Raw genomic sequence first — 55,777 nt, 5'->3', positions numbered from 1 at the left:
GGAGCCCCCCGCACGGCACCCGCTCTTCGACGCCAGGATGGAGCCTCTGTGACACATGCCAAGGCACCGGTGAGGGACGAGACCAGGCCCGCCGTCCCCGGCCGGTCCGAACCGCCCCCCGCCGAGCTGCTGCTGGACGAGATGAACCACCCGGAGACCTCCCCCGGGCGGCGGAGCCGGCTGAGGGCCATGCTCGTCGACTCGCAGGCCCCCATGGTCGAGTCGATCGCGCGGCGCTACGCGCACCGCGGCGAGCCCCTGGAGGACATCCGGCAGGTCGCCTACCTCGGTCTGGTGCTGGCCATCAACCGCTTCGACCCCGAGCGCGGCGACAACTTCCACGCCTACGCCTACCCCGTCATCCTCGGGGAGGTGCGCCGCCACTTCCGGGACCGGACGTGGGGCATCCGGGTCACGCGCCGCATCCAGGAGCTGCGCCCGCGGCTGGTGGACGCCACCCAGCGGTTCTCGCAGGACAACGGCCGCTCCCCGACGCCCAGCGAGCTGGCCGAGTTGCTCGGCCTCGGCCTGGACGAGGTCACCGAGGCCATCATCGCGTGGGACTCCTACAACCCGCTCTCCCTCGACGCCCCGGCGGAAGGCGCCTCCGATACCGACACCAGCCTCATCGTCGACCACCTGGGCGCCGAGGACCCCGACCTCCAGCACGTGGTCGAGCGGAAGACCCTCTGGTCCCTGCTGAGCGAGCTGCCCGAACGGCAGCGCACCATCGTCCTGCTGCGCTTCTTCGGCAACCAGACGCAGACGCAGATCGCCGAACGGTTCGGCATCTCGCAGATGCACGTCTCCCGCCTGCTCAGCAAGTCCCTGCTCCAGCTGCGCCACGGCATGCTCCCGGCCTGAGGGCCCTACCAGGGGAGCGGGCCGTCCTCGCCGAAGAAGCCGGCGGTGGGCCCGTCCGGTCCGAGCGTGGCCAGACGCACAACGACGGCGGCGCCCTGCGCGGGGGTGAGATGCCCGGTGTGGGCGTTGCTGTCGGTGTCGACGAAGCCGGGGGCGACGGCGTTGACGAGCACTCCGTCCTTCCGCAGCTCGTTGGCGTACTGGACGGTCAGCGCGTTCAGCGCCGCCTTGGAGGGCGTGTAGGCGGCCGACGGCAGCAGCGCGGAGAAGGGACCGTCCGGGTCGCCGGTGAGGGCCATCGACCCGGCGTGGCTGCTGACGTTGACGACGCGCGGCGCCGGCGACCTCCGCAGCAGCGGCAGCATGGCGTTGGTCACCGCGATCACACCGAAGACGTTGGTCTCGAACACCGCCCGGACCATCTCCAGGTCGACCGTGCTCGGAATCTGGTCCACGGCGTCCTGGGGCGTCACCTGGCCCGAACCGGTGATGCCCGCGTTGTTGACCAGGACGTCGAGGCGCCCGTAACGCTCCTCGACCCACGTCGCGGCCTCCTGGAGCGTGGCCGTGTCGGTGACGTCCAGGACGACCGCGTGCACGTCGCCGCCCGCCGCGCGCAGCGCCGCGGCGGCCTCCTCCCCGCGCCGGCGGTCCCGCGCACCGGCCAGGACCGTCATGCCCCGGGCGGCGAGCTCCTCGGCGACCGCCCGGCCGATCCCCTTGTTCGCCCCGGTGACCATCGCGACCGTCCGGCGCCCGGCGTCCTCGTTCATGTGGATCTCCCGTTCTCCTGGCCTGCGCGGCTCTCCACGCGGCTCCGGACACGAGATGACGGCGGCCCCCGCTCCCGTGACAGCGCCCGCTTGTGACGTGCGCCACTGCCCCTGCGTGTCACAGACGGACGGGGCCCGGCGTCCAGTGCACGTCAAGGGACGCGTTACGGGAGAGGGCCATGGACGGACGAACAAAGGACGCGACCGGTGGCCGTATGGACGCCGCCACCGAGGCGTTCGTCGCGCACCGCAACCTGCTCTTCACCGTCGCCTACGAGATGCTCGGCTCGGCCGCGGACGCCGAGGACGTCCTGCAGGAGACCTGGCTGCGGTGGACGGGCGTCGATCTCGAAGGGGTACGGGAGCCCCGCGCGTACCTGGTGCGGACCACCACCCGGCAGGCGCTCACCCGGCTGCGCACGCTGCGCCGGCGCAAGGAGTCCTATGTCGGGCCCTGGCTGCCCGAGCCGCTGCTGACCGCGCCCGACGTGGCCGAGGACGTCGAGCTGGCCGAGAGCCTGTCGATGGCGATGCTGCTGGTGCTGGAGACCCTCGCGCCGACCGAGCGGGCGGTGTTCGTGCTGCGCGAGGTGTTCGACCTGGAGTACGGCGAGATCGCCCAGGCCGTGGGCAAGAACCCGGACGCGGTCCGCCAGATCGCCCACCGGGCACGCAAGCACGTCGCCGCGCGCCGGCCCCGCGACACCGCCTCCCCGTCCGACACCCGGGCCGCGCTCCGCGCCTTCCAGCGGGCGGTCGAGACCGGCGACCTGCAGGGCCTGCTCGACGTCCTCGCGCCCGACGTCGTCCTGCTGACCGACGGCGGCGGGGTCGTCCGCGCCGCCTTGGCGCCCGTCGTCGGGGCGGGCAAGGTCGCCGACCTGCTGGGCAGGCTCTCCGGCGCGGTCTCCCTGCACCCGACGCGGGTCAACGGCCACCCGGCCCTCGTCGTCAGCCGCGGCGGCGAGATCGACACCGTCGTGGCGACCCGCATAGACGACGGCCGCGTCACCGGCCTCTACGCCGTCCGCAACCCCGAGAAGCTCTCCCGCATGACTCAGGAGACCCTCCTTCACCGCTGACCTGCGAGCAGCCACCGGGAAGGCCGCCTCCGCTCATCCGACGGCGGCGCGCAGCCACTCCCCCAGCGCCCGGTAGTCGGCGTTGGTGATCCCCCTGCCCGGATCGACCCGGTGAGCGAGAGCCGGTCCCGGGTGCCGCGCGGCCACCCAGGCGCGGTCCCTGCCGGTGATCTCGTCGTCGACCCAGGCGAAGGGGCGTCCCGCCGCCCACGCGACGAGGGCGCGGGTCTTCCAGTGCAGGCCGTGCCGCTGGTCCCGCTCTTCGGCGGCGGGATCGTGCGGCCAGCTCACCATCGGCAGGCGCGGCAGCCCCAGGATCGGTGCGACGCACTCGTTCGCGTCGTCCATCCAGGTGGTGGCCCAGACCAGCTCGCAGGGCAGCGCCCTCAGCCTGGGTCCGTGCGCGGGGTCGATCCGGGCCAGCAGGGGGTTCGACCCGGCGTGCGGCGACGGGGCCGGCCGGTAGGCGGGGTGATCGCCCGGCCCGAAGGGGATGAGCGGTCCGTCGACGTCGAGGAAGAGCAGCGGCCGCTGTGGAACTCCGGTCACGGGCGCACACTAGCGGGAACCGGGTGTATTCCCGCCGCGGGTGATCACCCGTTCGTCTCGCCGGGATCGGTGGGGGCGGGGCCCAGGAGGCGGGTGACCGTTTCCCTGACCGCGGCACGGACGTGGTCCGGGTCGTCCAGGTCGAAGCCGACGGCCAGGCCGTCCCTGAGCAGCATCAGGGATTGGGCGGTGCGGTCGGGGTGGGGGTGGCCGCCGGCGGTCAGCAGCTCGCGGAACAGGCTCCGGAGCCACTCCCGGAACTCGTCGATGGCGCGGCGCACGGGGTGGGCCGGGTCCGGGTACTCGGCGGCGGCGTTGATGAACGGGCAGCCGCGGTAGGCGGGATCCGCGCCGACCTCGCACATCCGCTCGAACACGCCGCCGATCGCCTCGCGGGGCGACGCGGACTCGGGCAGGTCGGCCAGGCCGCGCTGCCTGCGGCTCTGCTCGGCGATGTAGGCGAGGACGAGGTCGTCCTTGCTCGGGAAGTGGTGGTAGAAGGTCGCCTTCGCCACTCCGGCCTCGGCGATGATCCGGTCCACGCCCACGGCGTGCACGCCCTCGGCGTAGAACAGGCGCGTCGCGGTGTCGAAGACGCGGTTCCAGGCCGCGCTCCGGCGAGGTGGCGAGCTCGTGGTCACGCCTTGACGCTACCAGACAGACCGGTCTAGTCTCCGTAACAGACAGAACTGTCTGTCTACTTACGAAGGGACAGCTCATGCGGCAGTACACCGCCACGGCCACCGCGACCGGGCGCGACGGGCGCGCGTACACCCCCGACGGGCGGCTGGACCTCCAGATGGCCCTGCAGAAGGAGCTCGGCGGGAGCGGCGACGGCACGAACCCCGAGCAGCTGTTCGCGGCCGGGTACGCCGCGTGCTTCGCCAGCGCCATGCAGCTGGTCGCGCGGAAGCAGAAGGTCGACGTCTCCGGCCTGTCGGTCACCGCGGAGGTCGGCCTCGGCCCGAACGGCGAGGGCGGCTTCCAGCTCGACGCCGTCCTGCGGGTGAAGCTGCCCGACGCGCTCGGCGCGGAGGCCAAGGAGCGGCTCATCGAGGCCACCCACCAGGTGTGCCCGTACTCCAACGCCACGCGCGGCAACATCCCGGTGGAGCTGGTGGCGGTCTGAGCACGCGGCGGGCGGGCCGCCTCCGGACTGGCCTGATCCGGCCGTCGGCCTCGTCCGGCCGACGGCCGGGTCGGATCAGGGGGCCGGATCAGGGCTTGCGGGCGACCCCGCAGAGGGTCGAGGTGCTCGGCGTCTCGCCGAACGGGCTCGGCTCGGGGCGCCACTTCTCGCACGCCACCACGCCGGGCTCGACCAGTTCGAAGCCGTCGAAGTACCCGGCGATCTGCTCCGGGCGGCGCAGCCGGTACGGGACGGCGCCGGTGTCGTCGTACTCCTGCTGCGCCTTGTTGTGGGCCTCGTCGGTGTCGGTGTCGTCGTAGAGGGCCAGGTGGCTGCCGGAGGGAAGGCCCGCCATCAGGGTCCGGATGATGTGCAGGACCTCGTCGTAGGAGTCGATGTGCCCGAGGACACCCATCAGCATCAGGGCGATCGGACGGTCGAAGTCGAGCTTGCCCCGGGCGACCCGGAGGATCTGCTCGGGGTCCCGCATGTCGGACTCAATGTAGCTGGTCTCCCCCTCGGGACGGCTCGTCAGCAGGGCGTGCGCGTGGGAGAGCACGAGCGGGTCGTTGTCGACGTAGACGATGCGCGCCTCGGGCGCGACGCGCTGCGCCACCTCGTGGGTGTTGTCGACGGTGGGAAGCCCGGTGCCGACGTCGAGGAACTGGCGGATCCCCGCCTCCCCCGCCAGGTACCGGACGGCGCGGGCCAGGAAGTGCCGGCCGGTCCGCGCGATGTCCACGATCCCCGGATAGATGCTGACGTACTGCTCGCCGGCCTCGCGGTCGACCGGGTAGTTGTCCTTTCCGCCGAGCCAGTAGTTCCATATCCGCGCGGAGTGCGGAACGGAGGTGTCGATCGCGCTGCCCGGATCGTCGGCCATGGCCTTCTCCCTGCTGTGCTCCACCGGTGGTCGCGCATAAAATAGATCATTCCCCCGGAGCCGCGACACCGACCGACGAAGCGAGGCCCAGAGTGCGTTATGGGCGGCTTGCCGCGGTCGCGGTGACCCTGATACTGCTCGGCGTGCTCGCCGGCTGCGGCGGCGGCGGAGCGCCGCCCAGGGAGCAGCGGGCCCGGGTCGAGGTCGCCCTCCTGGTCGACGGCGGCGCCCATGTCGACCTCTACGCGGCGGGCCGGCTGCGATCGGACGCCGAGGCGCGGGCCCTGGCCGGGCGGGTCGCCGGGGCGATGTTCCCGGGCGCGAAGACTTTCCGCGTCCGCACGAGAAAAGGCCGCGGGACGGCGTTCGCCCGAGCCGAGATCGACCGCGCCTATCGGACGGGACGGAGTCCCTCCCTGCGAATCGACACTTCCGGAGCCGTACGCGAACTGACCGCGCGGGGTTTCGACGACACGGCGATGAAATTGCGGCTTCCGCCGGTGCCGGCGACCGTGCGTCCCGACAAATCCGGGCTTCGCCTCTGGCACCTGCGGAAAGGCGCCCCGGCCCCTGTCGTCGCCATCGTCATGAGGCCCGAGCCGGCCCGCTGGTACGGCGTGATGGCGCTTCCCGCGCTGGGCGCGCTGGGCGTCGCGCTGGGCTTCTTCGTCCGGCGCCGCGCGCTGGCGGTGCCCGCGGCCGCGCTCGCCGTCGCCGCCGCCCTCCTGGCCGTGCCGCTGGGCGCGGGACGGCGCGGAGCCGACCTCGGCGTCGCCGGGCTGCTCCACGGGACGGCCCTGGACGTGGCGTCCGTCGCACCGCTCACCGCCATCCCCCTGGGCCTGCCCGCGGCGATGCTGCTGGTCGCCATGGCCGTCCGGGGGCTGCTCGGCCCGCCCGCGCGGCACGAGCACGAGGCGCCGCCGCGCGACACCGGCGTGTTCTGGTGATCTTGAACGATCCGGCATGCTCGCCCAGGGTCGATTGATCGTAAACTGAGGGTCATGTCCGGCGATCGCCCCTCATGCACATGCGTGATGTGCCGTGACTACGGCGACCGCGACCGCCTGGACAACTTCCAGCTCCGCACGATCGTGCACGTCACCCAGTACGGGTGGAGCGTCGTCCTCGTCCAGCCGGACGCGGAGGGGCCCGGCTGGGCCTACACGGTCGGCCTGTGGCACAGCCACCGCGCCCCCGAGCTCGCGATGTTCGGCGGCGACGTGTACGAGACGGAGGAGATCCTCAACATGCTCGGCCGGGAGACCACCGAGGGGCGCGGGCCCGCGGACGGCGAGCGCCGCGACGGCGTGGTCCGGGGGCAGCAGGCGGCCTTCCGCGACGCCGACCCCCACTGGTTCGACGGCCTGTTCGGCGGCGCGGTGGCGTTCTACCGGCGCCCGCCGCTGCCGATCCTCCAGGTCGTCTGGCCCAACGGGGAGGGCCTGTTCCCGTGGCAGCCCGGCACCGACCTGCCCTTCCGGCACTCCCAGCCGTGGCTGTGGCTGCACCCCCGGCAGCATCCCGCCGGCGCGTGGACCCGGCGGCTGTCGGACAAGCGGGCCGACTGGCGCCGCTGACGGCCGCGACACGGGTCCGCCGGGCCGCGAGAGCATACGATCGGCGGGTGTACGGGCCGATCGCCGACACCATCCGCACCCAGCGGCTCGTCCTGGAGCCCCTGGAGGTCCACCACGCGGAGGAGATGGCCCCCGTCCTGGACGATCCGCGCCTGCACCGCTACATCGGCGGCGAGCCCCTCACGCTGGACGAGCTGCGCGCCCGCTACGCGCACCTGGCGGCGGGCCCGGCGCCCTTCCACCAGGAGTACTGGCTTAACTGGATCGTCCGCCGCGTCCGGGACGGGCAGGCCGTCGGCTACGTCCAGGCGACGGTCACGCCGGCGGCGCCGGAGTTCACGGTGGCGTCCGCCTCGGCGGGGGCCACGGTCACGCCGGGCCCCCCGCGGCTCGTCGCCTCGGTCGCCTGGGTCATCGGCATGCCGTACCAGGGGTTCGGGTTCGCCACCGAGGCCGCCCGCGCGCTGCTGGACCGGCTCGCGGCGCACGGGCTGCGCGACGTCGTCGCGACCGTCCACCCGGACAACCGCGCCTCCGCGACCGTCGCGTCCAGGATCGGGCTGCGCCCCACCGGGGAGACCCGCGACGGCGAGACCGTCTGGCGCCTCCCCCGCCGCGCCGCGCCGACGTGAAACCCTTTGCGGCGGGCCGTGGCGCGCGGGACGCGAGCGGGTAGGCCACAATCGACGCGCCAGGAGAAACCGGTCGAGGGGTGGAGGATCATGCGGGAGGTATGGCCCGGGGACCCCTATCCGCTGGGCGCCACCTGGGACGGCACGGGCACCAACTTCGCGCTGTTCTCCGAGGTGGCGCGGCGGGTCGAGCTGTGCCTGTTCGACGCCGACGGCCGCGAGACCCGGCGCGACCTGCCCGAGGTCGACGGGTTCGTCTGGCACGGCTACCTGCCGGGGATCGGGCCCGGCCAGCGCTACGGGTACCGGGTGCACGGGCCGTTCGACCCCCGCGAGGGGCACCGCTGCAATCCGTCCAAGCTGCTGCTCGACCCGTACGGCAAGGCCGTCGCGGGGGTCACCCCGCACGAGCTGATCCGCTGGCACGAGTCGCTGTTCTCCTACCGGTTCGCCGACCCGGACGCGCTGAACGAGGACGACAGCGCCCCCTACATGCCGAAGAACGTGGTGGTGAACCCGTTCTTCGACTGGGGCGACGACCGGGCGCCGCGCGTCCCCTACCACGAGAGCGTCATCTACGAGGCGCACGTGAAGGGCCTGACGAAGCTGCACCCCGCCATCCCGGAGGAGCAGCGCGGCACCTACGCGGGCCTCGCGCACCCGGTGATGATCGACCATCTGCTCGACCTCGGCGTGACGGCGGTCGAGCTGATGCCGGTGCACCAGTCGGTCCCCGAGCACGCGCTGGTGGCGCGGGGCCTGGACAACTACTGGGGCTACAACACGATCGGCTTCTTCGCGCCGCACAACTCCTACAGCTCGTCCGGGCAGTCCGGGGAGCAGGTGCTGGAGTTCAAGGCGATGGTCCGCGCCCTGCACGAGGCGGGCATCGAGGTCATCCTGGACGTCGTCTACAACCACACGGCGGAGGGCGACCACCTGGGCCCGACGCTGTCGTTCCGGGGCATCGACAACGCCTCCTACTACCGGCTGCGCGACGACGACAAGCGCTACCACCTCGACTACACCGGCTGCGGCAACTCGCTGAACGTCCGGCACCCGCACGCGCTCCAGCTCATCATGGACTCGCTGCGCTACTGGGTCCTGGAGATGCACGTCGACGGGTTCCGCTTCGACCTCGCCTCGGCGCTGGCCCGCGAGCTGCACGACGTCGACCGGTTGTCGGCGTTCTTCGACCTCGTCCAGCAGGACCCGGTCGTCTCCCAGGTGAAGCTCATCGCCGAGCCGTGGGACGTCGGCGAGGGCGGCTACCAGGTCGGCAACTTCCCGCCGCTGTGGACGGAGTGGAACGGCAAGTACCGCGACACCGTCCGCGACTTCTGGCGCGGCTCGTACGCGACGATGCCGGAGTTCGCGTCCCGGCTGACCGGCTCCTCCGACCTCTACGAGAACAGCGCGCGCCGCCCGTTCGCCTCCATCAACTTCGTGACCTGCCACGACGGGTTCACCCTCACCGACCTCGTCTCCTACGACCACAAGCACAACGAGGCCAACGGCGAGGACAACCGCGACGGCACCGACGACAACCGGTCCTGGAACTGCGGCGTCGAGGGGCCCACCCGCGACCCCGCCGTCCTCGACCTGCGGGCCCGGCAGCGCCGCAACTTCCTCGCGACGCTGTTCCTGTCGCAGGGCGTGCCGATGCTCTCCCACGGCGACGAGCTCGGCCGCACGCAGCGGGGCAACAACAACGCCTACTGCCAGGACGACGAGCTCGCCTGGGTCCACTGGGAGGACTCCGGCGACATGGAGTTCGTCCGGCTCCTGTCGCGGCTGCGGCACGACCACCCCGTGTTCCGGCGCCGCCGCTTCTTCACCGGGACGGGCCGCGGCGCCGCCGCCGACATCGCCTGGCTGACCCCGGCGGGCGAGAGCATGACCGATCACGACTGGAACGTCGGCTTCGCCAAGTCCCTCGGCGTGTTCCTCAACGGCGAGGCCATCTCCGAGCCCGACCCGCGCGGCCGGCGGGTGCGCGACGACTCGTTCCTGCTGCTGGTCAACGCCGGTTCGGAACCGGTCGAGTTCACGCTGCCCGGCGCCGAGTACGGCGAGCGCTGGGAGTTCGCCCTCGACACCGCCGAGCCCGGCACGGTCGGCGAGCGCCCCCGCCTCAAGAGCCGCGACGTCGTGACCCTCGTCGACCGCGCGCTCATCGTCCTGCGGCGCGGGGCGTGAGCCGCCGGGCTCACGCCCGGGTGACCTCCATCGCGGTCAGGAAGACCAGGACGAACGTCGCGACCGCCACCGCGCCGTGGACGGCGACCCCCGCGGCGGGGAACGCCTGCTCGGCGCCCCTGGCGTGGCGGCCGCCGCGTCCGACGAGCCAGCGGGTGAACAGCAGCACCCCCTGGAGGATGATGACGAGCAGGGCCGCGAAGGCGACCCAGGCGTAGACGACCTCCCCGGTGGCGACGTAGGCGACCCACACGGCCAGGCCCGCGACGGCCGAGAGCGGATGCCCCGCCACGACCAGCAGCGGGAACCGCGTCACCTTCGTCGAGAGCCCCCCGTTGACCAGCCAGACGACCAGCAGGTACCCGCCCGCGACGGCGGCGATGATCCACGCGCCCAATGCGGCGTACTCCACCCCCCGCTCCTTCCGTGAGTTCCGCCCCGTCCCCCGTCGCCCAGTGTCGCGCCCAGACGCTTCCGGCATTACAGATTTCGTACAGATTGGGGGACAACCCGTAATTCCACCGGTCAAGACGCCCGTGGAACGGCCGCCGCCCGCCGCCCGTGTAGCTTGAGACCCCTATGCGGATCCTTTCTCCCGAGCCGGGCGAGACCGACCTCGCCGAGCGCTACGCCTACCCGGCCGACGGCACCTGGCTGCGGGCGAACATGGTCGCCAGCCTGGACGGCGCGGCGCAGCGCGACGAGCGCAGCGGCGGTCTCGGCAACGAGGCCGACCGGCACCTCTTCCTGCTCCTGCGCGGCCTCGCCGACGCGGTCCTCGTCGGCGCCGGGACGGTGCGCGCCGAGGGGTACGGGCCCGTCCGGCCGAGCGAGGGCTGGGACGGCGTCCGCGAGGGCCGCACGCCCGTGCCGCCGCTGGCCATCGCGTCACGGACCCTCGACCTGGACTTCGACGCGCCCGTCTTCACCGAGGCGCAGGTCCCGACGATCGTGCTGACGACCGCGACCGCCGACCCCGTCCGGCTGAAGACCGCGCGGGAGCGCGCCGACGTCATCGTCGCCGGGCACGACTCGCTCGACTTCCCCGCCGCCGTGCGGGAGCTCGCCGCCCGCGGCCACCGGCGCCTCCTGTGCGAGGGCGGCCCCGCCCTCCTGGCGCAGATCGTGGCCGCCGGGCTGCTGGACGAGCTGTGCCTCACGCTGAGCCCGCTCCTGCTCGCCGGGCATCCGGCGGGGATCCTGAACGGGCCGCCCCTTCCCGTCCCGCCGGAGATGGCGCTCGCCCATGCCTTGCAGGACGACGACTTCCTGTTCCTGCGCTACACCCGCAGCCGGTAGCGGACGAACAGCACGCCCTCGTCCAGGTAGAGGGCGGACGGTTCGAGCGGCACCTCGGCGTCCAGTCCCTCCAGGAGGCGGGTGTGGCGCGAGCCCCCGAGGAGGGTCGGGGCGATGTTGAGGCACAGCTCGTCCACCAGGGACGCCTTGATGAGCGCGGTCGCCAGCGACGGGCCGCCCTCGCAGAGGAGGTGCTCGTAGCCGAACTCCTCGCGGAGCACGTCGACCGCCGCGGGGAGGTCGACGTCGTCATCGCCTTCGGCGACCACCCGGAGGTGGGCCGGCGCCTTGGCGCGGGCGTCGCGGGCCGTCACCACGACGGTGGGCGTCTCCGCCTCGGTGAACAGCGGGAGCGTCCAGTCGAGGTCGAGGGAGCGGCTCACCACCACGATGGGCGCGGGCGGGCCGCCGCGGCGCGCGCGCAGATCGTCGCGGAGGCGCGCCGGGCCGAGCCGTCCCGTGCGGACGGTCCCCGCCCCCACCACGATCGCGTCGGCCAGGGCGCGCAGGGTGCGGAAGACGCGGAAGTCGGCTTCGCCGCCGAGTCCGTCGGTCCAGCCCTCGGCGTCGGTGACCGAGCCGTCCGCGCTCATGACCATGCCCAGCCGCAGGCGGGGCGGGTCGCCGTACGCCTCGTAGGCGTCGACGCCGCCGGCGGCGGGTTCGGGCAGCAGACGGCGCATGACCTGCACGTTATCGGACCCCCGGGATGTCTCTTTGTCGGTGCCGGGGAGCAAGATGGGTGCATGGACCTGCCGATCAGCCCGCCGCTGCCGCCGATGCTGGCCAAGGCGGTCAAGACCATGCCCAAGGGCGACCTGCTGTACGAGCCCAAGTGGGACGGCTTCCGCTGCATCGTCTTCCGCGACGGCGACGAGGTGGAGCTGTCCAGCCGCGGCGAGAAGCCGCTCACCCGCTACTTCCCCGAGCTGGTCGAGGCGGTGCGGCGCGAGCTGCCCGAGCGGTGCGTGGTGGACGGCGAGATCGTCCTGCCGAAGGGGACGCGCCTCGACTTCGACGGGCTCCAGCAGCGCATCCACCCCGCCGCCTCGCGGATCAAGCTCCTGTCGGAGCAGACCCCGGCGTCGTTCGTGGCGTTCGACCTGCTCGCCCTCGGGGACGAGTCGCTGATGGAGGTGCCGCTCGGCGAGCGGCGGCAGCGGCTCGTCGACGCCCTGGCCGGCGCCGAGGCGCCCATCTACGTCACGCCCGCCTCCGACTCCTACGAGCTGGCGCTGCGCTGGTTCGACGAGTTCGAGGGCGCCGGGCTCGACGGCGTCATCGCCAAGCCGCGCGACGCCTCGTACGAGCCCGACAAGCGCGTCCTGTTCAAGGTCAAGCACGAGCGCACGGCCGACTGCGTGGTCGCGGGCTTCCGCTGGCACAAGTCGGGGCCCATCGTGGGGTCGCTGCTGCTCGGCCTGTACAACTCCGAGGGCGCCCTCCAGCACGTGGGCGTCGCGGCCTCGTTCACGATGAAGCGCCGCGCCGAGCTGGTCGAGGAGTTGCAGCCCTACCGGCTGGAGGACCTCTCCCAGCATCCGTGGGCTGGATGGGCGAACCAGGACGAGGCGACCGTCGACCGCATGCCCGGCGCGATCTCGCGCTGGACCGGCAAGAAGGACCTCAGCTGGGTGCCGCTGCGTCCCGAGCTGGTGGTCGAGGTGGCCTACGAGGCGATGGAGGGCGCGCGGTTCCGCCACACCGCCCGGTTCCGGAACTGGCGCCACGACCGGACGCCCGCCTCCTGCACCTACGAGCAGCTCGAGGTACCGGTGGCCTACGACCTCGACGACATCTTCGGCGGCCCCGCGACGCGCCCGCGCGTCGACCGCTGAGGGGGGGCGGGCCCGGCGCCGAACCGCGTCCGGCACCGGGCCCGACCGGACCGCCGCCGCGGCGGCGGCCCGGTCTTCCGCCGTCAGGGCTGGGTCTCGTTGCGGACGGTCTGCCTGACGACCTCCTGGTCCGGCTGCGCGGCCAGCTTGGCCGACACGAAGGGCCGCAGGTAGGTCTGGTTGACGCCGGGGACGCGGTCCTCGATGACGAAGGTCGCCTTGGTGGAGGCCGCGGCGCCCGGGGTCCGTACGGTCGGGAGCGTCTTGAAGTCGGCCTTCATCTCCTCCTTGCCGATCTTCGTCAGCACGTAGCCGCGCTGGTTGTTGTAGAAGCGCAGGTGCGGGTTGATCTTGAGGTAGGGGTGCGCGGCGGGGTCGGAGTCGGCGCCGTCGCCGGTGCTGGTGATCGAGGTGCACACCAGCTCCGAGCCGACCGTCCGGGAGCCGGGGTCGTCGTAGTCGGCCTTCAGGTCGCTCGCCCAGTGGGCGTGGACGTCGCCGGTGAGCACGACGGCGTTGCGGACCTCGGCGTCCAGCCAGCCCTTGGTGATCCGGTCGCGGGAGGCGACGTAGCCGTCCCAGGCGTCCATCGAGGTCTTCTTGACGGGCCCGGCCGTGTTGTCGCGCTGGGCGAAGAACACCTGCTGGCCGAGGACGTCCCAGCGGGCGCCCGAGCGGCGGAAGCCGTCGAGCAGCCACTTCTCCTGCCGGTCGCCGGTGATGGAGCGCTTCGGGTCGGTGGCCTCGGGGCAGTCCTTGTAGCCGTCGCCGCAGCCCTGGTCGTCGCGGAACTGCCGGGTGTCGAGCATGTGGAAGCTGGCCAGCCGCCCCCACCGGATCCGCCGGTAGAGCTGCATGTCGGGGCCCGCGGGGACGGACTTGCGGCGCAGCGGCATGTTCTCGTAGTAGGCCTTGAACGCGGCGGCGCGGCGGGCGCGGAAGCTCTCGTAGGAGGGGGTGTCGGAGCCTTCCTCGGGGATGTAGCCGGCCCAGTTGTTCTCGACCTCGTGGTCGTCGAACACGACGAGCCACGGCGCGGCCTGGTGCGCGGCCTGCAGGTCGCGGTCGGACTTGTACTGGGCGTGCCGCAGCCGGTAGTCGGCCAGCGTGACCGTCTCCGGGCCCTCGTGGTCGCGGACGTTGCCGCCCGGGATCGTGTACACGCCCTTCTTGTACTCGTACTGGTAGTCGCCCAGGTGCAGGACGAGGTCGGGGTGCTCTTCGGCCAGCCGGCGGTACGCCGTGAAGTAGCCGTGCTCGAACTGGGAGCACGACACGAAGGCCATGGCGAGCGCCGGGCCGAAGACGGACGGGTGGGGGGCGGTGCGGGTCAGCCCGACCGGGGAGACGTGGCCGTCCACGCGGAAGCGGTACCAGTACTCGCGGCCGGGGCGCAGGCCGCCCAGCTCGACGTGGACGGAGTGGGCGCCCTCGGGGCGGGCGGCGGCGGTCCCGCGCCGGTCGATGCGGCGGAACCGGGGGTCGGAGGAGACCTCCCAGCGGACGGGGACGGTCCGGGCGGGCATGCCGCCGAGGCCGTCCTCGGCGTGCGGGTCCAGGGCCAGGCGGGTCCAGAGGACGAACCCGTCGGGCTCGGGGTCGCCGGAGGCGACGCCCAGCGTGAACGGGTCGGAGGGCAGGGCGCGGGTCCGGGGGGCGGCGTGGGCGGTGCCGGGAGCGCCGGTCACGGCGGCGGCGGTGATGAGTCCGCTGGTGGCGAGACTGCTGGTGGCGAGGAATGCGCGCCGGTTCAGCGGGCGGGCGGAGTCGGCCATGAAGGAGTGACCTTTCGGAGGGTTCCGGCAGTGCTCGCCGGAAAGCCTCACGAAGATCGATGACCAGGGGGTACCGCGCGGATGACACCCGCCACAACAAAGACGATCTTTTTGGCCGGGCTAGAAGATCACGCCGGGCGCCGAGGGGTGATAGACTCCGGAGCTGCAAAAGCGCATAGAGATACTCCACCCTATGAATAGGAGTGTAGTCCACGCATGGGACTTCGTCAAGCGGGCGCTGTCAACCCGGAACGGGAAGAAAAAGCGACGCGGGCCGCCGTGCACGTCGAGCAGGAGTACGTGTCGGGCGTGTACGAGCGCCTCGACGCCGAGCGCGACAAGGCCGCGGCCGCGCTGCGCGAGGGACCGGCGGCGGGGGGCGGCGCCGCCTTCCAGGCGCGGGTGGAGAGCGCCATCGCCACCGACGAGGCGGCCCGGCGGCTCGTCCGGCTCAACGCCGTCGAGCACGGCCTGTGCTTCGGCCGCATCGACCACCGCGCCGACGCGGGCGGGCCCGGCGACACCTTCTACATCGGCCGCATCGGCCTGCGCGACGAGGACCACGAGCCCCTCCTGATCGACTGGCGCGCCGCCGCGGCGCGGCCGTTCTACACCGCCACTCCCGGGGCGCCCGGCACGCTCGCACGGCGCCGGCACCTGCACCTTCGCCACCGCGAGGTCGTCCGGCTGGACGACGAGGTGTTCGACCTGGAGGGCCTGGAGGAGTCCGAGCGCGGCGGCATCGTCGGCGAGGCCGCACTGCTGGCCACCCTCCGCCGCGGCCGGACGGGCCGGATGAGCGACGTCGTCGCGACCATCCAGGAGGAGCAGGACCAGGTCATCCGCTCCGGTCTGCAGGGGGTGCTGGTCGTCCAGGGCGGCCCCGGCACGGGCAAGACGGTCGCCGCCCTGCACCGGGCCGCCTACCTCCTCTACACGCACCGCGACGTCCTAGAGCGGCGCGGCGTGCTCATCGTGGGCCCGAACGCCACGTTCCTGCGCTACATCGAGCAGGTGCTGCCCGGCCTCGGCGAGACGGACGTCGCCCTGGCCACGGTCGGCGAGCTGTATCCGGGGCTCAAGGCGACGGCCGGCGAGGCCCCCGAGGCGGCCGTGGTCAAGGGCGGGCTCCGCATGGCCGACTTCGTGAAGGCCGCCGTCCACGACCGCGAGCGAGTCCCCTCCGGCGGCCTGCGCGTCGAGACCGACGACCTCACCCTGGTCGTGGATGCCGGCAAGTGCGAACAGGTCCGCGACCGGGCCCGGGCCCTGCGCGCTCCCCACAACGTGCAGCGGCGCCGCTTCGTCCACGACATGCTGGAGGCGCTCGCCCTCAACCGGGCCGAGCAGTTCGACCGCATCATGGACGAGCCTCTGGAGGAGATGGCCCGCTCCGGAGGGCTGCCCAGCTGGCTGCAAGAGCTCATCGACGAGGCCGAGGACGAACCCCTCCTGGACGAGACCGACCTCCGTCTGGCCAAGGAGGCCCTCTGGCAGGACCCGGCCGTCAGGTCCGCCCTGGACGAACTCTGGCCCGACCTGACCCCCGAGCGGCTCCTCAGCGATCTCTACGCCTCCGCCGAGGCCCTCGCGCGCGTGGGCGCCGAGGCGGGCCTCTCCCCCGACGAGTGGGCGCTCCTGCACCGCCCGCCCGGCTCGCCGTGGACGGTCTCCGACGTCCCCCTCCTGGACGAGGCAGCCGAGCTCCTCGGCAAGGACGACTCCGCCGACAAGGCCCGCGAGCGCGCGGCGCAGGCCGAGCTCGCCGAGGAGGAGCGCTACGCCCGCGAGGTCATGCAGACGACCGACGGCACCGAGATGATCCTGGCCAGCGATCTGATCTCCGCGAGCGAGCTGGCCGAGCGCCACAACGAGGGCGGTCCGCGCCTCACCACCGCCCAGCGCGCCATGGCCGACCGCGAGTGGGCCTACGGCCACGTCATCGTGGACGAGGCGCAGGAGCTCTCGGAGATGGCCTGGCGGACCGTGATGCGCCGCGTCCCGACCCGCTCCCTCACGGTCGTCGGCGACATCGCCCAGACCGGCAGCGCGGCGGGCGCCGCGTCGTGGGGCCAGATGCTCGACCGCTACGTCCCGGGCCGGTGGCGCGAGCAGCGCCTCATGGTCAACTACCGCACCCCGGCCGCCATCATGAAGGTCGCCGCCGACGTGCTGGCCGCCGTCGCCCCGGACCAGACCCCGCCCGAACCCGTCCGCGACGACGGGCCGCCGCCGGCCGCGCTCGCGCTGCCGGTCGCCGAGCTGCCCTCCCTCGTCCGCTCCGAGCTGGTCCTCGTGACCGGCGGGGAGAACATCGGCGGCGCCTTCAAGGAGGGCCGCCTCGCCGTCATCTCCTCGGCGGCCCGCCACGGCGAGGTCCTGCGGGCCCTGCCGGACGCCGCCGTCGGCGCCACCCCCGAGGCCCTCGACTCGCCCGTCGTCGTCCTGACCGCCGAGGAGGCCAAGGGCCTGGAGTTCGACTCGGTCGTCGTGGTCGACCCGTCCGGCATCCTCGCCGAGTCGGCCAAGGGCGGCCAGGACCTCTACGTCTCGCTGACGAGGGCCACCCGCCGGCTGACCGTCGTCCACGACGGGGAGCTGCCGCCCCTGCTATCGGCGCTGGAGTAGGCCGGTCAGGGTCTTGTCGAGCTCGGCCCTGACGACGTCGCTCGCCGCCGCCGGGTCCCGGGCGCGGATCGCCTCGACGAGGGCGGCGTGGGCGGCCCGGCCGTGGGCGGCGTCGGACGCGCGGACGTCGACCAGGGCGGCGAGGTCGAGCAGGCCCTCGCGCAGGACGGGGACGAACCCGGCGAACAGGTCGGCGAGGACCGGGTTGTGGGCGGCGGCGATCACGGCGGCGTGCAGGGCGATGTCGGCGTCGATGAACGCCTCGACCGCGGGGTCCGCGCGGGCCTCGTCGCGGGCCGCGAGGGCCCGGTCGAGGGCCGCGAGATCGTCCGCCGTGCGGCGCTCGGCGGCCAGCTCCGCGGCGCGGACCTCCAGCATCTCGCGGATCTCGTAGACGTCGGCGACCGAGGCGCGGCGGAGCCGGGCGGGCCAGTCCTCGGCCGGCTCTGTCGCGACGACGAACACGCCCGCACCCTGGCGGGCCTGGACGAGACCGGCGCCGGCCAGGGCGCGCAGGGCCTCGCGGACGGTGGAGCGGCCCACTCCCAGGTCCTTGGCCAGCGTCGTCTCGCCGGGGAGCCGCGTGCCGACCGGCCACTCTCCGGCAGCGATCTGGTCGCGCAGACGCTGGGCGGCCTGCTCGACGAGCGGGCTGGGACGGAGCGGGCCGAGCGGCATCGAGGTCCTCCGGGACGGCGGCGGGCCTCCAGCGTAGACCCACCTCAGCTTGTCTGAGGAGCTGAGGTGTGGTTGAGTGGGCGGCATGTCGTGGTGGGGCCTTCTTCTCGGTCGCCGCGGCGGGGCCTGATCCAGACCGGCACCCCGTCGCGGGGTCCGGTGCTGCCGGTCGTCCGGCGATTCCAACGGAACAGGCCCATGAACGCAGACACGCGATACCCGACCTTGCGCACCCCGTCCGGCCCGGTGGCCGACGGCGCGCCCTTCTGGAACCCCCAGCGCGGCAGCGCCATGCCGTCGCACCGGTACCGGTCCGCCCACGAACGCGTGCCCTCGCCCGTGCCGGCGGTGGAGCGCGACTGGCCGTCCCGGCGCATCGAGAGCGCGCCCCTGTGGGTGCCCGTCGACCTCCGGGACGGCAACCAGGCGCTGGCCGAGCCCATGGACACCGCCCGCAAGCGCCGCATGTTCGACCTGCTCGTGGCGATGGGCTTCAAGGAGATCGAGGTCGGCTACCCCTCGGCCAGCCAGACCGACTTCGACTTCGTCCGCCACCTGGCCGAGGCTGGCGTACCGGACGACGTGACGCCCGTGGTGTTCACGCCCGCGCGCACGGATCTGATCGAGCGGACGTTCACCTCGATCCAGGGGCTGCCCAGAGCGGTCGTCCACCTGTACACGGCGACGGGCCCGGTGTGGCGGGACGTCGTACTCGGGTCGGACCGCGACGGGGTGCGGCGGCTGATCCTGGACGGGGCGGCCGACGTCGCGCGCCTGGCCGGGCCGGGCGTGCGGTTCGAGTTCTCCCCCGAGACGTTCAACGCCACCGAGCCGGACTACGCGCTGGAGGTGTGCGACGCGGTCACCGCGCTGTGGGACGCCTCACCCGACCGCCCGGTGATCCTCAACCTGCCCGCCACCGTCGAGATCGCCACCCCGAACGTGTACGCCGACCAGATCGAGTACATGCACCGCAACCTCGCCCGGCGCGACGCGGTCATCCTGTCGGTGCACCCGCACAACGACCGCGGGACGGGCGTCGCGTGCGCGGAACTGGCGGTGCTGGCCGGCGCGCAGCGGGTCGAGGGGTGCCTGTTCGGCAACGGGGAGCGGACGGGGAACGTCGACCTGGTCACGCTGGCGCTGAACCTGCACGCGCAGGGCGTCGACCCCCGGATCGACTTCTCCGACATCGACGAGATCCGGCGGACGGTCGAGCACTGCAACCGGCTCCCCGTCCACGAGCGCCACCCGTACGGCGGCGACCTCGTGTACACCGCGTTCTCCGGGACGCACCAGGACGCGATCGGCAAGGGCATGGCCCGCCACGCGCGCCGCGCCGCCGAACAGGGCGTGCCGCCGGAGCGGCTGCCCTGGGAGGTCCCGTACCTGCCGATCGACCCTGCCGACGTCGGCCGCGGCTACGAGGCGGTCATCCGCGTCAACAGCCAGTCCGGGAAGGGCGGCATCTCCTACCTGCTGCGGACGGAGTACGGGCTCGACCTGCCGCGCCGCCTGCAGATCGAGTTCTCCCAGGTCGTGCAGCGGGAGGCGGACGGCAGCGGCGAGGAGGTCACGGCGGAGCAGCTGTGGGAGCTGTTCCGGGCCGAGTACCTGGACCGGCGGGGCCCGGTCCAGGTGACCGGCTGGCGGACGTCCCACACCGGCCCCGCGCGGCACGACTTCACCGGCGTCGTCCGGGTCGACGGCGACGAGCGCGAGCACACCGGCACGGGCAACGGCCCGCTGGACGCCCTGACCGGCGCGCTGGCGTCCGCCGGGATCAAGGCGGACGTCCTGCAGTACGCCGAGCACTCGGCCGGAGCCGGACGGGACGCCATGGCCGTCGCCTACGCCGAATGCCGCGTGGACGGCGTGACCCGCTGGGGCGCCGGACGCGACACCTCCGTGCTCACCGCCTCGGTGGAGGCCGTCCTGTCGGCCGTCAACCGCGCTAAGAGCGGTTAGACGACTTCAGGGACCGCCTCCACGACAGGCCGGTTCCGGGGATGCGGAACGTCATGTGGCGGCGCCCGTCCGCACCGCGCGTGTAGCGGGCGCCGCGCCCTCCGACACTGTGCCCGACGCCCTTCTTGGAGAAGTTGAGGCGGAACGGGCCCATCTTCATCGACTTGCGATAGCTCCAACCCATGCGTCGGGGCTGCCCGGCAGCACGCCGGGCATTCCCGCCGCCCTTTCCCGGACATCCGTAAAAGGCAATACGGACAATCACATCGGGGCAACGGCAGGAGGTGACCAAATCCGGACCGACTTCGTCGTGTGCCGCCCTTTACCCGCGGCCCCGGGACGGGGAGCCTGTGGCGCGTCGGAGATCATTTTCATACTCGGAGGTGCGGGTTGGCCAGGCGATCCCTGAGACGGACCCGGCGGACCATGGCGGTGGCCGTGCTGACCGGCGCGGCGCTCGCCGGCGCGGGCGGCGGCGCCACGGCGCTGGCCGGGACGTCCCCCAAGATCGTGGTGAAGGACGGGGTCACCCAGCCCGTCTTCTCCTACAAGGACGCCATCCGCGAGCACGTCTACGTGGAGTCCGGCGTGGACAGCGACCGGGACGGCAAGAAGGACCGCGTCAACGTGGACATCATCCGGCCGAGGGAGACCGAGCACGGTCTCCGGGTGCCGGTGATCATGGACGAGAGCCCCTACTACGACAACGCGGGGCGCGGCAACGAGAGCGAGCGCAAGACCTACGACGCGGCCGGGAACCCGGTGAAGTTCCCGCTGTACTACGACAACTACTTCGTGCCGCGCGGGTACGCCTTCCTCGCCGTGGACATGGTCGGGACGACCCGCTCCGACGGCTGCCCGGTCAGCGGCGGCCCGACCGACGTCCTCGGCGGCAAGGCCGTGGTCGACTGGCTCAACGGGCGCGCGAGGGCGTACCGGCCCGACGGCAGTCCCGTGAAGGCGACCTGGACGACCGGCCGCACCGGCATGATCGGCAAGTCCTACGACGGGACGCTCGCCAACGGCGTGGCGGCCACCGGCGTCGAGGGGCTGGAGACGATCGTCCCGATCTCGGCGATCAGCAGCTGGTACGACTACAGCCGGATGAACGGCGTGAAGTACTGGACCGACGAGCAGCCGGGGCTCGCGGACTACGTCGACACCGACCCGCCCGAGAAGTGCGCCGCCGTGAACGCCGGTCTCGACGAGGGCGAGGACGACGCGACCGGGAACTACAACGCGTACTGGAAGACCGCCGACTACCGGGACGGGACGGTCGCCCGCGCGTCCCGCGTGCGCGCGAGCGTCTTCGCCACCCACGGCGTCAACGACCTGAACGTGAAGGACGACCAGTTCGCCGAATGGTGGAACGCCCTCGCGCGGCGCGGGGTGCAGCGCAAGGTGTGGCTGACGCAGCGCGGCCACGTCGACCCGTTCGACACCCGGCGGGACGCGTGGGTGGCGACCCTGCACAAGTGGTTCGACCACGAGCTGCAGCGGATCCCCAACGACGTCATGCGGCAGCCCCGCGCCGACATCGAGGTCGGCCCGGACCAGTGGATCACCCAGCGGGACTGGCCGTCGCGGGACGCGCGGAACGTCGTCCTGCGACCGGGCCGGGACGGCTCCCTCGGCCTGAAGCCGGCCCCGGCGGGCGCGACCGCCTCGTTCACCGACGAGGCCGGCCCGCAGGGCGCGGGCCACCCCGAGGACGCGATGGTCTCCGACCCGACGGCGGCGAAGCCCTACCGGACCGCGTTCGTGTCGGCCCCGCTTCCCGCGACGGGACGCCTGTCCGGTACCCCCGCCGCACGCCTGAAGATCAAGCTGGACGAGCCCACGGCGAACCTCACGGCGCTGCTGGTCGACTACGGCGACGACACCCGCGTGGACTACCTCGGCGCCGGCTCCGGCATCCGGACGCTGAAGACCGAGGACTGCCACGGTGAGAGCACGCCCACCGACGACGCCTGCTACAGGCAGACCGAGGTCACGACCGTGACGTCGCCGGTGAACGTGGTCGCCCGCGGCTGGCTCGACGCCCAGAACCACCGGTCGCTGAGCCGCCCGTCGCCCCTCGTGCCCGGCCGCTACTACGGCGTCAGCTGGCAGACGCTCAGCCAGGAGTACGTGCTGAAGAAGGGCCACCGGCTGGCCCTCGTCCTCGCCGGGACGGACGCCGACTACAACACCGAGACGCCGACGGGCGCCAAGGTGACGGTGGACCTGCGCGGCAGCTCCGTCAGCGTCCCGGTGGTCGCGGCCGGGGACGACGTGACCACCCTCGTCGCCCCGCCGCAGCCCGCCGAGACCTGGCGCGGCCCGGTCAAGGTCGACCTGCCCGTCCAGGAGCGCGAGCTCTACTGACGCGCGACTGACGCGCGCGGCCGAAGGCGGACCGGCCCGCCGTCCCTTCCGGGGCGGCGGGCCGGTCCGCTGGGGGCACCGCTTCAGCCCTGGTTGTCGGTGTCCTTGCTCGGCTGGACGCGCTTGGGCTCGCCGGGCATCTTCGGGTAGTTCGGCGGGTACGGCATGTCGCCGAGGCCGTGGTCCTTCTCGTCGCGGTCGGCCATGTCGAGGAGGGCTTCGAGGGAGAACGACGCGTCGTCGATCGAGGCGTGCAGATCGCCCAGCTCGGCGAAGCGCGCGGGCATCGTGGCGATGGTGAAGTCGCGCGGGTCGACGCCCGGGAGCTCCTCCCAGGTCACGGGCGCCGAGACCGGGGCGTGCGGGGCCGGGCGGACGCTGTAGGCCGAGGCGATCGTGCGGTCGCGGGCGTTCTGGTTGAAGTCGATGAAGATCTGCTCGCCCCGCTCCTCCTTCCACCACTTCGTGGTGACCTCGGCGGGGGCGCGGCGCTCCACCTCGCGGCCGAAGGCGAGCGCGGCCCTGCGGACCTCGGTGAACGTCCAGCGGGGCTCGATGCGGACGTAGATGTGCACCCCGCCCTTGCCGGACGTCTTGACGTACCCCGTGTAGCCCAGCTCCGACAGCAGGTCGCGGGCCGGGCCGAGCGCCACCCGGACGGCGTCGGAGAAGTCGGTGCCGGGCTGCGGGTCGAGGTCGATGCGCAGCTCGTCGGGGTGGTCGACGTCGCCCTTGCGGACGGGCCACGGGTGGAAGGTCAGCGTCCCGAGGTTGGCCGCCCAGGCGATCACTGCGACCTCGTCCGGGCAGACCTCGTCGGCCGAGCGCCCGCTGGGGAAGGCGATCCGGGCGGTGCGCACCCACTCGGGCGCGCCCTTCGGGATGCGCTTCTGGTAGAACGCGTCGGACCTGCCGGCGCCCATGCCCGCCTGGCCGCGGGCGTAGTCCTCGCGGGTGGCCATCTTGGCGCCCTCGAAGACCCCGGCGGGCCAGCGTTCCAGCGTCGTCGGGCGGTCGCGGGTGGCGCGCAGGATCCCCTCCCCCACGGCCAGGTAGTACTCGACGAGCTGCCGCTTGGTGTAGCCGTGCTCGGGGAAGTAGACCTTGTCGGGATTGGTCACCTTGACGAGCCGATCCCCGACCGGGATCTCGATGAAGGGCGAGGCCATAACCGCACGTTAACCCACGGCCACGACAGTCCTCCGCGGCATCGCCGCCGGGTACGGTCGAAGCATGGAGAAGATCCGCAAAAGCGAGGACGAGTGGCGGGCCCGGCTGAGCCCGGAGGAGTTCCACGTGCTGCGTGAGGCGGGCACGGAGAAGCCCTTCACCGGCGAGTACACCGACACCAAGACCGTCGGCGTCTACCGCTGCCGCGCGTGCGGCACCGAGCTGTTCCGCTCGGAGACCAAGTTCGAGAGCCACTGCGGCTGGCCGTCGTTCTTCGCGCCGTCCGACTCCGAGGCGGTCACGCTGATCGAGGACCGCTCGCTCGGCATGGTCCGCACCGAGGTCCGCTGCGCCGTCTGCGACTCGCACCTGGGCCACGTCTTCCATGGCGAGGGCTACGACACCCCGACCGACGACCGCTACTGCATCAACTCGATCTCCCTGACCCTCGAACCCGCCGAATGACGCAACCTCCCCGGGCCTTGACGCGTCACATTGACGATCACAGCAGTGACGGTCAACCCCCGGGGAGTCGCCGTGGACGAGTTCACCCCCTACGAGATCGCCTTACTGTGCGGCGGGCCCACGCGCGCCGCCCAGTGCGCGCTCCTCACCCTCTACGAGGGGCGCCGCGTACGGGTCTCGCGGGGCACGCGCCGCGTGACCGTCGTCAAGCGGGAGGCTGACGACAAGATCCAGGCCGCGCTTCTCCAGGAGGTCCCCGACACCGGCTTCCAGCTCGGCTACGTCCTCGACGCCGTCGCCGAATCCGATGAGGTGGCCGCCGTCGCGGGCGGGCTGCTGGAGAGGGGACTCCTGCGCAGGGGGTTCCGCGGCCGGCTCCGGGCCACGCGGCAGGGGCGCCGGACCCGGCGCAGGCTCCGGGCGGACGCCGAGTCCGGCGCCCCGTCCGGGCTGGGCGCGCTGAAGGACACCGCGCCGGACGCGGTCACCAGGCTCGCCGCGCTGGGTACCGCAGCGGTCGAGGACGCCAAGCTCCGCTAGGTCATGGAGATGGACAACCCCAAGCCGCTCGACCTGCCCTACGACTGGGCCCTGAACGGAGTCAGGCGCGGCCCCGAGCTGGACCTGTCCGAGACGAAGTTCTCGGGCTACGCCTGGAACGCCTGGGACACCTGGGGCAGCGGCCCCGGCCCCTACTAGGGGGTGTCGGAGACGCCGCAGTCGTCCTTGTCGCTCTGCTTGTTGGCGAGGACGACGCTGCCGTTGTCGTCGCTCTTGCCGTGGACGAAGACGCGGGGCTCGTCGTCGCCGCCGTCCTTGAGGAACTGGGTCGTCCACTTGCACAGGTCGATGGCCGGGTCGGAGTTCTCGTCGGACTCCCCGAGGTCGGTGTAGACGCGCACGAAGCTGCCGCTGCGGCGGACGTCGGTGACGTGCTTGACGACCTTCTTGCCGGGGTCCTTGGTCTCGAAGTACGGCACCGCATCGGTGATCTCGTCGGGGTCGCCGGCGGCCGCGACCCGCTCGTGCGGGGACGGGGCGGCGCCCGTGCGGGCGGCGACGGCGGCGCGGGGAGCGGGGCCGGAGCTTCCGGGCAGTGCGAGCAGGGCGGCCGTGAGGACCGCGGCCGTCGCGGTGAGCGCGCCGGCGGCGGTGAGCCGCCGTCGGCGGGAGCCGCTCATGGACGCGATCAGGCTGTGCACGCGGACCGTGAACTCGGACGGCGGCCGGGCGTGCCGTCCGCGGGCGTGCCGGGCGGGAGACTTGGTCACGGACGGCACTTTACTGCCGGCCGCCCCCGCCCGACGCGTGATTCGGCGTGATGAGCCCGGCTAGGCCAGACCGGCGACCAGCTCGGCGACCGGCTTGCGGCGACCTGTGTAGAAAGGTACTTCCTCGCGGGTGTGCAGTCGCGCGCTCGCGCCCCGCAGGTGCCGCATCAGGTCGACGATGCGGTGCAGCTCGTCGGCCTCGAACGCCAGCATCCACTCGTAGTCGCCGAGCGCGAACGCCGAGACCGTGTTGGCCCGGACGTCGGGGTAGTCGCGGGCCATCTTCCCGTGCTCGGCGAGCATCGCCCGGCGCTCCTCGTCCGGGAGCAGGTACCACTCGTACGAGCGGACGAACGGGTACACGCACACGTAGGCGCGCGGCTCCTCGTCGGCCAGGAACGCGGGGATGTGGCTCTTGTTGAACTCCGCCGGGCGGTGCAGCGCCATCTGCGACCACACCGGCTCGCTGGCGCGGCCCAGCGCCGTCCGGCGGAACCGGGTGTAGACCTCCTGGAGGTCGTCGGAGGTGGGCGCGTGCCACCAGAACATGTAGTCGGCGTCCGCGCGCAGACCGGCGACGTCGTAGGCGCCGCGCGTGGTGACGTCCTTCTGGGCCGCCTGGTCGAGGAGGTCCTGAACCTCCGCGGCCTCCTGCTCGCCCGCGGTCCCCGGGCTCGCCACCCGGAACACCGACCACATGGTGTAGCGGATGACGTTGTTGAGTTCGCGTGCCTTCGGCTTGCCCGCCTGCTCGGTCATGGTCCAACTCCTTCTCGACTGCGCAAATGGTCCAGCACCCGGATCGCCGCCGCGCGCGCGGAGGCGATGCACGCGGGGATGCCGAGGCCGTCGTAGGCGGCGCCCGCGACGGCCAGCCCCGGCGCTCCGGCGACCGCGGCCCGGACCTTGGCCACGCGGTCGGCGTGGCCCACGTTGTACTGCGGGAGGCCGCCGCCCCACCGGGTCACGCGGCTCTCGACCGGCAGCTCGGTGACGCCGCACGTCGCGGCGAGCTCGGCCATGGCGGTCGCCGTGAGCTCCTCGTCGGTCCGCTGGAGCGTGTGCTCCTCGCCGTACCGCCCGATGGAGCAGCGCACCGCGATGACGCCCGGGTCGCGGTCGCGCAGGTGCGGCCATTTCAGCGAGCTGAACGTGACGGCCTTGACGCCCCGCCCGCCCCGGGCGGTGTCGCACTCCACGTTCGGGACGAGGTAGCCGCTGCCCTCCGGGAGCCGCGGGAACGCCGTGGCCCGGTAGGCGAGCGTGATGATCGCCATGCTGGCGTACTCGATGCCGGCCAGCTCCCGCGCGGCGGCGGGGACGTCCGGCTCCAGCAGCCGGGACGCCGGGGCCCCGGGGACCGCGACCACCACCGCGTCGGCGTCGAGGTGCTCGGGGGCGCGGGCCGGGCCCACGGTGAGCCGCCAGCCGTCCTCGCGGCGGCGCAGTTCGCGGACCATGGCGCCGGTCCTGATCGTCCCGCCGGCCTCGGCGATGCCGGCGGCGACCAGGTGCGGGAGCGTGCCGAGCCCGTCCGGCAGCGTGGCGAACACCGGGCCCGGGTTCTTCGGCGCGGCGTCCCGGATGCCCTGGACCGCGTGGATCAGCGAGCGGTGGGTGCGCGCGGCGGCGGCGACGGCGGGCAGCGTGGAGTCCAGCGACAGCCGGTCGGCCCGTCCCGCGTACACCCCGCCGAGCAGCGGCTCGACGAGCCGGTCGACGACCTCGGCGCCGAGGCGGGCGCCGATGTAGTCGGCGACGGAGACGTCCCCGCCCCGCGGGGTCTCCGGCAGCACGAGGTCGAGCGGGACGCGGGCCAGCCCGGCGGGCGACAGCACGTGCGAGGCGGCCAGCGCCTTCAGGTCGGACGGCACGCCCATCACCTGGCCGGCCGGGATGGGCCGCACCGCGCCGCGGCTGAGGATCCCCGAGGAGGTGGTCCCGGGGTTCACGAGGTCGCCGGAGCGGCCGAGGTCGCGCACGAGGTCCAGGCCCTCGGGGCGGCGGGCGAGCATCGACTCGGCGCCCTCGTCGACCGGGATCCCGGCGATCTCGCTGACCCGCAGCTTCCCGCCGACCAGCGGGGAGCCCTCCAGGACCGTCACCCGGACGCCCTCCCGGGCGAGCAGGCGCGCGGCGGCGAGGCCCGCGATGCCGCCCCCGACGACAACGGCATGGGACGTGGTCATGCCTCCAGCCTCCCAGACGCCCCGCCGGATCGCGCACCGGGGCGACGTGAACCTCGGCACTCGCACCGCCCGGCTTTTTGTGGCGGAGATGACAAGATCTCAGAACCTCGCCAGTGAATACTGGCAGACATGATCCCTCGGACGACCTCCCTCCGGGCCGCGGCGGTCCTCGCGGCCGGCGCGCTCGCGCTCGGCGGGCACGCGGCCCCCGCCTCGGCCGCGGACCGCGGCGGCTTCACGCCGGTCCCGCTGCCGTTCTTCTGGCCGAACAACAACCTCTACGACGTCGCCGCCGCCTCGTCCGACAGCGTCTGGATCGCCGGGAACCAGGGGGAACTGGTGGTCCCCGGCCCGATCCCGGGGACCGGGCGGATCGTCCCCGGCAATCCCGTCGTGCGGCGCTGGAAGGGCGGGCGCTGGGTCGAGTACGACCTCCAGGGCCTGGCGAGCCGCGGCACCATCACCGACGTCGACGCGGCCGGGCCCGAGGACGTGTGGATCAGCGGCCCGAAGTACGGCTCGGACGACGCGGCGCCGGTCCCCTACGCGGCGCGTTTCACCGGCTCCCGGTTCGAGCAGGTGGCGCTGCCGTCCGGCGCCCGCAGCGCGAGTCTCCAGGCGAATGCCGACGGCGTCTGGGTCGGCACCGACACCGGCTTCTACCGCCGAGCGGGCGGCGGCTGGACGCTCCTCACCGCTCTCCCCGGCATGCGCCGGCAGACGTCCTACATCCGGGCGGACGATGACATCTGGGTCCTCGGTACCGCCTCCTCGACCGACGAGACGCTCGCAGCGCGGCACTGGGACGGGCGGTCCTGGCAGAGCGTCCCCGTACACGAACCCGTGCCGGGGACCGGCTTCACCGACATGCTCGCCCTCTCCCCCACCGACGCCTGGGCCACCGGCATCAGCTACAGCACCTCGCCGGCGACACCCGTCCTGATGCACTGGGACGGCACGGCCTGGACGGGCGTCACCCCGCCGCCCGGCCTCAACGCGCTCACCAGGATCGCGAGGGGCGGGGACGGGACGCTGTGGGCGGTCGGGCACTCGCTCGACGACCCGGCGAGGCCGGGCCTGATCCGCTACGGCGGCGGGGCCTGGGAGCGGGTCCCGGCCACCGCCGTGCCGAACAGGAGGAACTTCTACGCGGGCGCGCTCGCCGTCGTCCCCGGCACCGGAGCCCTGTGGACGCTCGGGACCGTCGACATCGGCGGGCCCGTCGTCCTCACCGACGGCCCGTGATCGGGACGTGCCCGCTTCGTGCCCGGATCGCGATCCGTCCCGAGGAACGGTGATATCCGGCACATCGTCCAAGCCTCATGCGGATCGTCAGGAGCATCACCTGCGCGCTGGTCGTCCTGCCCATGGCCGGGATCGTGGCCGCCTGCGGGGGCGGTGACCACTCCTCCGGAGCGTCGGACTCCGCGGCGCGGGGCGTGGCCACGGCCCCGGCCCTCCCGTCCGGCGCCAAGCGCGCGGAGGGCGCCGAGGTCGCCCCGCAGGGCGGGGGCGGGGAGCGGACGCAGGCGCCGCTGCCGACCGGGCGCGAGGTCGTCTACACCGCCGACCTGCGGGTCAGAGCCGGGGACGTGGAGGCCGCCGCCGCCAAGGCCAAGCAGATGGTCACCGCGGCCGGCGGCTACGTCGAACGGGAGTCGACGTCGAGCGACCCGGCCCGCTCGGAGGTCTCACTCAAGATCCCGAGTGAGCGGTACGCCGAGGTGCTGGGCCGGCTCGGCGCGGAGCTCGGCACCAAGCTCTCGCTCAGCCAGCAGACCGAGGACGTCACCGGCGAGGTCGCCGACGTCGACTCGCGGGTGCGGTCCGCGAAGGCCGCGCTGGAGACGTTCCGCAAGCTGCTCGACCGGGCGAAGTCCGTCGGCGAGATCATGAGCATCGAGCAGGAGATCTCCCAGCGGGAGGCCGACCTGGAGGCGCTCCAGGCGCGCCAGAAGTCGCTCTCCCACCGCACGCGGTTCGCGACCGTGACGGTGACCCTCGTGACCAAGGGCGCGCCGCCCGTGAAGAAGGACGACTCGCGCGGCGGTTTCGTCGGCGGGCTGCGGAGCGGCTGGCACGCGTTCACCGCCTTCGTCGGCGGGGTCGCCGCCGTGCTGGGCTGGCTGCTGCCGTTCCTCGTGGCGGCCGCCGTGATCGGGCTCCCGGTGCTGGCCCTGCGGCGCCGGCGGCTCGCCCGCTCCGCGGACGGCGCGGACGGTTCCGGGCCCGAGCAGGAGAAGGCGCCCGAGCAGGAGAAGGCGCCCGAGCCGCAGGACGCCAAGGCCGCCGTCTGCGCCGGCGAGGGATCCACGAAGGAGCCCCCGCAGGGGCCGCGGCCGCCCGCCTAGCGCGGGTCCTCGGTGCTCGCCTCGTGGACGAGGTCCGCGAGGCGGGCCAGCACGTCCGGGTCGATGGACGGCAGGACCCCGTGGCCCAGGTTGAAGATGTGCCCCTCGGCCGTGCGGCCGCGGGTCAGCACGTCGCGGGCCCGGCGCTCCACGGTCTCCCACGGCGCGAAGAGGACCGCCGGGTCGAGGTTGCCCTGCAGGGCCTTGCCCGGCTCGACGCGGCCGACGGCCTCGTCGAGCGGCACCCGCCAGTCGACGCCGACGACGTCGGCCCCGGCCTCGCCCATCAGGCCGAGCAGCTCGCCCGTCCCGACGCCGAAGTGGATGCGCGGGACGCCGAGCGGCTCGATCTCGGCGAAGATGCGGCGGGCGTGCGGCAGGACGGACTCGCGGTAGTCCTGCGCGGCGACCGAGCCGACCCAGGAGTCGAAGACCTGCACGGCGCTCGCGCCGGCCGCGATCTGCACCTTCAGGAACGCGATCGTGAGATCGGCCAGCCGCTCCATGAGCCGGGACCACAGCTCAGGCTCGCCGTACATGATCGCCTTGGTGCGCTCCTGGTTCTTGGACGGCCCGCCCTCGATCAGGTACGAGGCGAGCGTGAACGGGCCCCCCGCGAACCCGATCAGCGGCGTGCCGCCCAGCTCGCCGACCAGGCCCTCGACGGCCTCGGTCACGTACGGGACGTCGTCGGGAACGAGAGGGCGCAGGACGTCCAGATCCGCCGCGCTCCGGATCGGATCGGCGATGACCGGCCCGATGCCGGGCTTGATGTCGAGGTCGACGCCGACGGCCCGCAGCGGCACCATGATGTCGCTGTAGAAGATCGCGGCGTCCACGGTGTACCGGCGCACCGGCTGCATCGTGATCTCCACGACCATCTCCGGGCGGGTGCACGACTCCAGCATCGGGACGCCCTCGCGGAGCCGCAGGTACTCCGGCAGGGAGCGTCCCGCCTGGCGCATGAACCACACGGGCGTGTGCGGGACGGGCCGCCGGCGGCAGGCCAGCAGGAAGGGGCTCTCGGCGAGGCCGCCGTGGCCGGCCGTGCGCGCGGGGTGGTCGTTCGGATAGGCGGCGTCAGCGGTCACGCTGCGATGGTCCCACGAAAAGCGGATGCGGGAGCACTGGAGTGGCACGTGAGGTGGAACGAACTTCCGGACACGCCGAGCGAAGTCCCGCATTCTGTCACCGGCGCATGCGAACGTGATGCGTGTCATAGCCGAGGGAGGTTCCCCCTTGTACTGCTTCACCTGCGGTGATGAACGCGAGTTCGAGCAGCCGCCGTGTGAGGACGGCCACGGCGAGGAGTGCCCCGAGTGGGGCTGCGTCGACTGCGGCTCCGCCGTCCTGGTCGACCCGCCGCCCGTGGCCGCCCCGGTCCCCGGCCGGGCCTCCGAGACCGCCCCGGCGCGCGGCCGCGCCGCCACCGCGCGGGCCGTGGCCTGACCGCCCCGGCCCCCGAGACGAAACCACCTGTGCCGTGCCTGTGTCCCCTCCGCGCCCTCCCGTCGCGTCCCGCGGCGGTCCGTCCCACCAGTACCGAACCGAGCCCGCCCCCCGCGACCCGTCACACTCCCGCGATCAGGCCGGTCTGCCCATGAACCCACCTGCCTTCCAGCGGGCCGTCGACACGCTGCGCGAGATCCTCGACGGGCCCACGCTCCGGCCGGAGCTCGACCTGGAGGACATGCCCGCCCCGCAGAGCCTCGCGCCGTACGCGGCGGCCATGTCCGGCAGCGTCTACCGCGACGACGACACCGAGATCGCCACGGGCCGCCTCATCGTGCTCTACGACCCCGAGGGCCGCCCCGGCTGGACCAACGGCTTCCGCGTCGTCGCCTACATCCGCGCCGACCTGGAGCCCGAGATCGCCGCCGACGAGCTGATCGGCTCCGTCGCGTGGGACTGGCTGCTCGAGGCCCTGGAGCCCGCCGGCTACGCCGCGGTGTCCGGGACGATCACGCGCGCGGTGTCGGAGAGCTTCGGCGACAAGCGCGACGAGCCGTCCACCACGGAGCTGGAGCTGCGCGCCTCGTGGTCGCCCACGGGCGAGGATCTCGCCGGTCACGTGCTGGCGTGGTGCGAGGTGATGTGCACCACGGCGGGCCTGCCGCCGACCGGCGTCGCCGCGCTGCCGGACCGGCCGGGCGGCGGGGGCGGCTGAGCGACGTACGGTAGGGGGCGTGAGCACAGCGTCCGAAACCGAGGCGGCGGGGGAGAACACGGAAGAAGTGGGAGTGTCCGAGACGCGCGCGACCGGCCCCGAGCGGGGCGGTGCGGAGAAGACGGCGGCGACCCCTGCCGGGAGCCTTCCCGGCGCGGCCGGGCCCGAGCCCGGCACGGCGGGTTCGGAGGCCGACACCGGTCCTCCCGCCGTCCCGCTGCTGGAGCCGCGCGAGGGCGTCCCGCCGGTGCTCACCACCGACGCCGACCTGGAACGCGTCATCGCGGCGTTCGCCGCGGGCACCGGACCGGTCGCGGTCGACGCCGAGCGCGCCTCCGGCTACCGCTACGGGCAGCGCGCCTACCTGATCCAGATGCGCCGCGCCGGCGCCGGCACCGCGCTCATCGACCCTGTGGCGCTCCCCGACCTCTCCGCGCTGGACGCCGCTCTCGCCGACACCGAGATGGTGCTGCACGCCGCCAACCAGGACCTGCCGTGCCTGGCCGAGGTCGGCCTCGTGCCGCGCCGGCTGTTCGACACCGAGCTGGCCGGGCGCCTGCTCGGCTACCCGCGGGTCGGGCTCGGCTCGATGGTCGAGAACGTGCTCGGCTTCGTGCTGGAGAAGGGCTACTCGGCGGCCGACTGGTCGACCCGCCCCCTCCCCGACGACTGGCTGCGCTACGCCGCCCTGGACGTCGAGCTCCTGGTCGAGCTGCGCGACGCACTCCAGGCCGAGCTGGAGGCGACGGGCAAGCTGGAGTGGGCGATGGAGGAGTTCGCCGCCATCCTGTCCACGCCGCCGAAGCCGCCGCGCCCCGACCCGTGGCGCCGCACGTCCGGCATCCACCGGGTGCGCAACCGGCGGGCGCTCGCCACCGTCCGCGAGGTCTGGGAGGCGCGCGACAAGATCGCCCAGGAGCGGGACCTGTCCCCCGGCCGGGTGCTCCAGGACGCGGCGATCATCGAGCTGGCGCAGAAGGCCCCGAAGACCCCGGCCGAGCTGCAGGCCCTGCCGACCATGCGGGGCCGCGGCGCCCGCCGGCACCAGTCGGCGTGGCTGCGCGCCGTCGCCCGCGCCCGCGAGCTCGGCGAGCGCGCGCTGCCGGAGTCCAACCTGCCCGGAGACGGCCCGCCGCCCGCGCACCGCTGGGCCGACCGCGACCCCGAGGCCGCAAAGCGGCTCACCGCCGCCCGTGCCATCGTCGCGGCGCTCGCCGACGAGCACTCGATGCCCTCGGAGAACCTCGTGCAGCCCGACTACGTCCGCCGGCTGGCCTGGACGCCCCCGGAGGAGTCGTCGGCCTCGGCTATCGGCGCGGTCCTGCGCGGCCTCGGCGCCCGCGGCTGGCAGGTCGAGCTCACCGCCCGGCCGATCGCCAAGGCGTTCCTCCGGCTCGAGAGCAAGGGCGAGCTTTAGGGAGAACTTGCACGGGGGCGCCCGCGAGGCACACACTGGCTTAGGTTAGCTTTGCCTAAAACACCCGTGTGATCCCCCGAGGAGTGCGTCGATGCTGCTGGGCAACTTCCTCATCGGCCTGCGCGAGGGGCTCGAGGCCGCCCTGGTCGTGAGCATCCTCATCGCGTACCTGGTGAAGACCGGCAACCGCCGGGCCCTGCTGCCCGTCTGGGCGGGGATCGGCGCCGCCGTCCTCCTGGCGTGCGGGTTCGGGGTGGCGCTGAGCGCCGCGTCGTCGGAGATGCAGTTCAAGACGCAGGAGCTGTTCGGCGGCGTCCTGTCGATCCTCGCGGTCGGGCTGGTCACCTGGATGGTCTTCTGGATGCGCAAGACCGCCCGGTTCATGAAGGCCGAGCTGGAGGGCAGGCTGGAGGGCGCGCTCGACGTCGGGCCGCTCGCCCTCGCCGCCGTCGCGTTCCTGGCGGTCGGCCGAGAGGGGCTGGAGACCGCCCTGTTCCTGTGGACGAACATCTCCAACTCCTCCGGAGGGTCCACCCAGCCGATCGTCGGCGCGTTCCTCGGCCTGGCCGTCGCCGTCGCGCTCGGCTACCTGCTCTACCGCGGCGGCCTCAAGATCAACCTCAAGCGGTTCTTCACCTGGACGGGCGCCGCGCTCATCGTCGTCGCCGCCGGGGTGTTCGGCTACGGCTTCCACGACCTCCAGGAGGCCGAGGTGTTCCCCGGCCTGCACTCGGTCGCGCTGGAGCCGCACGCCTTCTTCGCCAAGTTCGGCGACGCGGGAGACTGGATGCAGACCGTCTTCCAGGGCGTCCTGAACGTCACCCCGCAGATCACCTGGCTTCAGCTGGTCATGTGGGCCCTCTACCTGGTGCCGGTGATGGTGCTGTTCCTGCGCAGCCCGTCGCCGTCCAAGCCCGCCCCGGCCAAGACCACCGAGCCGGCGCCGACGCCCTGACGCCGGCTCACAGATCGGGCAGCGGGTCGCGGGGCAGGCTGTCGCGGGCGAAGATCTCCGCGTCGGCCGCGTTGACCACCGGGACGTACTCGTCGTCCAGCTCGAACACCGCGCCCGCGAACTCGAACGACGCGCCGACGCCCGTCTCCACCGGCCCGATCCTCGTGCCGCGCGGGTAGCTGCCCCAGACGCTCTTCGGGGTGCTGCGGCTCAGCGAGCCGGTGGAGATCACCGCGACCTGGTCCCCGGTGACGACGAAGATGAAGCCCGCGCCGCCGCCGTAGGTCATCGCGGGGAAGATGTAGCGGATCTCACCGTCGATCCCGAGGAACTCCCTGCAGCGCTCGCGGAGCGGGCGTGGCACCGGCATGGCGGATCAGGCACCTCCCCGGGGGTGGGATCGACGTCGCCGCCCCAATCATGCACTGATCCGCCGGATCGTGACCAGTCTCACGCCGTCGCCAGCGCCGCGGTCGGCGGCAGCCGCGACGCCCGCATCGCCGGGTACAGGCCCGCGACCGTCCCGATCAGCAGGGTCGCGGCGAGCGCGCCGCCGAGCGCCCACGCCGGCACGACCGGCGGCCACCCCTTCCACAGCGCGAACCCGGTCGTCACCGCCGCCCCGAGCACGACCCCGGCCCCGCCGCCGAACGCCGACAGCAGCAGCGACTCGGTGACGAACTGGAGGCGGATCTGGCCGCTGGTGGCGCCGAGCGAGCGGCGCAGCCCGATCTCGCGGCGCCGCTCCAGCACCGAGATCACCATCGTGTTGGCGACCCCGACCCCGCCGACCAGCAGCGCGACGGCGCCGAGCCCGAGCAGCAGCCCGGTGAACGCGCCGGACGCCGCGGCCCGCGCCTCCAGAGCGTCGGAGGGGCGGCTGACCTCGACCTCCTCGGGGCGCTCGGGATTGACCGTCCGGGCGAGGACGTCCCGGACGCCCTCCACCGAGGCGTCGGCGGAGCGCTCGTAGATCGTCGTGGGATGCCCGTCGAAGCCGAGGTACCGGCGCGCGGCGTCCCAGCCGACGAGGGCGGAGCGGTCGATCTCCGGCGCGAGCTCCGCCGGCCGGAGCACGCCGAGGACGACGAACCACCGGCCGCCGATCCACACCTGGCCGCCCGCCCGGTCCAGGCCGAGCCGCCGCGCCGCCTCCGAGCCGAGCACCACGACCGGACGGCCCTCGGTGGCCGCGTCGAGCCGGCGCCCGCTCGCCGGCGCCACGTCCAGGGTGCCGAGCAGCCCGCCCGTGGCGGCCTGCACGGCGATGCCCTGCGTGACCTCCTCCGGGATCCGGTCGGTGCGGCGGACGGTGGCGTCCACCGACCCGGTCGCGCCGACCGCCGTGACCGGCCCGATCCTGCGCACCATCTCCGGCGCCGTCTCCGGCAGCTCCGCCTTGTCTCCGAACAGGGTGTCGCCCGGCTTGGCCGTCAGCAGGTTGGTGCCGAGCCTGTCGATCCGCCGCAGGAGGTCCTCCTTGCTGGAGGAGGAGATCCCGATGACGGCGACCATCGTGGCGATCCCGATCGCGATCCCGAGGGCCGACAGCACGACCCGCGTCGGCCGGGCCCGGAGCCCGCCGAGCCCCACGCGCAGGACGTCGCCCGCGCCGAGCCGCGCGGGCCTCATCGGCTCCCCACCTCCGCCCGCTCGTCCGCGACGACCTCGCCGTCCCGGATCCGGACCCGCCGGGGCGCGTGGGCGGCCACCTCCGCGTCATGCGTGATGACCACGACGGTGGTCCCGGCGCGGTTCAGCTCGTCCAGCAGGGCGAGCACCCCGGCGCCCGCCGCGGAGTCGAGGTTGCCGGTCGGCTCGTCCGCGAGCAGCAGGTCGGGTTCGCCCACGACCGCCCGCGCGACCGCGACCCGCTGCTGCTCGCCGCCCGACAGCTGGTGCGGCCGGTGCCCCGCCCGCTCCCCCAGCCCGACGCGTTCGAGCGCCGCCCGCGCCCGCTCGCGCCGCTCACGCAGCCCGACGCCGGCGTAGAGCAGGCCGTCGGCGACGTTGTCGAGGGCGCTCACCCCCGCGGCCAGGTGGAACTGCTGGAACACGAACCCGATGTGCCGGGCCCGCAGCGCCGACAGCTCCCGGTCCGCGAGGTCGGCGACCTCGTGCCCGGCGACCCGCACGCTGCCCCGGGTCGGCCGATCGAGCGTCCCGATCATGTGCAGCATCGTCGACTTGCCCGACCCGGACGGCCCGGCGATCGCCACCCGCTCCCCCGGCTCGATCACCAGATCGACGCCCCGGAGGGCCGCGACGCCGCCCGGGTACTCCTTGGCCACCCCGGCCAGCTCCACGATGTTCGCGCCCCTGTCGTCGAAGCCCTTCATTCGGCGGGCACCCCGACCTTCATGCCCTCGCGGAGCCCGCTCCCGGAGACCTCGACCCGTCCACCGCCGAACGCCCCGACCTCCACGGGCAGCAGGCGCCCGGAGCCGTCGGCGAGCTCGACGCCGAAGCCGCCCTCGCGCAGCGCCAGCAGCGCCTCGACCGGCACCGACAGCACGCCCTCGCGCCGCTCGCTCTCCAGCTCGACGCTGACGGGCGCCTCGTCCAGCCGTCCCGTCTTGGCCTTCCCAAGGGAGATGTCGACGCCGACCGTGGTCTTCTGGTCCTGCCCCGACCCGGTCGTCTCCGCCACGTCGCCGACCTTGCTGATCTTCCCCTTCACGGTCGTCCCGCCGGGCAGCTCCACCGTCACCCCGGCGCCCTTCTTCGCCAGATCCTGCTTGTCGGCGTCGAGGTCGACGTGCACGACCCGCCTCGTCCCGGCGACCCTCAGGACCGGCTGCCCCTGGACGGTCCGCTTCCCCTCGGGCGCCTTGACCTCCCGCACCCGCACGGCCCCGCTCAGGAAGACGACCTGGGCGGCGTCGACCACGCCGGTCTGGTCCAGCCCCCGGTCGTCCTGCCACTCCTCGACGGCGTCCGCCGTCGCCCCGGTGAACTCGTCGTCCACGGTCAAACCCCCGTACCCGAGGGCCCGCAGATTCTCCTCCAGCTGCCGGACGTCCTTGCCGGAAACCCCCTCGCGCAGCGTCCGGTACATGGGACGGCCGCCGTACATCAAGGTCACAGGCTTGCCAGCGACGGAGAGCAGCGTCTTACCGCGCTCGACGGTCGCCCCCTCCTCCGGCGCCCAGGTCACGACACCGGACGCGCCCGTCCACACGTCCCGTATGCCGTCGTAGGTGAGCTTCCCGTCCACCTTCTCGGTGTCCACGAGATCACCCCGGCTCACCACCGCCGACGCCAGCGGCGCCTGCGCCCCCTGCGCCTCGCTGCCGTCCCGGTCCCACACAAGGGCCCCGCCGACCACCACCACGACGACGGCGACCCCGCCCGCGACCACGACCCGCCTCACTTCCCGACCCCCGGCAGGCTGGCCTTGCACGCCTCGCGCGCCTTCTCCGCCTGCCCCCGGTCGACCCACTTGCGGGGCAGCTGGATCTTCCCGTCCGGCCCGGGGTCCGGGATGTCAACCCCGTGCTCGCGCATGCACTGCGCGAACTTCACGTACTTGTCGCGGACCTTCGGGTCCTTGAGATCGGGCAACTCCCCGCCCGCCTGAAGCCACGACCGGCACTTCTCCATCGCCGCCTGCAGCTTCTTGCGGTCGCCGCCCTTCCCCAGCCGCCATGCCTGCCCGTCCCCGCTGCCGGGATCGGGCATGTCGACCCCGTTCTCCCGCATGCACTGCGCGAACTTGAGCCTGGCGTCCTCCGCCGAGACCGACTTGCTGGGCGAAGCGGAAGCCGCAGCCGTCCCCCCGACACTGGCGACCCCGCTCCCCCCGTCGTCCCCGCACCCGGCAAGCCCTGCCACCAGGAGCACCGCCGCAACACCCAAACCCCAAACCCTCATGCCAACCCTCGCCTCCCCAGGGCACCGCGCCCCAGCACGGCCCATAAGAGCCCCCAGAGGGTTAAACCCGCATTAGCCGTGCGGCCTCTCAGCAGATCGGACCAAGTCGGGAGACGTCACCTAAGGAGGCTCTCACCAGCACGGCCTCCAGAGGAGTCGCGGAGTGCGCGGCTGGCACGTCACCACATGGCCGCGCCCGCTCGACCGCAACGCAGCGGTCACGCCCCCTGATGCCCGCCGATCGAGCCATCACCCGCGGCGAGTCCGCCCCACCCGCACGCCTCGCCCGTTCACTGGTCCCCTCGGCACAATGGTCAGCGCCTGGTCGGCACTCGCTCTCGTAGCCAGCTTCGACTCCTGATGACTCTCACGCGCAGTGCTGCACGTCGGACGTGGTCCGGGACGAGAAGCACACCGCACCGGAACAGCCTCGCGAAGTGGAGCAGCCAGCGGAACAAGCCGTTTGCGGTCACGTATCCATGTGGTCCACAAATGGCCTTCACGACTAGGCGTTGATGACACGTACGAGTTACGCCCTTATGGTCGAACCATGGACTCCTGCATTGTAGGCGTTTGGCGGTATTGCCCGAGTTGACACGAGGGGCGTCCCGGTCTCGCCGCCCAGGGCGAGTGCAGCCAGCACGGCAAGGTCTGCACAGGCGGGGACGTTGTAGCCAGCGTCCAGCTGGCAGATGCAGGCAGTGATGACATCCGGTGGGCGGTTTGTCGACCGGATCTACTGGCTCTCACCGATAGCAATCTTGTGCCAAAGGATCCGCCGCCCGGGTGTGAGTGAGTCGGCCTGAAAGCCGAGTTCTCCAGAGGCCCCCGGTGCGCCCTGCGCAGGCGCTGTCACCCGCACCGACCGCGTTGAACGTCTCCCAATCCGCGCTGCCGGCCTCTCCTTGCCCGGCGGCGTGCTGGTGAAGATCATTGGAGATCATGGCGCGTTCAAGATCCATGGTCGAAAACGCCCTGCCACAAGTACCGGCGCGCAACATGCAGAGCTTAACAAGGCAGCCTGGTTGTGAGATGATTTCCAGAGTACATCATTCATATGAACTGCAGCATCCTTGCGGGGAGCGCAACAACCCCTGAAAGGCGTGACTATTCGATGTCCTCGAGTCAATGGATTATAGGGCTTTGCGGAGGTGGCCTTGGCGCAATGGCAGCCGTTGCGGCTCCCTCAATAAATGGAAGACACCAGAAAAAGAGGGAGGCGGCGGCGAGGAAACAGGAGGAAGATGAGAGGCAGCGCGCACAGACCCATTCACGTCTACTAACCCTGCAGAAGGTCACGAAGCGCGAATTAGAATATCTCTCGACCCTCTCATCAGGACGCAAGCACCGCCGATTGTGGAACTCGACGGAAACGCAAGGCTCTGGTGTGATCTTCGGCTCCAACGACACCAATATCGCGCGCGCCCTGGATGCACGGTTCCCCGAGATTTCAGCCGGCTACTTCGCTTTCGTCTCCGCTGCGGATCTATTCCGCGACAGAATCGAAGGCAGGGGTGGGCGCCGCCTCTCTGACGAAGAGAGTGCGGAAGAACTCGCAAGACTGGTTGCCATGAGGGAAGAATTCAAAACTCAACTGTCAGCGGCCGCCAAGTCCCTCGGTTACGATGAATTAATCGATGAGGACTTTATTTGATCCTCTACTTCGCCAACGCAGCTTACGGCCTGGCATCGTTCTTGATCGTCTTTTACGGTTGCTCCAGGCTCGCCAATAGACTGCGGCAGGTGCACAGACCTGAACACAGCGTCACCGGCGACCTCCTCATGCTATGCCGCTGCGCAGAGGTCAAGATGTCATCGACCGACAAGGAGATCCGAAGAGTTGCATCCGGGCGCCAGATGGACACCCGCAACCACTATGGACTCGGAGATCGCTGTTTTGGCCTGAACTCGGCGGTCCTGAGCGACGAATACTATCGCATAGCCGGCAGAGTGGCCCAGCGGTATCCGCTGGTTGCGGCCCGTTTTTATGGAATAGTTGACGACGATTATCGGCGCTGGATAATGCTCTCATGGATTGCACCGGGAAGTCCCCTGGCCGAGCATGGGAACAATCCCGAGATCACCAAGATCTTAGAGACTCTGCAATCCGAGGCGCGCCGCCAGCAGCGCATGTTCCATAGGAGCTTGCTTGCGGCATCATTGACGCCGGCTGATGTGGAGAACCTGGATTCCGTCCCTCTGCTCATTTCGCATTAGCCCGGCCTGGCCTGTCGGGCGCTCCGACGAGCAGACGGTTGGCGTGCGGGGTTGGTGGTCATGAGGCGGCGAGGGTCGCGGGTAGGGCCTGCAGGGTTGAGATCCGGTGTATGCCGGCCGGGGTCGGGGTCGGCGTTTTTGCTCGGTCCAGCCAGATGGCGTGGAGGCCTGCGTTGCGGGCGCCTTCGGCGTCCACGTCCAGCCTGTCGCCTACGTAAGCGACGTGCGCGGGAGGCAGGTTGAGCGCGTCGCAGGCGGCTAGGAAAGCCTGGGGACTCGGTTTCGCGCAGCCGAGGCGGTCGGAGCAGAGGAGTACCTCGAAATGGTGGCGTAGACCCAGTGCCGCCATTCTGCGCTCCTGGTGGACGGTACTCGAGTTGGACAGGATCCCCTGGCGGTGAGAAAGCGCGTCCAGGGCCTGCGATACGTCGGGAACGCCGTCCACGACGCTTCGAACAGCGCCTCGTACCGGTCGTACCAAGCGTTCGCCTCGGTGTCGCTCAGCGGACGGCCCACGAACCTGCGGACTCTTGTGCGGCGCTGCTGCTCGTAGGTCAGCTCACCGGCCGCGAGGCGCCGGAGTTCGCTCTCGGCGATCAGATGCCACCGGTCCAGGGCGTCCTGGTCGGCGGGCAGGTCCTCCGCCTCGAAGTGACGCAGCAGCCCGGTGCGCTCCGAGCCGGTGAAATCGAAGAGCGTGTCGTCGACGTCCCAAAGCACGGCTTCGATCATGATTTGAGGCTAGGTCGTTGATGGGATCCGATGAGGCGACGTACGCCCGCGGGGGCTGGACGGAGCACGTGATGAAGGCCGTTCGTTTCGACCGGTTCGGAGGTTCCGAGGTGCTGGGGCTCGTGGACCTGCCCGATCCTCGTCCGGGGCCCGGGCAGGTCCGGGTCGCGGTGCGCGCGGCAGGGGTGAGCGCCGGCGACTGGAAGAAGCGCCGGGGGCAGATGGACCAGGAGCTCCCCCAGACCCTGGGCTACGAGGCGGCGGGGGTCGTCGACGAGATCGGCGAGGGTGTGGCGGACGCGGCCGTCGGCGATCGCGTGTTCGGCTTCTGCGTCGAGGGGGCGGCCCAGGCCGAGCTGGCGGTGCTGTCCCACTACGCGCCGATCCCGCCCTCGCTCGACTTCGCCGGTGCCGCGGCGCTGCCTGCGGCCATCGAGACCGCCACGCGCGCGCTCGACCAGCTCGGCGTCGGGGACGGCGCGACACTGCTCGTCAACGGCGCGTCCGGGAGCGTCGGCGGCGCCGCGGTGCAGCTCGCCGCGGTGCGCGGCGCGCGCGTGATCGGCACCGCCGGTCCAGGGAACCAGGAGTACCTGCGTTCTTTGGGGGCCGAGCCGGTCGTGTACGGGGAGGGGCTGGTCGAGCGGGTGCGCGCGCTGGCGCCGGACGGCGTCGACCTGGCGCTCGACGTCGCCGGGAGCGGGGTGCTGCCCGAGCTGATCGGGCTCGCCGGCGGCGCGGAGCGCGTCGTCACGGTCGCCGACTTCGGCGGCGCCAGGGAGCATGGGGTGCGGTTCAGCCGCGGTGACGCCGGCCGCGCGGTCCACGTGCTCGGCGAGATCGGGCCGCTGATCGAGGCGGGACGCTTCTCGCCGCCGGTCGTGCGGACCTTCTCCCTCGCCGACGTCGCGGAAGCGCACCGCGCCGGAGAGGGCGGGAAGGTGCGCGGGAAGCTCGTGCTGATGGTCGGCTGACGCGGAGACGCGTGCTGAGCTGGGACGATGAAGGCCGCCGCTGTAGGGTTTCGAGGTATGGCGCGGGCGGTGTCTCGGGATCCTGACCGGCTTGTCCTGTTCACTGACGCGGTCGTGGCGATCGCCGTGACGCTGCTGGTGCTGCCGCTGGTCGAGGTGGTGCCGGAGGCGGTGCGCGCGCACCAGAGTTCGGTCGAGGTCGTCAGCGGGCACTGGGCGCAGATCGGGAGCTTCGTCCTCAGCTTCGTGGTGATCATCCGGTTGTGGTTCGTGCATCACCGGGTGTTCGAGCACGTCGGCGGCTACACGCGGGCGCTGATGCTGGTGAACGCCGGGTGGCTGCTGGCCATCGTGGTCCTGCCGTTCCCCACGGAGATGGCCGCCTCCTATCCGGGGGACGACCGCTTCACCGTGATGCTGTACATCGGGAACATCCTCGTCGCGTGCGTCCTCCAGACCGTGCTGACGGCGATCTCCTACCGTGACCCGGACGTCGCGCTGGAGTCCGATCCGCCGAGCATCGAGTCGGTCCGAGGCGCGCTGTCGAACGTGGCGCTGCTCGCCGTGGGTCTGGCCGTGGTCGCGGTCCTCCCGGGCGTTTCCTACTTCGCGCTACTGCTGCTCTTCCTGCAAGCCCCGGTCGACAGGCTGTGGAGACTCGTCGGCGTCTGAGGCCCTCGACGGTCGGGCTTATCGGGGTTTAACCTCCTGGGCGTCATGCTCGGCGGTATGCGTGTACTGATCGTCGAGGACGAGCGGGTGCTCGCGGACACGATCGCCGAGGGGCTGCGCGACGAGGCCATGGCCGTCGACGTGGTGTACGACGGCGACGACGCGTTGGAGCGGGCCTCCTACAACGAGTACGACGTGGTGGTCCTCGACCGGGACCTGCCCACCGTGCACGGGGACGACGTGTGCCGGGAGCTGGTGGGGCGGCGCAGTCCCGCGCGGATCCTCATGCTGACCGCGGCGGGGGACGTCGACGAGCGGGTGGACGGGCTGTCGCTCGGCGCCGACGACTACCTGCCGAAGCCGTTCGTGTTCGGCGAGCTGGTGGCGCGGGTGCGGGCGCTGGCGCGCAGGTCGGGGCCGCCGGTGCCGCCCGTCCTGGAGGGGCGCGGCATCCGGCTCGATCCGCACCGGCGCAGGGCGGCGCGGGACGGCCGGGAGCTGCGGCTGACGAACAAGGAGTTCGCGGTCCTGGAGGAGCTGCTGCGGGCGGAGGGCGGCGTGGTGAGCGCCGAGCGGCTGCTGGAGCGGGCGTGGGACGAGAACATCGACCCGTTCAGCAACATCGTCCGGGTCACGATGGCGACGCTGCGGCGCAAGCTCGGGCAGCCGCCGGTGATCGAGACGGTCACCGGATCCGGATACCGGTTGGAGGCACGGTGAAGAGGCTGAGCGTCAGGACGCGGCTCACGCTGGTGTACGGGTCGCTGTTCCTGCTCACGTCGGCGGCACTGGTCGCGGTGACGTACCTGCTGACCGTCCGGACGATGGACAACCGGTTCACCTCGCGCCAGAACGTGGACGCGGGGACCCTCGCGCGGCTGCGCGCGCTGGCCGTCAACGGGGACCTCGACGCGCTGGCGAGGCTGAAGGCCGAGGCCGACCGGGAGCTGGTGCGGCAGAAGCACGACGTGCTGGAGCAGCTGCTGCAGAGCTCCCTGGTGACGATGCTGGTGCTCGGCGTCCTGGCCGTGGTGATCGGGTACGTCGTGGCGGGACGCATGCTCCGGCCGCTGCACACGGTGACCGCGACCGCGCGGCGGCTGTCGGAGAGCAACCTGTACGAGCGGATCGCCCTGGACGGCCCGCAGGACGAGATCAAGGACCTGGCCGACACCTTCGACCGGATGCTGGACCGGCTGAACCGCGCGTTCGACGCCCAGCGGCGGTTCGTCGCGAACGCCTCGCACGAGCTGCGCACGCCGCTGACCATCAACCGGACGGTGCTGGAGGTCGCGCTGGCGTCCCGCAGGAGCCCGCCGGAGACCAGGGCGCTCGCGGACGTCCTGCTCGGCAACACCGCGCGGCACGAGCGGCTCATCGAGGGGCTGCTGCTGCTCGCGAAGTCCGAGCGGGAGCTCGGGACCCGGGCCCGCACGCCGCTGCAGGACGTCATGCGCAGCGCGCTCGACCAGGTCGAGGGGCAGGCGGAGGAGGCGGCCGTGGACGTCGAGGTGCGGCTCGGCCCGGCCGAGGTCGCCGGCGATCCGGTGCTGCTGGAGCGGTGCGCCGTGAACCTGCTGGAGAACGCCGTGAAGTACAACGTGCGGGACGGCCGGATCTGGGTGCGCACCGGCGTCCGGGACGGTGAGGCGTTCCTCCAGGTGGTGAACACCGGGCGGCCCGTGCCGTCCTACGAGGTGGGAACGATCTTCGAGCCGTTCCGGCGGCTGCGCGCCGACCGGACGGGGTCCAGGGACGGCGCGGGTCTCGGGCTGTCGATCGTGCGGGCGGTCGTCGGGGCGCACGGCGGCGCGATCGACACCGTCCCGCGGCCGGAGGGCGGCCTGTCGATCACGGTCCGGCTGCCGACGGCGGCCGAGCCCGCCGTCGCCGCCTAGGACCTGCTTCAATCGGCCTCGGCCACGCACGCGAACGCGTGACCTGGCCGGTGGAGCGAAGCCGGAGGCGAGCGGAACCGGGCAGATCGCGAAGCGATGCCGCGTTCGCCCAGTCACGGTCACGTAGCGAGCCGCTAGGCGAGCGAAGTGGGCCGAGACTGCAAGAACACAGCCGCCAGGCGAGCGAAGTGGGCCGGGACTGAATCAACGCAGCGGCGGCGGCCACTCGACGCGCCCCTCCGGCTCGGACCGGTCGGGGCGGGCGGACAGCCAGCGGTGCACGACCTTGCCGGTCGCGTTGCGCGGCAGCTCGGGGATGAAGTACACGTCGCGGGGAACCGCGTACCGGGCGACCTGCGCGTGCACGTAGGCGCGGACGGCGTCGGCGTCGAGCCTGGCGCCGGGCCGCAGGACGACGTACGCGGCGAGGCGCTGCCCCCAGTCGGGGTCGCTCACGCCCGTGACCGCGACCTCGTGGATCTCCGGCATCCGCAGCAGGGCGTCCTCCACGTCGCGGGGGACGATGTTCTCGCCGCCGGACACGACCATCCCGTCACTGCGGCCGTCCACGAACAGCAGGCCGCGGTGGTCGATGTGCCCGAGGTCGCCGGTGGCGAGCAGCCCGTCGCGGACCTCCATCGGCTCGCCGCCGGTGTAGCCCTCGAACAGCAGCTCGTTCGCGGCGAAGATGTGCCCGCGGGTGGAGCGGCCGAGGCGGCGGCCCTGCTCGTCGAGGATGGCCAGTGCGGTGTTGCGCGGCGGGCGCCCGGCGGTGCGCGGGTCGAGCCGCAGGTCGCGCGGGGTCGCGATGGACACCCAGGACGCCTCGGTCGAGCCGTAGACGTTGTAGAGGCGGTCGCCGAACGCGTCCATGAAGCGGGTGGCGAGGTCGCCGGGCAGCGCGGCTCCGCTCAGCGCCGCGATCCGCAGGGAGGACGCGTCGTACCTTTCGCGGACCTCGGGGGCCAGTTCCAGGACGCGCTGCAGCATGACCGGGACGGCGAACACCGTGACGTCGCGGTGGGAGGCGATCGCCCGGAGCGTCTGCTCGGGGTCGAACCGGCGGTGCAGGACGACCGGCGCCCGCAGGGCCCAGGCCATCTGCAGCGCGGCGTACCCCCAGGTGTGGAACAGCGGGGCTTCGACGATCATGGTCTGCCGGGCGCGCAGCGGGATCCGGGACGTCATCGAGGCGAGCGGCCAGAGGCCGGGGCGGGGCGGGCGGCGGGCGCCCTTCGGGCGTCCGGTGGTCCCCGAGCTCAGCATGATCGTCCGGCTCTGGATCTGCGGCGGCGCGGTGGCTGGCTCGGGCGCCGAGAGGATGATCTCCTCGATGCTCTGCCCCTGGTCCGCGGGGACGGGGGCGACGTCCTGCGCGGCGCGGGGCGGCGGCAGGGTCGCGGCGGGGACGGGGGCCGAGAGCGGATCCGCCGCCGCGGGGCGGCGGTCGGCCCACACCACGTTCCGGCGCAGCGCGATCGGGACGTTCGCCAGCAGCGGGGCGAACTCGGCGTCCGCGACGAGGAGGGTGGGGCGCAGCTCGCCGAGCACGGCGCGGATCTGACCCGTCCCGAAACCGGTGTTGAGCAGCACGACCTCGGCGCCGCGCCGGGAGCACGCGACGAGGGTCAGGGCCATGCCGCGGTGGTTGCGGCACAGGACGCCGACGCGCGGGCGGGGACCGTGCAGGGGCAGCCCGGCGGCGAGGCGGGCGGAGCGCTCGTCCAGCTCGGCGAACGTCAGCGCGCCCTCGTCGTCCACCAGGGCGGTGCGGGACGGGGAGCGGACCGCGGCGGAGGCGACCAGCCCGGCGAGCGTCGTGCCCCAGTGCCGCAGCGCCCCGAGCTGCGCGACGAGCCGGCGCGGGCCGCCGGAGAACAGCAGACCGGTGCGCAGCAGGAGCGCCGCGAGATCGCGGATATGCCCGATCCGCCGACGCATCCCCGGCCGGTACGCGGGCCTCGCGTGCGTCACCGTGCCCTCCTCCGGTGATTTCCGGTCACGCTACCCATGAGTCAGGAACCGAACAAGGGCACCGGGGCCCATACCGGCGGGCATCTGGGCGCTGAGCGGCGCGTCAGTGGTTACTGACGAGTAGCATTGAGGGTTACCAGCGAGTAGCATCGCTGACGCGGGTACTCGTGCCGCCGGCAGGGGCGGCGCGAGGCTCGACACCTCCACCAGAGTCCATCCCAGGGAGGACGACCCGTGCCTCGCACCGCACGCGACGTCGTGTTCGTCGACGGCGTCCGCACGCCGTTCGGCAAGGCCGGCCCCAAGGGCCTTTACGCGCAGACCCGGGCGGACGACATGGTCGTCCGCGCGATCCGCGAGCTGATGCGCCGCAACCCGTCCCTCCCGCCCGAGCGGGTGGACGAGGTCGCGATCGCCGCCACCACCCAGACCGGGGACCAGGGCCTGACCATCGGGCGGTCCGCCGCCGTGCTGGCCGGGCTGCCGAAGAGCGTCCCCGGCTTCGCCGTCGACCGGATGTGCGCGGGCGCGATGACCGCCGTGACCACGACCGGCGCCGGCATCTCGTTCGGCTCCTACGACGTCGCCATCGCGGGCGGCGTCGAGCACATGGGCCGGCACCCGATGGGCGAGGGCGTCGACCCGAACCCGCGGTTCCTCGCCGACAAGCTGGTCGACCCGTCCGCCCTGGTCATGGGCTCGACGGCGGAGAACCTGCACGACCGGTTCCCCGGCATCACCAAGGAGCGCGCCGACGCCTACTCCGTGCGCAGCCAGCGCAAGGTCGCCGAGGCCTACGCCGCCGGGAGGATCCAGCCCGACCTGGTGCCCACCGCGGTCCGCTCCGCCGAGCGGGGCTGGGGGCTCGCCACCGAGGACGAGCCGCCGCGCCCCGGCACGACCATGGAGAGCCTGGCCTCGCTGAAGACCCCGTTCCGCGTGCACGGCAACGTCACGGCGGGCAACGCCGCGGGCCTCAACGACGGCGCCACCGCGTGCCTGCTCGCGGCCGAGGACGCCGCGCTCGAACTCGGCCTCACCCCGCGCATGCGGCTCGTCGACTTCGCGTTCGCCGGCGTCGAGCCGGAGGTGATGGGCGTCGGGCCGGTCCCCGCGACCGAGAAGCTCCTCGCCCGCAACTCGCTGACCATGGACGACATCGGCCTCATCGAGATCAACGAGGCGTTCGCCGTGCAGGTGCTCGCGTTCCTGGAGCACTTCAAGATCGCCGACGACGACGCGCGGGTGAACCCGTGGGGCGGCGCCATCGCCCTCGGCCACCCCCTCGCCTCGTCCGGCGTGCGGCTGATGAACCAGCTGTCCCGCCTTTTCGAGGAGCGCACGGACGTCCGGTTCGGGCTGACCACGATGTGCGTCGGCATGGGCATGGGCGGAACCGTCCTCTGGGAGAACGTGAACTGGGAGGGCGCCAAGTGAACCCCGACATCTTCAAGGACGAGGTCGTCACGCACGCGCATGTCCGCGACGTGACGCTGCCCTACGGCGCGGGCACGCTCGCGCTCATCACGCTCGACAACGGCTTCGACCACACCAAGCCCAACACGTTCGGCCCCGGCGGGCTCGCCGAGCTGAACGCGGCCCTCGACGCCGTCGCCGGGCGTGACGACATCGCGGCCGTCGCCGTCACCGGCAAGCCGTTCATCTTCGCGGTCGGCGCCGACCTCAAGGGCGTCCCGCTGATCCGGCGGCGCGAGGACGCGGCGGCCATCGGCAGGCTCGGCCACGACGTGTTCCGCCGCCTCGGCGAACTGGACGTCCCGTCCTTCGCCTACTACAACGGCGCGGCCATGGGCGGCGGCGTCGAGGTCGGCCTGCACTGCACCTACCGGACGATCTCGCGCGGCGTCCCGGCGTTCGCGCTGCCCGAGGCGTTCCTCGGCCTCGTCCCCGGGTGGGGCGGTACCCACCTGCTGCCGAACCTGATCGGCGCGGAGAAGGCGCTCAAGGTCGTCATCGACAACCCCATGTCCCAGAACCGGATGCTCAAGGGCGCGCAGGCCTACGAGCTGGGCATCGCCGACGCGATCTTCGACTCGGCCGACTTCCTGGAGGAGTCCCTCGCCTGGACGGCCCGGGTGCTCAACGGCGAGATCACGGTCCGCCGCCCCGAGGTCGACAAGGGCAAGGCGTGGGACGACGCCGTCGCGATGGCCCGCTGGAACGTGGACGGAAAGCTCCACGGCGCGGCCCCGTCCTACACCCGGGCGCTGGACCTGGTCGCCGCCGCGAAGGACCGCACCCGCGACGAGGGCTTCGCCGCCGAGGACGAGGCCCTGGCCGACCTCATCATGAGCGACGAGCTGCGCGCCGGCCTGTACGCGTTCGACCTCACCCAGAAGCGCGCGAAGCGGCCCGCCGGGGCGCCGGACAAGGGGCTCGCCCGCAAGGTCACCAAGGTCGGCGTCGTCGGCGCCGGCCTGATGGCCTCGCAGCTCGCCCTGCTGTTCGCGCGGCGCCTGGAGGTGCCGGTCGTGCTGACCGACCTCGACCAGGAGCGCCTGGACAAGGGCGTCGGCTACGCGCACCGCGAGATCGACAAGCTGCTCGGCAAGGGGCGCCTGTCCCCCGACAAGGCCAACCGGCTCAAGGGGCTCATCACCGGCTCGCTCTCCAAGGACGCCTTCGCCGACGCCGACTTCGTCATCGAGGCCGTCTTCGAGGAGATGTCGGTCAAGCAGAAGGTGTTCGCCGAGGTCGAGCAGTACGTCTCGCCCGAGTGCGTCCTCGCGACCAACACCTCCTCGCTGCCCGTCACCGAGATGGCCTCCGGGCTCGCGCATCCCGAGCGGGTCGTCGGGTTCCACTTCTTCAACCCGGTCGCGGTGCTGCCGCTGCTGGAGATCGTCCGGGGCGAGCGGACCGACGATGCGGCCCTCGCCACGGCGTTCGCCACCGGCAAGGCGCTGAAGAAGTCGTGCGTCCTGGTCAAGGACGCCCCGGCCTTCGTCGTCAACCGCGTCCTGCTGCGGCTGCTCGCCGAGATCGTCAAGACGGTGGACGAGGGCACCCCGATCGAGACCGCCGAGCGCGCCGCCGCCCCGCTCGGCCTGCCGATGCCGCCGTTCGTGCTGATGGGCCTGGTCGGCCCGGCGATCGCGCTGCACGTCAACGAGACCCTGCACGGGGCCTTCCCGGCCCGGTTCCCGCTGTCGGACAACCTGGCGAAGATGGTCGCGGCCGGCAAGAGCGGCGTGTACCTGCCCGACTTCACCCTCGACCCCGAGGTCGTGGAGATCTTCTCCGGCGGGACGAGCCCGTCCACCGAGGAGCAGGTCCTCGACCGGGCCCTCGCCGCGCTCGCCGACGAGATCCGGATCATGCTGGACGAGGGCGTCGTCGCGGCCGCGCAGGACATCGACCTGTGCATGATCCTCGGCGCCGGCTGGCCGTTCCACCTCGGCGGCATCACCCCGTACCTGGACAGGTCCGGCGTCGCCGAGCGGGCCGCGGGCGGCCGCTTCCTGGAGCCGGGGGCCGCCTCCCTGCCCTCCTGACTCCTGAGCCACGGCCCACCTGATCCACCGGCCGCGGCCGGATCAGGTGATCATCACGGAGAGAGGCGTTCCGAACACGATTCGGAACGCCTCTTTTCCGACGTTTCCCCACGTCACGGACATGCACGTGTTTCGGCGGATCATAACCCGCGCACATATGGGCATACGGGTGTCGGCTATATGCCGGAAACCGGACACCGGGACGCGAAGGGGCACAGAAATTGAACGTGCTGCGCACGAAGTCGGTGGAGCAGTCGATCAGCGACACCGAGGAGCCGGAGCACCGGCTCCGCCGTGACCTGTCGGCGTTCGACCTCACCGTCTTCGGGATCGGCGTGATCATCGGAACCGGCATCTTCGTGCTCACCGGCGAGGTCGCCAAGGACAAGGCCGGCCCGGCGGTCGCCCTGTCGTTCCTGCTCGCCGCCGTCGTGTGCGGCCTCGCGGCGCTCTGCTACGCCGAGTTCGCCTCCACCGTCCCGGTCGCCGGCTCGGCCTACACCTTCTCCTACGCCACGATCGGGGAGTTCCCCGCCTGGATCATCGGCTGGGACCTCATCCTGGAGATGGCCCTCGGCGCGGCGGTGGTGTCGGTCGGCTGGTCGGGGTACTTCGCCTCGCTGCTGGACGACATCGGGATCACGATCCCGACGGCGCTCGCCGCACCGCCGGGCGAGGGCGGGACGGTGAACATCCCCGCCATCTGCCTCGTGCTGGTGGTGACCGGGCTGCTCGTCCTCGGCGTCAAGATCTCCTCGCGGGTGAACGCGGTGGTCGTGTCCATCAAGGTCGCCATCGTGCTGCTGGTGATCTTCGCCGGGCTGTTCTTCGTCAAGGGCTCCAACTACCACCCCTTCATCCCGCCGGCCGAATCGACGCCGAACGTGGAGGGCCTCAAGGCCCCGCTGATCCAGGTCCTCTTCGGCAGCGCGCCGGTCAGCTACGGGTGGCTCGGCATCTTCTCCGCCGTCGCGATCGTGTTCTTCGCCTACATCGGCTTCGACATCGTCGCGACCGCGGCCGAGGAGGCGCGGCGCCCGCAGCGGGACCTGCCGATCGGGCTCATCGGCTCCCTCGTCATCACCGCCATCCTGTACGCGGCCGTGGCGACGGTCGTCGTCGGCATGCAGAAGTACACCGAGCTGAGCGTCGCCGCGCCGCTCGCGGACGCGTTCAAGGCCGTCGGCCATCCCGTCTTCGCCACGATCATCAGCATCGGAGCGGTGATCGGGCTCACCACCGTCGTGCTGATCCTGCTGCTCGGGCAGAGCCGCATCTTCTTCGCGATGGGCCGCGACGGGCTGATGCCGCCCTGGCTCTCGGCCGTCCACCCGCGCTTCGGGACCCCCTACCGCGCGACCATCATCATGGGCGTGATCGTCGCGGTGCTCGCCGGGTTCATCCCGCTCGCCGAGCTGGCCGAGCTGGTCAACATCGGCACGCTGTTCGCGTTCCTCGTCGTCTCGGTCGCCGTGGTGATGCTGCGCCGCACCCGGCCCGACCTGCCGCGCTCGTTCCGCACGCCGTGGGTGCCGGTCATCCCGATCCTGTCCGTGCTCGCCTGCCTGTTCGTGATGATCAACCTGCCGGTGGAGACCTGGGTGCGGTTCCTGGTCTGGATGGTGGTCGGCGCCGTCGTCTACGCTCTGTACGGGTACCGGCACAGCAAGGTGGGACGCCGCGGAGGCGGCGAGCGCGTCGCCTACAAGTCCTGAACGACTCCAGTGACGGGGCTCACGGTGTCCTTTCGACCGACGGGTGGGCACAATGACCCGCATGGCATCTCCAGCGCGCGTCGCGGTGATCGGGTCGGGCCCGGCGGGGATCTACACCGCCGAGGCCCTGGTGAAGCAGGGCGGCGACGACGTACGGGTCGACGTCTTCGACCGGCTGCCGACGCCGTACGGGCTGGTGCGCTACGGCGTCGCTCCCGACCACACCTCCATCAAGTCGATCGCCCGGTACCTGCAGCGGGTGCTGGAGAACCCGGCCGTCCGGTTCTTCGGGTGCGTCGAGCTGGGCCGCGACCTCACCCGCGACGACCTGCTCGGATGCTATGACGCCGTCGTCTACTCGACCGGCGCGATGGTCGACCGGCACATGCGGATCCCCGGCGAGGACCTGCCCGGCAGCATCGCCGCGACCGACTTCGTCAACTGGTACTGCGGGCACCCCGACGCCGCCGACCACGAGTTCGACCTGTCGGTCGAGGAGGTCGCGGTGGTCGGCGTCGGCAACGTCGCCGTCGACGTCGTCCGGATCCTCGCCAAGACGGCCGCCGAGCTGCGCGAGACCGACGTGCCCGAGCAGGTCATCGAGGTGCTGTCGCGGAGCCGGGTGAAGCGCATCCACATGGTCGGGCGGCGCGGGCCCGCGCAGGCGAAGTTCACCACGAAGGAGGCGCGCGAGCTGGGCGAGCTGCCCAACGCGAGCATCCACGTCAGCCCGCAGGACATGGACCTCGACCCGGCGAGCGCCGCGCTGGCCGAGAGCGACCGGCACGTCCGCGGCAACATCAAGGCGCTGAGCGCCTGGACGGGCGAGCCCGCCGCCGGGCGCCCCCGCCACATCGACGTGCGGTTCTGGCGCGCCCCCGCCGAGATCCTCGGCACCGACCGGGTCGAGGGCCTCCGCCTGGAGAGGACCCGGCTGGACGAGTCGGGCCGCGTCACCGGCACCGGCGAGTTCGAGACGCTGCCGGTCGGCATGGTGCTGCGGTCCGTCGGCTACCAGAGCGTCCCGCTGGAGGGCGTCCCGTTCGACGAGCGCTCCTTCGTCGTCCCGAACGAGGGCGGCCGCATCGTCGGCCCGGACGGCGCCTTCGTGCCCCGCGAGTACGTCGCCGGATGGATCAAGCGCGGCCCGTCCGGCGTCGTCGGGACCAACAAGTCCGACGCCGCCGAGACCGTCCGCAACCTCCTCGAGGACCTCGCGGACGCCAAGACCGGACCTGAGGGCACCGTCGAGGAGCTGCTGGAGTCGCGGGGGCTGCCCGTCGTCACCTACGAGGACTGGCTGAACCTCGACGCCGCCGAGATCGCCCTCGCCCGCAGCCTCGACCGCGGTGAGCGCGTCAAGCTCGCCCGCTGGGAGGCCATGCGGTCCGCGTGCCGGGGGTCCGCGTAATCCCCGCGAAGTCCCCGCCGGGAAAGTAGTGACTCAGAGGTGAGCCGGACGCTACGGTGCGCGTGTGACCGGCGGTCCAGAACTGTACGGGTTCCCCCCACCCGAGACGGTCCCCGACCTCAGGTGGCTCGGCCCCGACTACGTCTCCGTGCTCGTGTACGACCTGACGCAGGGTCTCCTGCGCCAGGACCCGCACACGTTCGTCATGGGCGTGCGCTGCGAGGGGGAGCCCAGCCTCGCGCCCGCCGTCGACCCGGCGGGCGTCATCCGCGCGCACGACGCGTGCTTCCCGCTCCAGGTCTACGTCCAGGACGGGGCGGGGCGGCCCTGGTGCCTGCGTGGGCGATGGACGTACTCCGGACGTGAGCTCGGCACGTCCGCGGCGTCCATCACCCACTCGTGGCGGCTGCTGTCCGCGGAGGGCGGTTAGGAGCGCTCCTCCGAGGCGGCGGGCTCGTCGGCGTCGGCGGTGAGGCGGGCCACCGACTCGGTCACGTCGCGGGCCAGCGCCTGCGGCGTGAGCCCGATGTCGGCGAGGATCTCGCCCCGGGACGCGTGGTCGAGGAACTCCTGCGGGATGCCGAAGGTGCGGATCGGCGCGTCGACGCCCGCGTCGCGCAGCAGCCGCGCCACTGCGTCGCCCACGGCGCCGGTGCGGCCGTTGTCCTCGGCGACGGCGACGAGCGTGTGCTCGCGGGCGAGGTCGAGCAGCGCCGGGTCGAGCGGCTTCACCCACCGGGGGTCGACGACGGTGACGCCGATGCCCTGCGCGGCGATCAGCTCGGCCGCCTCGACCGCGGGCGTCGCCATGGAGCCGACCGCGACCAGCAGGACGCGGGCGCCGCCCGACCCGTCGTGGCGGGCCAGCACGTCCATGCCGCCGGCCTTGCCGACGGCCTCGATGTCGGCGGCCGCCGGGCCCTTGGGGTAGCGGATCGCGGTCGGGCCGTCGGAGACGGCCACGCACTCGCGCAGCAGCTCGCGGAGCCGGGCCCCGTCGCGCGGGACCGCGATGCCCATGCCGGGCACGAGCTGAAGGATCGACATGTCCCACATGCCGTTGTGGCTGGCGCCGTCGTCGCCGGTCACGCCGGAGCGGTCCAAGGCGAAGGTGACGGGCTGGCGGTGCAACGCCGTGTCCATCAGGACCTGGTCGAAGGCGCGGTTCAGGAACGTGGCGTAGAGCGCCACGACCGGGTGCAGGCCGCCCATCGCCAGGCCGGTGGCGGAGGTGACGGCGTGCTGCTCGGCGATGCCGACGTCGAAGATGCGGTCGGGGAACGCCTCGGCGAACGGCGCGAGCCCGACCGGGTAGAGCATCGCGGCGGTGATGCCGACGACGTCGCGGCGCTCGCGCCCGATCGCCACCATCTCCTCGCCGAAGATCTTCGTCCAGGCCGGGCCGCCCTTGCGGGTGACGAACTTGCCGGTGGCGGGGTCGAACGCGCCGCCGCCGTGCATGCAGTCCTCGGTGTCGTTCTCGGCGGGGGCGTAGCCGCGGCCCTTGGTGGTGATGCAGTGCACGATGACCGGGCGGCCGAACCCGCGGGCGCGGCGCAGCGCCCGCTCGACGGCGTCCTCGTCGTGGCCGTCGATCGGCCCGACGTACTTCATGCCGAGGTCCTCGAACATGGCCTGCGGCTGGAGGACGTCCTTGAGGCCCTTCTTGATGCCGTGCAGGGCCTCGTAGGCGACGTTGCCGACCACGGGCGCCCGCGGCACCGTCTTCTTGATCAGGTCGAGCGCGTTCTCGTAGCCCTGGGTGACGCGCAGGTCGGCCAGGTGCGAGGCGAGCCCGCCGATGGTCGGCGAGTAGGAGCGGCCGTTGTCGTTGACGACGATGATGACGGGGCGGTCGACGCCCGCGGCGATGTTGTTCAGCGCCTCCCAGCACATGCCTCCGGTGAGCGCGCCGTCACCGACGACCGCGACGACGGCGCGGTCGTCCTCGCCGCGCAGCTGGAAGGCCTTGGCGAACCCGTCGGCGTAGGACAGGGCGGTCGAGGCGTGCGAGTTCTCGATGAGGTCGTGCTCGGACTCGGCGCGGCTCGGGTAGCCGGACAGGCCGCCGCGCCGGCGCAGCAGCTCGAAGTCGTGCCGGCCGGTGAGCAGCTTGTGCACGTAGGCCTGGTGGCCGGTGTCGAAGAGGATCTTGTCGTGCGGCGAGTCGAAGACGCGGTGCAGCGCGATCGTCAGCTCGACCGCGCCCAGGTTGGGCCCCAGATGCCCGCCGGTCTTGGAGACCGCCTGGACGAGGAACTCGCGGATCTCCTCCGCGAGCCGAGACATCTGAGCGGCGTCCAGTCGTTTGAGGTCGTCGGGACCTGTGATCGACTCCAGCAAGCTCACTCGTTTCAACTCCTCCGTCGGGGATCCGGTCTCCCCTGGCTCGGGCCGTTCCGAGTTTAATCCCGGTTCGCCCGCGACGCGCCGCGGACCACCCGCCCGGGGGGTGTGAAAAGACTGACCCCGAGAGGGGGGATGAGGTAGGAAGTGAGCATGGGCGTCGAAGAGATTGTGCTGCTCAACGCGGACGACGAGGCGGTCGGAACCGCGCCCAAGAGCAC

The 55,777-nt window shown here is 72.4% G+C and carries 55 protein-coding genes (1 of these 55 cut by a window edge); 33 read left to right on the top strand and 22 right to left on the bottom strand.

Annotated elements, in window-relative coordinates:
- The first annotated feature begins 48 nt into the window (after positions 1–48).
- Complete coding sequence (locus tag FKD65_RS37645; RefSeq protein WP_168221304.1) at positions 49–864, top strand: SigB/SigF/SigG family RNA polymerase sigma factor; 816 nt, start codon at positions 49–51, stop codon at positions 862–864.
- A gap of 5 nt (positions 865–869) precedes the next feature.
- On the opposite strand, the gene FKD65_RS37640 is transcribed toward FKD65_RS37645, so the two are convergent.
- Positions 870–1,637 carry an SDR family oxidoreductase gene (locus tag FKD65_RS37640; protein WP_141583896.1) on the bottom strand — a complete coding sequence of 256 codons (768 nt, stop codon included), beginning with the start codon at positions 1,635–1,637 and terminating at the stop codon, positions 870–872.
- Between the two features lie 179 nt (positions 1,638–1,816).
- Here FKD65_RS37640 and FKD65_RS37635 point away from each other — a divergent pair, with 179 nt between their 5' ends.
- Entirely contained in the window at positions 1,817–2,719 is a 903-nt protein-coding gene (locus tag FKD65_RS37635; protein ID WP_141583894.1) for an RNA polymerase sigma-70 factor, read from the top strand.
- A gap of 33 nt (positions 2,720–2,752) precedes the next feature.
- Here FKD65_RS37635 and FKD65_RS37630 read toward each other — a convergent pair whose 3' ends face one another.
- Positions 2,753–3,268, bottom strand: coding sequence for an HAD domain-containing protein (locus tag FKD65_RS37630; RefSeq protein ID WP_141583892.1), 516 nt, complete (start codon positions 3,266–3,268; stop codon positions 2,753–2,755).
- Between the two features lie 44 nt (positions 3,269–3,312).
- Entirely contained in the window at positions 3,313–3,909 is a 597-nt protein-coding gene (locus FKD65_RS37625) for a TetR/AcrR family transcriptional regulator (protein ID WP_141583890.1), read from the bottom strand.
- Positions 3,910–3,986: 77 nt separating this feature from the next.
- On the opposite strand from FKD65_RS37625, the gene FKD65_RS37620 reads away from it, so the two are divergent.
- Entirely contained in the window at positions 3,987–4,397 is a 411-nt protein-coding gene (locus tag FKD65_RS37620) for an organic hydroperoxide resistance protein (protein WP_141583888.1), read from the top strand.
- A gap of 88 nt (positions 4,398–4,485) precedes the next feature.
- Here FKD65_RS37620 and FKD65_RS37615 read toward each other — a convergent pair whose 3' ends face one another.
- Positions 4,486–5,280: an SAM-dependent methyltransferase gene (locus FKD65_RS37615; RefSeq protein ID WP_141583886.1), complete on the bottom strand. Its 795-nt coding sequence runs from the start codon at positions 5,278–5,280 to the stop codon at positions 4,486–4,488.
- Positions 5,281–5,402: 122 nt separating this feature from the next.
- Here FKD65_RS37615 and FKD65_RS37610 point away from each other — a divergent pair, with 122 nt between their 5' ends.
- The 4 genes from FKD65_RS37610 to glgX all read left to right on the top strand — a co-directional run bounded on the left by FKD65_RS37610 (position 5,403) and on the right by glgX (position 9,691).
- Complete coding sequence (locus FKD65_RS37610; protein ID WP_141583884.1) at positions 5,403–6,230, top strand: hypothetical protein; 828 nt, start codon at positions 5,403–5,405, stop codon at positions 6,228–6,230.
- Between the two features lie 87 nt (positions 6,231–6,317).
- Positions 6,318–6,860: a DUF4262 domain-containing protein gene (locus tag FKD65_RS37605; protein ID WP_240809795.1), complete on the top strand. Its 543-nt coding sequence runs from the start codon at positions 6,318–6,320 to the stop codon at positions 6,858–6,860.
- Between the two features lie 47 nt (positions 6,861–6,907).
- Positions 6,908–7,492, top strand: coding sequence for a GNAT family N-acetyltransferase (locus FKD65_RS37600; RefSeq protein WP_141583879.1), 585 nt, complete (start codon positions 6,908–6,910; stop codon positions 7,490–7,492).
- A gap of 90 nt (positions 7,493–7,582) precedes the next feature.
- The gene (glgX, locus tag FKD65_RS37595) at positions 7,583–9,691 is read left to right on the top strand and encodes a glycogen debranching protein GlgX (RefSeq protein ID WP_141583877.1); all 2,109 of its coding nucleotides are present in this window, start codon (positions 7,583–7,585) and stop codon (positions 9,689–9,691) included.
- Between the two features lie 10 nt (positions 9,692–9,701).
- Here the strand turns inward: glgX and FKD65_RS37590 are convergent, their stop codons facing one another.
- Positions 9,702–10,103, bottom strand: coding sequence for a hypothetical protein (locus tag FKD65_RS37590; protein ID WP_141583875.1), 402 nt, complete (start codon positions 10,101–10,103; stop codon positions 9,702–9,704).
- 167 nt (positions 10,104–10,270) lie between these two features.
- On the opposite strand from FKD65_RS37590, the gene FKD65_RS37585 reads away from it, so the two are divergent.
- Positions 10,271–10,990: a pyrimidine reductase family protein gene (locus FKD65_RS37585; protein ID WP_141583873.1), complete on the top strand. Its 720-nt coding sequence runs from the start codon at positions 10,271–10,273 to the stop codon at positions 10,988–10,990.
- On the opposite strand, the gene FKD65_RS37580 is transcribed toward FKD65_RS37585, so the two are convergent.
- Positions 10,972–11,673, bottom strand: coding sequence for a dihydrofolate reductase family protein (locus FKD65_RS37580; protein ID WP_141583871.1), 702 nt, complete (start codon positions 11,671–11,673; stop codon positions 10,972–10,974). The genes FKD65_RS37585 and FKD65_RS37580 overlap by 19 nt on opposite strands.
- A 63-nt stretch (positions 11,674–11,736) precedes the next feature.
- Between FKD65_RS37580 and FKD65_RS37575 the strand changes: the two genes are divergently transcribed.
- A complete protein-coding gene (locus tag FKD65_RS37575) occupies positions 11,737–12,828 on the top strand; it encodes an ATP-dependent DNA ligase (protein WP_141583869.1) in 1,092 nt (363 codons plus the stop codon).
- A gap of 83 nt (positions 12,829–12,911) precedes the next feature.
- On the opposite strand, the gene FKD65_RS37570 is transcribed toward FKD65_RS37575, so the two are convergent.
- A complete protein-coding gene (locus tag FKD65_RS37570) occupies positions 12,912–14,603 on the bottom strand; it encodes an alkaline phosphatase (RefSeq protein ID WP_141583867.1) in 1,692 nt (563 codons plus the stop codon).
- A gap of 216 nt (positions 14,604–14,819) precedes the next feature.
- On the opposite strand from FKD65_RS37570, the gene FKD65_RS37565 reads away from it, so the two are divergent.
- On the top strand, positions 14,820–17,231 hold the full coding sequence (locus FKD65_RS37565; RefSeq protein WP_141583865.1) for an ATP-binding domain-containing protein: 2,412 nt from the start codon (positions 14,820–14,822) through the stop codon (positions 17,229–17,231).
- On the opposite strand, the gene FKD65_RS37560 is transcribed toward FKD65_RS37565, so the two are convergent.
- Positions 17,214–17,909 carry a FadR/GntR family transcriptional regulator gene (locus FKD65_RS37560; RefSeq protein WP_141583863.1) on the bottom strand — a complete coding sequence of 232 codons (696 nt, stop codon included), beginning with the start codon at positions 17,907–17,909 and terminating at the stop codon, positions 17,214–17,216. The two genes, FKD65_RS37565 and FKD65_RS37560, sit on opposite strands and share 18 nt — an antisense overlap.
- 291 nt (positions 17,910–18,200) lie before the next feature.
- On the opposite strand from FKD65_RS37560, the gene leuA reads away from it, so the two are divergent.
- Positions 18,201–19,877 (top strand): 2-isopropylmalate synthase, encoded by a 1,677-nt coding sequence (gene leuA / locus FKD65_RS37555; protein WP_205718971.1) that lies wholly within the window; start codon positions 18,201–18,203, stop codon positions 19,875–19,877.
- On the opposite strand, the gene FKD65_RS37550 is transcribed toward leuA, so the two are convergent.
- Entirely contained in the window at positions 19,864–20,061 is a 198-nt protein-coding gene (locus FKD65_RS37550) for a DUF4236 domain-containing protein (RefSeq protein WP_141583858.1), read from the bottom strand. The genes leuA and FKD65_RS37550 overlap by 14 nt on opposite strands.
- Before the next feature lie 242 nt (positions 20,062–20,303).
- Between FKD65_RS37550 and FKD65_RS37545 the strand changes: the two genes are divergently transcribed.
- A complete protein-coding gene (locus FKD65_RS37545) occupies positions 20,304–22,244 on the top strand; it encodes a Xaa-Pro dipeptidyl-peptidase (protein WP_141583856.1) in 1,941 nt (646 codons plus the stop codon).
- Positions 22,245–22,327: 83 nt separating this feature from the next.
- Here FKD65_RS37545 and FKD65_RS37540 read toward each other — a convergent pair whose 3' ends face one another.
- Positions 22,328–23,413, bottom strand: a complete 1,086-nt coding sequence (locus FKD65_RS37540; RefSeq protein ID WP_141583854.1) for a DNA polymerase domain-containing protein — start codon at positions 23,411–23,413, stop codon at positions 22,328–22,330.
- Positions 23,414–23,477: 64 nt separating this feature from the next.
- On the opposite strand from FKD65_RS37540, the gene msrB reads away from it, so the two are divergent.
- From msrB to FKD65_RS44610, 3 genes are read left to right on the top strand one after another with little or no spacing between them, the layout of a single operon-like run.
- Entirely contained in the window at positions 23,478–23,879 is a 402-nt protein-coding gene (msrB, locus tag FKD65_RS37535; protein ID WP_141583852.1) for a peptide-methionine (R)-S-oxide reductase MsrB, read from the top strand.
- Between the two features lie 45 nt (positions 23,880–23,924).
- Positions 23,925–24,419 carry a TIGR04222 domain-containing membrane protein gene (locus FKD65_RS37530; protein WP_168221303.1) on the top strand — a complete coding sequence of 165 codons (495 nt, stop codon included), beginning with the start codon at positions 23,925–23,927 and terminating at the stop codon, positions 24,417–24,419.
- 3 nt (positions 24,420–24,422) lie between these two features.
- Positions 24,423–24,578, top strand: coding sequence for a hypothetical protein (locus FKD65_RS44610; RefSeq protein WP_168221302.1), 156 nt, complete (start codon positions 24,423–24,425; stop codon positions 24,576–24,578).
- Here FKD65_RS44610 and FKD65_RS37525 read toward each other — a convergent pair.
- The 3 genes from FKD65_RS37525 to hemG are packed head-to-tail and all read right to left on the bottom strand — an operon-like array spanning position 24,575 to position 27,339.
- A complete protein-coding gene (locus FKD65_RS37525) occupies positions 24,575–25,150 on the bottom strand; it encodes a hypothetical protein (RefSeq protein WP_141583848.1) in 576 nt (191 codons plus the stop codon). The genes FKD65_RS44610 and FKD65_RS37525 overlap by 4 nt on opposite strands.
- A 60-nt stretch (positions 25,151–25,210) precedes the next feature.
- The gene (gene hemQ, locus FKD65_RS37520) at positions 25,211–25,909 is read right to left on the bottom strand and encodes a hydrogen peroxide-dependent heme synthase (RefSeq protein ID WP_141583845.1); all 699 of its coding nucleotides are present in this window, start codon (positions 25,907–25,909) and stop codon (positions 25,211–25,213) included.
- The gene (gene hemG / locus FKD65_RS37515) at positions 25,906–27,339 is read right to left on the bottom strand and encodes a protoporphyrinogen oxidase (protein WP_141583843.1); all 1,434 of its coding nucleotides are present in this window, start codon (positions 27,337–27,339) and stop codon (positions 25,906–25,908) included. Before hemG ends, hemQ begins: the two co-directional genes overlap by 4 nt.
- A gap of 129 nt (positions 27,340–27,468) precedes the next feature.
- Here hemG and FKD65_RS37510 point away from each other — a divergent pair, with 129 nt between their 5' ends.
- Positions 27,469–28,584 carry a hypothetical protein gene (locus FKD65_RS37510; RefSeq protein ID WP_141583841.1) on the top strand — a complete coding sequence of 372 codons (1,116 nt, stop codon included), beginning with the start codon at positions 27,469–27,471 and terminating at the stop codon, positions 28,582–28,584.
- Between the two features lie 77 nt (positions 28,585–28,661).
- Positions 28,662–29,690 carry a DUF4349 domain-containing protein gene (locus tag FKD65_RS37505; protein WP_141583839.1) on the top strand — a complete coding sequence of 343 codons (1,029 nt, stop codon included), beginning with the start codon at positions 28,662–28,664 and terminating at the stop codon, positions 29,688–29,690.
- On the opposite strand, the gene hemE is transcribed toward FKD65_RS37505, so the two are convergent.
- Positions 29,687–30,700 (bottom strand): uroporphyrinogen decarboxylase, encoded by a 1,014-nt coding sequence (hemE, locus tag FKD65_RS37500; RefSeq protein WP_302931625.1) that lies wholly within the window; start codon positions 30,698–30,700, stop codon positions 29,687–29,689. The genes FKD65_RS37505 and hemE overlap by 4 nt on opposite strands.
- A gap of 229 nt (positions 30,701–30,929) precedes the next feature.
- On the opposite strand from hemE, the gene FKD65_RS37495 reads away from it, so the two are divergent.
- The 4 genes from FKD65_RS37495 to efeU all read left to right on the top strand — a co-directional run bounded on the left by FKD65_RS37495 (position 30,930) and on the right by efeU (position 34,229).
- Positions 30,930–31,139, top strand: coding sequence for a hypothetical protein (locus FKD65_RS37495; protein WP_168220891.1), 210 nt, complete (start codon positions 30,930–30,932; stop codon positions 31,137–31,139).
- 151 nt (positions 31,140–31,290) lie between these two features.
- A complete protein-coding gene (locus FKD65_RS37490; RefSeq protein ID WP_141583831.1) occupies positions 31,291–31,857 on the top strand; it encodes a DUF3000 domain-containing protein in 567 nt (188 codons plus the stop codon).
- Between the two features lie 217 nt (positions 31,858–32,074).
- Positions 32,075–33,274, top strand: coding sequence for a ribonuclease D (locus tag FKD65_RS37485; protein ID WP_240810397.1), 1,200 nt, complete (start codon positions 32,075–32,077; stop codon positions 33,272–33,274).
- A 91-nt stretch (positions 33,275–33,365) separates the two neighbouring features.
- Entirely contained in the window at positions 33,366–34,229 is an 864-nt protein-coding gene (gene efeU / locus FKD65_RS37480; RefSeq protein ID WP_240809794.1) for an iron uptake transporter permease EfeU, read from the top strand.
- Positions 34,230–34,236: 7 nt separating this feature from the next.
- Here the strand turns inward: efeU and FKD65_RS37475 are convergent, their stop codons facing one another.
- The 5 genes from FKD65_RS37475 to FKD65_RS37455 all read right to left on the bottom strand — a co-directional run bounded on the left by FKD65_RS37475 (position 34,237) and on the right by FKD65_RS37455 (position 37,931).
- Positions 34,237–34,599 (bottom strand): hypothetical protein, encoded by a 363-nt coding sequence (locus FKD65_RS37475; RefSeq protein ID WP_141583829.1) that lies wholly within the window; start codon positions 34,597–34,599, stop codon positions 34,237–34,239.
- 80 nt (positions 34,600–34,679) lie between these two features.
- On the bottom strand, positions 34,680–35,861 hold the full coding sequence (locus tag FKD65_RS37470) for an ABC transporter permease (RefSeq protein ID WP_141583827.1): 1,182 nt from the start codon (positions 35,859–35,861) through the stop codon (positions 34,680–34,682).
- Positions 35,858–36,568 (bottom strand): ABC transporter ATP-binding protein, encoded by a 711-nt coding sequence (locus FKD65_RS37465; RefSeq protein ID WP_141583824.1) that lies wholly within the window; start codon positions 36,566–36,568, stop codon positions 35,858–35,860. The genes FKD65_RS37470 and FKD65_RS37465 overlap by 4 nt, the downstream gene beginning before the upstream one ends.
- Entirely contained in the window at positions 36,565–37,602 is a 1,038-nt protein-coding gene (locus FKD65_RS37460; RefSeq protein ID WP_240809793.1) for a peptidoglycan-binding protein, read from the bottom strand. Before FKD65_RS37460 ends, FKD65_RS37465 begins: the two co-directional genes overlap by 4 nt.
- On the bottom strand, positions 37,599–37,931 hold the full coding sequence (locus FKD65_RS37455; RefSeq protein WP_205718392.1) for a hypothetical protein: 333 nt from the start codon (positions 37,929–37,931) through the stop codon (positions 37,599–37,601). Before FKD65_RS37455 ends, FKD65_RS37460 begins: the two co-directional genes overlap by 4 nt.
- A 1,336-nt stretch (positions 37,932–39,267) precedes the next feature.
- Between FKD65_RS37455 and FKD65_RS37450 the strand changes: the two genes are divergently transcribed.
- Positions 39,268–39,756: a hypothetical protein gene (locus tag FKD65_RS37450; RefSeq protein WP_141583819.1), complete on the top strand. Its 489-nt coding sequence runs from the start codon at positions 39,268–39,270 to the stop codon at positions 39,754–39,756.
- Positions 39,753–40,319, top strand: a complete 567-nt coding sequence (locus FKD65_RS37445) for a hypothetical protein (protein WP_141583816.1) — start codon at positions 39,753–39,755, stop codon at positions 40,317–40,319. Before FKD65_RS37450 ends, FKD65_RS37445 begins: the two co-directional genes overlap by 4 nt.
- Before the next feature lie 58 nt (positions 40,320–40,377).
- On the opposite strand, the gene FKD65_RS46740 is transcribed toward FKD65_RS37445, so the two are convergent.
- The gene (locus FKD65_RS46740; protein ID WP_205718391.1) at positions 40,378–40,764 is read right to left on the bottom strand and encodes an HAD family hydrolase; all 387 of its coding nucleotides are present in this window, start codon (positions 40,762–40,764) and stop codon (positions 40,378–40,380) included.
- A gap of 358 nt (positions 40,765–41,122) precedes the next feature.
- Between FKD65_RS46740 and FKD65_RS37435 the strand changes: the two genes are divergently transcribed.
- From FKD65_RS37435 to FKD65_RS37420, 4 genes are all read left to right on the top strand, one after another.
- Complete coding sequence (locus FKD65_RS37435; RefSeq protein ID WP_141583814.1) at positions 41,123–42,025, top strand: NADP-dependent oxidoreductase; 903 nt, start codon at positions 41,123–41,125, stop codon at positions 42,023–42,025.
- 69 nt (positions 42,026–42,094) lie between these two features.
- A complete protein-coding gene (locus tag FKD65_RS37430) occupies positions 42,095–42,697 on the top strand; it encodes a TMEM175 family protein (protein ID WP_205718390.1) in 603 nt (200 codons plus the stop codon).
- Positions 42,698–42,754: 57 nt separating this feature from the next.
- Positions 42,755–43,417, top strand: a complete 663-nt coding sequence (locus FKD65_RS37425) for a response regulator transcription factor (RefSeq protein ID WP_141583810.1) — start codon at positions 42,755–42,757, stop codon at positions 43,415–43,417.
- Positions 43,414–44,595: a cell wall metabolism sensor histidine kinase WalK gene (locus FKD65_RS37420; protein WP_240809791.1), complete on the top strand. Its 1,182-nt coding sequence runs from the start codon at positions 43,414–43,416 to the stop codon at positions 44,593–44,595. The genes FKD65_RS37425 and FKD65_RS37420 overlap by 4 nt, the downstream gene beginning before the upstream one ends.
- A 204-nt stretch (positions 44,596–44,799) precedes the next feature.
- Here the strand turns inward: FKD65_RS37420 and FKD65_RS37415 are convergent, their stop codons facing one another.
- Complete coding sequence (locus FKD65_RS37415) at positions 44,800–46,569, bottom strand: AMP-binding protein (RefSeq protein ID WP_302931570.1); 1,770 nt, start codon at positions 46,567–46,569, stop codon at positions 44,800–44,802.
- Positions 46,570–46,803: 234 nt separating this feature from the next.
- On the opposite strand from FKD65_RS37415, the gene FKD65_RS37410 reads away from it, so the two are divergent.
- From FKD65_RS37410 to FKD65_RS37390, 5 genes are all read left to right on the top strand, one after another.
- On the top strand, positions 46,804–48,006 hold the full coding sequence (locus FKD65_RS37410) for a thiolase family protein (RefSeq protein WP_141583808.1): 1,203 nt from the start codon (positions 46,804–46,806) through the stop codon (positions 48,004–48,006).
- Positions 48,003–50,084: a 3-hydroxyacyl-CoA dehydrogenase NAD-binding domain-containing protein gene (locus tag FKD65_RS37405; protein ID WP_240809790.1), complete on the top strand. Its 2,082-nt coding sequence runs from the start codon at positions 48,003–48,005 to the stop codon at positions 50,082–50,084. The genes FKD65_RS37410 and FKD65_RS37405 overlap by 4 nt, the downstream gene beginning before the upstream one ends.
- A 221-nt stretch (positions 50,085–50,305) precedes the next feature.
- Entirely contained in the window at positions 50,306–51,799 is a 1,494-nt protein-coding gene (locus FKD65_RS37400; protein ID WP_141583806.1) for an amino acid permease, read from the top strand.
- Positions 51,800–51,860: 61 nt separating this feature from the next.
- Positions 51,861–53,210, top strand: a complete 1,350-nt coding sequence (locus FKD65_RS37395; protein WP_240809789.1) for an FAD-dependent oxidoreductase — start codon at positions 51,861–51,863, stop codon at positions 53,208–53,210.
- 64 nt (positions 53,211–53,274) lie between these two features.
- On the top strand, positions 53,275–53,640 hold the full coding sequence (locus tag FKD65_RS37390; protein WP_141583801.1) for a hypothetical protein: 366 nt from the start codon (positions 53,275–53,277) through the stop codon (positions 53,638–53,640).
- Here FKD65_RS37390 and dxs read toward each other — a convergent pair.
- Positions 53,637–55,559, bottom strand: coding sequence for a 1-deoxy-D-xylulose-5-phosphate synthase (dxs, locus tag FKD65_RS37385; protein WP_141583799.1), 1,923 nt, complete (start codon positions 55,557–55,559; stop codon positions 53,637–53,639). The genes FKD65_RS37390 and dxs overlap by 4 nt on opposite strands.
- Positions 55,560–55,709: 150 nt before the next feature.
- Here dxs and idi point away from each other — a divergent pair, with 150 nt between their 5' ends.
- Positions 55,710–55,777: the start of an isopentenyl-diphosphate Delta-isomerase gene (idi, locus tag FKD65_RS37380; protein ID WP_141583796.1), read on the top strand. It continues 511 nt past the right edge of the window; 68 of the gene's 579 nt are visible here — the first part of the coding sequence; its start codon is at positions 55,710–55,712; its stop codon lies off the right edge, out of view.

Origin of the sequence: Actinomadura sp. WMMA1423 (assembly GCF_006547145.1) — a bacterium.
In the GTDB taxonomy this organism is placed as follows: domain Bacteria; phylum Actinomycetota; class Actinomycetes; order Streptosporangiales; family Streptosporangiaceae; genus Spirillospora.
The sequence above is the reverse complement of the archived record's forward strand: the minus strand, read 5'-3'. Positions and strand labels throughout refer to the sequence as shown.

What these genes read in the sequence shown, in the direction of transcription:
- FKD65_RS37540 (WP_141583854.1), bottom strand. Translation starts at nt 23,413, where the DNA reads ATGGCCTCGCCCTTCATCGAGATCCCGGTCGGGGATCGGCTCGTCAAG.
- hemG (WP_141583843.1), bottom strand. Translation starts at nt 27,339, where the DNA reads ATGACCACGTCCCATGCCGTTGTCGTCGGGGGCGGCATCGCGGGCCTC.
- efeU (WP_240809794.1), top strand. Translation starts at nt 33,366, where the DNA reads ATGCTGCTGGGCAACTTCCTCATCGGCCTGCGCGAGGGGCTCGAGGCC.
- FKD65_RS37570 (WP_141583867.1), bottom strand. Translation starts at nt 14,603, where the DNA reads ATGGCCGACTCCGCCCGCCCGCTGAACCGGCGCGCATTCCTCGCCACC.
- FKD65_RS37505 (WP_141583839.1), top strand. Translation starts at nt 28,662, where the DNA reads ATGCGGATCGTCAGGAGCATCACCTGCGCGCTGGTCGTCCTGCCCATG.
- FKD65_RS37450 (WP_141583819.1), top strand. Translation starts at nt 39,268, where the DNA reads ATGGCAGCCGTTGCGGCTCCCTCAATAAATGGAAGACACCAGAAAAAG.
- FKD65_RS37575 (WP_141583869.1), top strand. Translation starts at nt 11,737, where the DNA reads ATGGACCTGCCGATCAGCCCGCCGCTGCCGCCGATGCTGGCCAAGGCG.
- FKD65_RS37580 (WP_141583871.1), bottom strand. Translation starts at nt 11,673, where the DNA reads ATGCGCCGTCTGCTGCCCGAACCCGCCGCCGGCGGCGTCGACGCCTAC.
- FKD65_RS37545 (WP_141583856.1), top strand. Translation starts at nt 20,304, where the DNA reads ATGGCGGTGGCCGTGCTGACCGGCGCGGCGCTCGCCGGCGCGGGCGGC.
- leuA (WP_205718971.1), top strand. Translation starts at nt 18,201, where the DNA reads ATGCCGTCGCACCGGTACCGGTCCGCCCACGAACGCGTGCCCTCGCCC.
- FKD65_RS37635 (WP_141583894.1), top strand. Translation starts at nt 1,817, where the DNA reads ATGGACGGACGAACAAAGGACGCGACCGGTGGCCGTATGGACGCCGCC.
- FKD65_RS37465 (WP_141583824.1), bottom strand. Translation starts at nt 36,568, where the DNA reads ATGAAGGGCTTCGACGACAGGGGCGCGAACATCGTGGAGCTGGCCGGG.
- FKD65_RS37470 (WP_141583827.1), bottom strand. Translation starts at nt 35,861, where the DNA reads ATGAGGCCCGCGCGGCTCGGCGCGGGCGACGTCCTGCGCGTGGGGCTC.
- FKD65_RS37510 (WP_141583841.1), top strand. Translation starts at nt 27,469, where the DNA reads ATGATCCCTCGGACGACCTCCCTCCGGGCCGCGGCGGTCCTCGCGGCC.
- FKD65_RS37395 (WP_240809789.1), top strand. Translation starts at nt 51,861, where the DNA reads ATGGCATCTCCAGCGCGCGTCGCGGTGATCGGGTCGGGCCCGGCGGGG.
- FKD65_RS37640 (WP_141583896.1), bottom strand. Translation starts at nt 1,637, where the DNA reads ATGAACGAGGACGCCGGGCGCCGGACGGTCGCGATGGTCACCGGGGCG.
- FKD65_RS37560 (WP_141583863.1), bottom strand. Translation starts at nt 17,909, where the DNA reads ATGCCGCTCGGCCCGCTCCGTCCCAGCCCGCTCGTCGAGCAGGCCGCC.
- glgX (WP_141583877.1), top strand. Translation starts at nt 7,583, where the DNA reads ATGCGGGAGGTATGGCCCGGGGACCCCTATCCGCTGGGCGCCACCTGG.
- FKD65_RS37620 (WP_141583888.1), top strand. Translation starts at nt 3,987, where the DNA reads ATGCGGCAGTACACCGCCACGGCCACCGCGACCGGGCGCGACGGGCGC.
- hemQ (WP_141583845.1), bottom strand. Translation starts at nt 25,909, where the DNA reads ATGACCGAGCAGGCGGGCAAGCCGAAGGCACGCGAACTCAACAACGTC.
- FKD65_RS37475 (WP_141583829.1), bottom strand. Translation starts at nt 34,599, where the DNA reads ATGCCGGTGCCACGCCCGCTCCGCGAGCGCTGCAGGGAGTTCCTCGGG.
- FKD65_RS37550 (WP_141583858.1), bottom strand. Translation starts at nt 20,061, where the DNA reads ATGGGTTGGAGCTATCGCAAGTCGATGAAGATGGGCCCGTTCCGCCTC.
- FKD65_RS37615 (WP_141583886.1), bottom strand. Translation starts at nt 5,280, where the DNA reads ATGGCCGACGATCCGGGCAGCGCGATCGACACCTCCGTTCCGCACTCC.
- FKD65_RS37425 (WP_141583810.1), top strand. Translation starts at nt 42,755, where the DNA reads ATGCGTGTACTGATCGTCGAGGACGAGCGGGTGCTCGCGGACACGATC.
- FKD65_RS37605 (WP_240809795.1), top strand. Translation starts at nt 6,318, where the DNA reads ATGTGCCGTGACTACGGCGACCGCGACCGCCTGGACAACTTCCAGCTC.
- FKD65_RS37585 (WP_141583873.1), top strand. Translation starts at nt 10,271, where the DNA reads ATGCGGATCCTTTCTCCCGAGCCGGGCGAGACCGACCTCGCCGAGCGC.
- FKD65_RS37435 (WP_141583814.1), top strand. Translation starts at nt 41,123, where the DNA reads ATGAAGGCCGTTCGTTTCGACCGGTTCGGAGGTTCCGAGGTGCTGGGG.
- FKD65_RS37565 (WP_141583865.1), top strand. Translation starts at nt 14,820, where the DNA reads ATGGGACTTCGTCAAGCGGGCGCTGTCAACCCGGAACGGGAAGAAAAA.
- FKD65_RS44610 (WP_168221302.1), top strand. Translation starts at nt 24,423, where the DNA reads ATGGAGATGGACAACCCCAAGCCGCTCGACCTGCCCTACGACTGGGCC.
- FKD65_RS37490 (WP_141583831.1), top strand. Translation starts at nt 31,291, where the DNA reads ATGAACCCACCTGCCTTCCAGCGGGCCGTCGACACGCTGCGCGAGATC.
- msrB (WP_141583852.1), top strand. Translation starts at nt 23,478, where the DNA reads ATGGAGAAGATCCGCAAAAGCGAGGACGAGTGGCGGGCCCGGCTGAGC.
- FKD65_RS37455 (WP_205718392.1), bottom strand. Translation starts at nt 37,931, where the DNA reads ATGCGGGAGAACGGGGTCGACATGCCCGATCCCGGCAGCGGGGACGGG.